The following is a 56,839-nucleotide window of genomic DNA, read 5'->3' on the forward strand; positions in this document are numbered from 1 at the left end:
CTGGGCGCTGCTGGTGTTCATGATCTGGCACGGCATCTTCGTGGAGGGCCGGATTCGCCCGGTCGTCCCGGAGCCGACCTACCCGGTCAAGCTCTAAGGCTGTGCACGACGAAGGTCCCCGGCGAGCGTGCCGGGGACCTTCGTCGTTCGTGGAGAAGTCGGGTGTGGACGCTCAGCCGGCTTTCTCGACCTGCTCGATCTGCTCGGCCTGGTCCGCGCCGCGGCGGGCCGCGCCCTGGCAGTCGGCGACGATCTTCGTGCCGACCTTGGTCTCCAGGATTCGGGTCACGTCGCCGACCAGCTTGCCCAGGTGGGCCTTGCTTCGGGTGAGCTGCTCGATGCGGGCGTCGATGGAGGCCAGCTCCTCGGTCAGCATCTCCAGCAGCGGCACGCAGCCCGCCTCGTCCTCGGGCAGCTCGACGTCCTGGTCGAACGCGTGCGCGAGCACCAGCCGCGCCAGCCGCACGTTCAGGCCGGAGTTGATGAGGCAGCGCACGCTGCGCACGCGTTCCACATCGGACTCGTCGTAGACGCGGTAACGGCTGTCCGTGCGCTGCGGGGTCAGCAGTCCCTGCTGGTCGTAGTAGCGCAGCATGCGCACCGTGGCGCCGGTCTTCTCCGCGAGTTCACCGATCAGCACTTATTCCCACTCCCGCCGAAAAGAGCGCTCGGTCACGCAACCTTGACCCTGACGTCAGTGTCACACTTTACCGTCGTCCCCGTGATCGCCTTCATCCTGATGCTCAGCGCTTTCGCTGTGGGGACATCCGAGTTCATCATCGTCGGCGTACTCCCCGAGGTCGCCGCCGACCTCGGTGTGGACGTGCCGACCGCAGGCCTGCTGGTGACCGCTTACGCCGTTTCGGTCGCCATCGGCGGTCCGGTGCTCACCGTGTTCACCGGGCGCATCGCGCGCCGCAAGCTCCTGATCTCCGTCATGGCGCTGGCCCTGCTCGCCTCCCTGGGCAGTGCCCTGGCCGACGACTACACCCTGCTCATGGTGGCGCGCATGGTCGCCGCGCTGGCCCAGGGCCTGTTCTTCGCGGTGGCCTCCCAGGTCGCCATCTCCGCCGCGCCGCCGGAGAAGCAGACCGCGGCCATCGCCAAGGTCGTCAACGGTGTCGCGCTGTCCACCATCCTGGGCATCCCGCTCGGCACGCTGATCGGCCAGAACTACGGCTGGCGGGCGTCGTTCGTGCTGGTCAGCGCGTTGACCGCGATCGGGCTGGTCGGGGTCGTGCTGGGCACGCCGAAGGTCGCGCACGAGCCCGACCCTGGTGTGCGGGCCAGCCTGTTCGCGTTCGGCAAGCGGACCGTGCTGCTCGGCCTGACCACCACGATCCTGTCGTTCACCGGGCTGATCACCGCGTTCACGTACGTCGCGCCCGCGTTGCGGGACGTGAGCGGGTTCGAGCCGGGTTGGGTGACCGGTGTGCTGCTCGTGTACGGCCTGGGCACGCTCGTCGGCAGCACGCTGGCGGGCAGGGTGCCCATGCACAACATCGCGCGCGTCCTGCCGATCCCGCTGGGGGTGCTCGGCGTGATGCTGCTCGCCCAGGGACTGATGCTGGAGAGCAAGGTGGCCGCCGTGGTGAGCGTGTTCGTGCTGGGCGCGAGTGCCTTCACCGCCGGTCCGCTGATCCACACCTACCTGATGGGTCAGGCGGGTTCGGCGTCCGGACTGGTCGCCTCCGTGAACATCTCCGCGTTCAACGTGGCCGCGGCGCTGGGCCCGATGCTCGGCGGCGTGGTGCTGACCAGCGGACTCGGCCTCCAGTGGGTCGGCACCGTCGGCGGCGTGTCGACCATCCTCGGCGTGGGGGTGGCCCTGGTGGTCGGCAAGGTGACCGCGCGCTCAGCCGCTCCGACGGCACCCGCGCCGCTGGTCGCGCACGCGTGAGATGACGCCCTACCGGACAGCTACCGTCCGGTAGGGCTTTTGTCAACCCATTTGCCCGCATACGGTCGCGGTTGTGAGGAACAACGAGGCGGACACGCTGGACCAGCTGATCGAGGACTGCACCGAACTGCCGCAGGAGCTGCGCAGCACGGCCAGGTCCCTCCCCGAGCCGCGGGCCGCGGTGCCGTGGCAGGTCGACGACGCCAACTACGCCCAGGTCGCCGACCTGGACGCCTACGTCTGACCCCAGCCGTCGAAGCCCCCGCCCCGGCGGGGGCTTTTCACTGCCCGGCGTCAGGCGTAAACGGGAAGGGCCCCCGCCGTGTGGCGAGGGCCCTTCCCGTGGTTACTGCGGTTCCAGCGGGGTCGATCAGTGGAACGAGTCGCCGCAGGCGCACGAGCCGCCGGCGTTCGGGTTGTCGATGGTGAAACCCTGCTTCTCGATCGTGTCCACGAAGTCGATCACGGCACCCTCGACGTACGGGGCGCTCATGCGGTCGACGGCGACCTTCATGCCGCCGAAGTCGCGCAGGGCGTCACCGTCGAGCGTGCGCTCGTCGAAGAACAGCTGGTAACGCAGCCCCGCGCAACCACCGGGCTGGACGGCGATGCGCAGGTGCATGTCGTCGCGCCCCTCCTGGTCGAGCAGCGCCTTGGCCTTCGAGGCCGCCGCGTCGGTCAGCGTCACGCCATGGGTGGGCGGGGCGTCAGGAGTCGAGGTGACTGCGTCCTGAGCGGTCGTCATGGCTCTCCCTCAGAGGTCCTTTGCGGGCATCTATTCCGAGCAACACGGGTAGTACCCGCTTTGTTCCTGTCCCCATGGTCGCACAGCCGTCAGGTGCGGGGGTGTGACCACTGCCTCGCCACCTCCGCGGCGAGGTCGGCCAGCGTGCCCGCCGGGTCGGCCATGCTCCGCTCCACCGATCCGGCGTGCTCGGCCACCGCGTACGACTCCTGCACGCCCGCCGCCGCGGCCTCACGCTTACCCACCGTGACCTGGCCCGCGAGGACCACGCACGGCAGGCCGCGTTCCGCCGAGCCGGCGGCCACCGCGGTCACGAGCTTGCCGCGCAGCGACTGCCAGTCGAAGCTGCCCTCACCGGTGACGGCCAGGTCGGCGTGGTCGAGCGCGTCGTCCAGCCTGGTCAGCTCGCGGACCATCCCCGCGCCGGACGCGACGGTCGCGCCCAGGGCCATCAGTGCGGCTCCGAGGCCTCCGGCGGCACCCGCGCCGGGCAGGTCGCGGACGTCGGCCAGCTCGTCCATCGCGGCCAGCCGCGCCTCCAGCCGTTGCACCGCTTCGGGTGACGCGCCCTTCTGCGGGCCGAACGTGCGTGCGGCTCCGTGCGGACCCAGCAGGGGGTTCTCCACGTCGGCGGCGGCCACTAGGCGGGCGGTGACGGGCTGGACGGTCTCCCGCAGGCCCGCGCCGCCGTCCGTGGTGCCCGAACCGCCCAGGCCGACCACGATCGTGTGGGCGTCCCGCGCGGCGTTGACGAGTTCGCCGACGCCCCTGGTGGTGGCGGTCTCGGCGGTCCGCGGGCGCTGGTCGGACGGGATCAGGTGCAGGCCACAGGCCTGGGCGGACTCGATGTACGCACACCCGTCGTGCTCCAGCCAGCGCGCTTGGACGGGCGTGCCGAGCGGTCCGGTGACGGTCGTCGTGTGGAGGGTGCCGCCCAGGGCGGCGTGCAGGACGTCCACGAATCCCGGGCCGCCGTCGGCCAGCGGACGCAGGTGCAGCTCGTCGTCGGGAGCGGTTCGGCGCCAGCCCTCGGCTACGGCCTCGGCGACTTCCCGCGCGGTCAGGGTTCCGCCGAAGCAGTCCGGCGCAATAACAACTCGCACCTGGCGAACAGTACTTATCGGGGCATCTCCTACTCTGGTGCGGTGAGGTTCCTGCGCCGCAACGCCGACGAAGCCGCTGAGACCACCGCCGAGGACACCGCGGCGGAGGTGAACCCGGCCGATCCGTCGCGCACCCCCGCCAAGGGCCGACCCACACCGAAGCGGCGTGAGGCGGAGGGCAAGCGGCGCGGCCCCGTGCCGCCACCGCCGAGGACGCAGCGCGAGGCGTTGAAGCGGGCACGCGGGAGCAAGGTGTCCAAGGAAGAGCGCCGCGCGGCGGCGGTCGAGCGGCGACAGCGGATGATGGCAGGCGACGACAAGTACCTGCTGCCCCGCGACCGCGGCCCGGTGAAGGCCTACATCCGCGACGTGGTCGACTCGCGCCGCAACCTCATGGGCCTGTTCATGCCGCTGGCCATCCTGGTGTTCGTGGCGCTGATCGTGCCGATGCCGGCGGTCCAGCAGTACGCGACGCTGCTGACCACGTTCATGCTGCTGGCGATGATCGTGGAGGGCTTCGTGCTCGGCCGGCTGGTCATCAAGCGGGTGCGGCTGAAGTTCCCGACCGACACCAGCCGCGGCCTGTCCATCGGCTGGTACTCGTTCATCCGCGCCAGCCAACTGCGCCGCCTTCGCGTCCCCAAGCCCCGCGTCAGCCCCGGCGACAAGGTCTGACCGCCACCGGTAGTTCATTAGCTTGCCGAACGAGTTCTCACTAGACTCCGCGCCATGGAGTTCCGACGCCTCGGCCGCAGTGGCCTGAACATCAGCGAGATCTCGTACGGCAACTGGCTCACCCACGGTTCCCAGGTCGAGGAGGACCAGGCGACGGCCTGCGTCCGGGCGGCGCTGGACGCGGGCATCACGACGTTCGACACCGCGGACGTCTACGCCAACACGAAGGCCGAGTCCGTCCTCGGCCGGGCGCTGGCCGGTGAGCGCCGCGAGTCGCTGGAGATCTTCACCAAGGTCTTCTGGCCGACCGGCCCCGGCGGCCCGAACGACAAGGGCCTGGGTCGCAAGCACATCATGGAGTCGATCGACGGCTCGCTCAAGCGGCTCCAGACCGACTACGTGGACCTCTACCAGGCGCACCGGTTCGACAAGACCGTGCCGCTGGAGGAGACCATGCTGGCCTTCGCCGACGTGGTGCGGCAGGGCAAGGCGCTCTACATCGGCGTCTCGGAGTGGAACGCCGACCAGATCGCCCGCGGCGCGGCGCTCGCGCGTGAGCTGAAGGTGCCGTTCATCTCCAACCAGCCGCAGTACTCGATGCTGTGGCGGGTGATCGAGGCGCAGGTCGTGCCGACCTCCGAGCGCGAGGGCATCAGCCAGATCGTCTGGTCCCCCATCGGCCAGGGGGTGCTGACCGGCAAGTACCTGCCTGGTCAGCCGGTGCCGCAGGGGTCGCGCGCGACCGACGAGAACGGCGCGAAGTTCATCCAGCGCTTCCTGCGCGACGAGGTGCTGGAGAAGGTGCAGCTGCTCAAGCCGCTGGCGGACGAGGCGGGACTGTCGCTCGCCCAGCTCGCGGTGGCCTGGACGTTGCAGAACCCGAACGTGGCGAGCGCGATCATCGGCGCGTCCCGCCCCGAGCAGGTGCACGAGAACGTCAAGGCCGCCGGCGTGAAGCTGGACGAGGACCTGATGAAGAAGATCGACGACGTGCTCGAAGGCGTCGTCGAGAACGACCCGCGGTTCACCGTCACGCCCTGACCACACGCCCGGACCCGGCCCCCGTCGACTCCGGCGGGGGCCGTTCAGCGCTCAGACAACCGTGCAGCTCGTCTCGCCGCGAAGCTCGTTCCGGGAAGCGATGGAGACGTCTCCCGAGGATCGAACCGTGACCGACTGGAACTCGACCTGTGCGGTCTTCGCGGCGGCGTACGCGGCTTCGCACATCGGCAAGGCGTCCGCTCCCCTCTCCTTCGGGAGGGTGCTCCGCACGATCACGGCCTTGCCGTCGAGTTGGATGCGGGCAAGGTTCGACGCATGATCGGGAAATCTACGGCGCACTCGCGCCGGTCTACTCGGCCGGGGCGAGGGACATCGGGCCGTAGACCTCGGACTCGCTGCGCAGCAGCGTCACCTGGGCGACGCCCGCCTCCCGCAACTCGACCCACGCCGAGCCGAACCAGTCCTCTGCCGCGGTCTGGTCGTCGAAGGCGATGTGCGGTCCCTCGACCTCATGGCCCTGATCGTCCTGATAGCGCCACCGGTACTCCACGACGGCCTCCTCACGATGTGCCGGCCAGGTAACGTTCCCGGTCAGGGTATGTCCTTCTGGAACAGATGGAGTGCGGTGTGACGCGTCGGACACTGGTGCTGGGCGGCGCGCGTTCGGGCAAGTCGGCGCACGCCGAGGGGCTGCTGATCGACGACGTCGTGACCTACGCCGCCACGGCCCGGCGCTACCCGGACGACGCGGACTGGGAGCTGCGGATCGCCCAGCACGTGGCCCGCCGACCCGACACGTGGATCACCGTGGAGGCGCCCGCGCCGAGCGATCTGATCAACCTGCTCACCGCGGCCCGCGACACCGACCCGCCGATCCTGGTCGACGACGTGGCCACCTGGCTCAACGGCGTGTTGGACGACGCGGGCGCGTGGGAGGGCCACGGCATCGGGCAGGTCGAGAACGAGTGCACGGCACTGGTCCGCGCGGTGGCACGGACGCGCGCCCGCCTGGTCCTCGTGTCGGCCGAGGTCGGCCTCGGCGTCGTGCCCAGCACCCACTCTGGCAGGCTCTTCCGAGATCACCTCGGTTCGCTCAACGCGCGGCTGGCCGAGGTCTGCGACGAGGTGCTGCTGGTCGTCGCCGGAATCCCACTGCGATTGCGCGAACCCGGAGGTAGTCGGTGACCATCGAGTTCCCGCCCGTCGAGCCCCCGAGCGAGGACGCCCGCAGCCAGGCGATCGCCCGGCACGGCGTGCTCACCAAGCCCGCCGGGTCGCTGGGCAAGCTGGAGGAGCTTGGCGTCTGGGTGGCCGCGTGCCAGGACAAGTGCCCCCCGCGCCCGTTCACCCGCCCTCGCGTGGTGGTGTTCGCGGGCGACCACGGCGTGGCCAAGCACGGCGTGTCGGCGTACCCGCCCGAGGTCACCGGCCAGATGGTGGCCAACTTCCTGGCCGGCGGCGCGGCGGTGAACGTGCTGGCCAACGTAGCCGGCGCGACCGTGCGCGTAGTGGACCTGGCAGTGGACTCCGAGACCTCGGTAGGCGACTTCAAGGTGCGCCGAAGCTCCGGCTCCATCGACCGCGAGGACGCTCTGAGCCTCGAAGAGGCCGAACAGGCCATCGAGATCGGCCGCAAACTGGTCGACGACGAGGTCGACGGCGGCGCGGACCTGCTCATCGCCGGCGACATGGGCATCGGCAACACGACACCGGCAGCCGTGCTCATCGCCGCACTGACCGGCTCCGAGCCCGTGGCCGTGGTCGGCCGCGGCACCGGCATCGACGACCAGGCCTGGATGCGCAAGACCGCCGCCATCCGGGACGCCCTGCGCCGCGCCCGCCCGGTCATCAACAACCCAGTGGCCCTGCTAGCCGCCGCGTCCGGCGCCGACATCGCCGCAATGGCCGGTTTCCTGGCCCAGGCAGCGGTCCGGAAGACCCCGGTGATCCTGGACGGCGTAGTGGTCGGCGCGGCGGCCGTCGTCGCCGAGGAATTGGCACCCGGCGCCCGCGAGTGGTGGGTGGCCGGACACCGTTCCGTCGAGCCCGCACACGCATTGGCACTGGGCCACCTGAGCCTGGAGCCGTTGCTGGAGTTCGACATGCGACTAGGCGAGGGCTCCGGCGCCGTAGCGGCGCTGCCCCTAGTGGTGATGGCGACCCGCATCCTGGCCGAAATGGCGACCTTCGACAGCGCAGGCGTCTCCGGACCCGCCTGATGCGGTTGGCGCTGTCCTGGCTGACGGTCCTACCCGTCCGCGTCGGCCCCAGCGAGGTCGACGCGCGCGCGGCACGCCGTGCCATCGCCTTCGCGCCCCTAGTGGGCTTGTTGTTGGGCGGCGCGGTAGTCGGACTCCTCGCACTCCTCAGCCTGCCGGCCCTGACTACGCCCAACCCGACCCTGCCCGACCTTTTGGCAGGCTTCCTGGTCGTCGGCTTCCTGGCACTGGCCACCCGGGGCATGCACCTCGACGGCCTTGCCGACACCGCCGACGGCCTGGGGTGCTACGGACCTCCCGAACGCGCGCTCGCCGTGATGAAGGACGGCGGCGCGGGCCCGTTCGCCGTAGTGGCATTGATCGTGGTGCTGGGCGCCGAGGCCGCCGCGTTCCCCACCGTCCACTGGGGAGCAGTGCTACTGGCCACCACGGCCGGCCGCGCCGCATTCGTCCTGTGCTGCCTAAAAAATGTCCCCGCCGCACGCCCCGAAGGCCTGGGCGCGTTGGTAGCGGGCAGCCAGCCCCTATGGATAGCCGCAACATGGTGGGCAGCCCTGGCCGTAGCCGGTTTCTTCGTGCACCCATGGCAAGGCCCAGCCGCCGTCGCCCTAGCAGCGGCCCTGGTCCTGCTACTGATCCGCCACACCCGCAAGCGTTTCGGCGGCATCACCGGCGACGTCCTGGGCGCAGCCTGCGAAACCGCCACCCTCACGGTGCTGATCATCACCGCGCTGTAAAAGCGACCCACAACCAACCGCAGGTGGGCGACGAGGCTCGATTTGACATGGGTTCGGGTGCCATAGGCTGGTCGTAGCCTGCCTTCGGTGCCCGTAAGGGCCCCATGTCAAATCGAGCCGGACCCAACCCAAGAGCTTCAGCCTTCAGCGCAAACCGGCGTCAACCCAAGCCTAATTGATCTTCATCATCCAGCCGTGCGGGTCCTCGACCAGCCCCTGCTGGATGCTCGTCAGGTGGTTGCGCAGCTTCATGGTCACCTCACCCGTGCGACCACCGGACACGCTGAACTCCCCGTCGGCGTGCTTCACATGCCCAACCGGCGTGATCACCGCAGCCGTGCCGCAGGCGAACACCTCGGTCAGCTCCCCCGACCCGGCCTTCTTCTCCCACTCCTCAGTGGAAATCCGCCGCTCCTCCACCGCGTACCCGAAGTCCGACGCCAGCCGCAACAGCGAGTCACGCGTGATCCCCGGCAGCAACGCGCCAGACAGCTCCGGCGTCACCACACGCGCGTCGGCACCCGAGCCCAGGACGAAGAACAGGTTCATCCCACCCATCTCCTCGACCCACCGCCGCTCCACCGCGTCCAGCCACACGACCTGGTCACAGCCCTCGTCCGCCGCCTGCGCCTGCGCCACCAGCGACGCCGCGTAGTTGCCCGCGAACTTCGCCGCCCCCGTGCCGCCAGGCGCCGCACGCACGTACTCGGTAGACAGCCACACCGTCACCGGCTTCAACCCGCCGGCAAAGTACGACCCCGCGGGCGACGCGATGAGCACGTACAGGTACTCCTTCGCCGGCCGCACCCCCAGCCCCTTCTCGGTGGCGTACAGGAACGGCCGCAGGTACAGCGACTCCTCGGGAATCGCCGGCACCCACCGCTCATCGACAGCCAGCAGTTCCCGGATCGACCCCAGGAACAGCTCGTCGGGCAGTTCGGGCATCGCCAGCCGACGCGCCGACGCGCGAAAGCGCGAGGCGTTCGCCTCGGGGCGGAAGGACGCGATCGTGCCGTCGGGCTGGCGGTACGCCTTGAGCCCTTCGAAGATCGCCTGGCCGTAGTGCAGCACCATGGCCGCCGGGTCCAACTCCAGCGAGTGGTAGGGCTCGACGACGGCGTCGTGCCAGCCCTGTTCGCTGTTCCAGCGGATCGTCACCATGTGGTCGGTGAAGTGCTGCCCGAAGCCCGGTTCGGCAAGTACCTGCGCAACGCGCTCCGGGGTCGCCGGCTGCGGGCTGGGGGTCCGGGTGAAAGGCAACGCGGTCGTCATGGCAGCACGATAGCTGCCACTGGGACATCGGAAAATCGCTGTCCCGACGCTCGGACATCCGACCATCCGGTCGGATCAACCCCGAATCGGCCCCGAATCGGCCTCAGCTCAGCCGACGGCCTGCCGTACTCCACCCAGCGCGAGCAGTCCGGTACCCACCGCGAGCCCGACACCAGTGAGAAGCAGAGCGTCCACGGGCGCGCTCATGGCCAGCAGAACCGACAGCCCCAACCCCAGGCAGGCCGTCCGCATCGGCCACGTCCGGTCCTCTTGCAACAGCACGCGCGCCGACGCGTTGGTGAAGCCGTAGTAGAACGCCGTGCCGCACGCGCCCACCGCCAACGCGGTCGACGGCGACAACGCCAGCACGCCAAGAACGGCCAGCACCGCGCTCACCACCTCCAGCGGCCAACCCGCCCGGATCGCCGGCAGGTCGCCCGTCTCGGTCATGCCGACGAGCGTGCGCCGCACCGACGCGAACACGAAGAACAGCGACGACACCGCCGCCACCGCCGCACCGAACCCGAGCACCGGCAGCAGCCAACGGCCATCGGCCACGATCAACGCATCCCGCAACGGAGCACGCGAGAGCGCCAGCCGAGCCGACCCCAACTGCCGCAGCACCGCCGCACCGACCCCAACCATCACCAGCAGCACGACACCGATCACCACCGGCACCGCAAAATGCAACACCCGCGCCGAAAACACCCGGTCACCACGTTGCGGCGCAGTGACCCGCTCAAAACCGACGAACGCCGCGAACATCAACAACGACGCGCCCATCACCCCGTCGAAGCCCGGCCCGCCCGCCACGCCCGACCCGTCCAGCCCGGCCGACCCATCCGACCCGTCCGCCCCGGCACCCACGATCGGGTTATCCGGCGGTGCGACCGAGAAACACACCAGCACCACCAGCGCCAGCACGCCGAGCACCACGGCCACCGCCGCCACACTCATCCGGACACTCCACTTGACACCCACCGCGCCAAGCACCGCCGTCACCACGATCAGCCCCACCGCCCCCACCACCCGGTGTTCGGGCACCACATACGCACCGAACATCCCGGCCAACGCGGCGGCCATGCCCGCTCTGCCGACCAGATGAGAGCTCCCGCCGATGCGCGCGGGCCAACGCCCGAGCTGGTTGCGGATGTAGGCGTAGCCACCGGGAGCGTCCGGGTAGGCGCGGTGCTGGTCGGCGGTGGAGAACGCGCAGCACAGCGCGGCCACCGCGGCCAGGACCAGCCCAAGAAGGAACCACGGGCCCGCAACAGCGGCGGCAGGGGCGAAGCCGGTGAACACACCGGCCCCCAGCGTCGCACCAAGAGCGAGCACCACGGCCCCGGCACGGGACGAGAATGTCACCTGTCCACAGTCCCAGATGTACTGAGCAACTGCGAACGTCCACCCGGTGGACACCCATTCGTGTTAATTGTTACTCCATGTTATCGAAGGTGCGGCCGCCGACTGTGTCAACGGGACCTTTAGCATTCGTCAGGATCCACCCCGATCCCGCCGCACGACCAGGAAGCGCCGGGAGGACACCGTCAAGGAGCCGCAGTGACCGCGCCGAAATTGGTCATCACCGACAGTGACCTGAGCAGCATCACCGCCGACGCCGTGGTGGTGGGCACACTCCAGGCCCCGGACGGCCTGGCCCTCGCGGGCGCGTCCGAAGCGGTGAACGCCGCGTTCGACGGCGCGCTGCTCGACGTGCTCGAAGCCGTCGGCGCCACCGGCAAGGCCGACGAGGTCGTCACCCTGCCCACGCTGGGCAAGCTGGGTGCGCCCGTCGTGCTCGCCGTCGGCCTCGGCAAGCCCGCCGACGACGGCACCGTCACCGAGGACCAGGTCCGCCGCGCGTCCGGCGCCGCCGCCCGCGCGCTGGGCGGCAAGAAGCGCGCCATCACCACGCTGTCCGCCCTGCACCTCGGCCCTGCCGTCGAGGGCACCGTGATGGGCGCGTACTCGTTCACCACCTACAAGTCCGACAAGGGCAACGGCCCGGTCGCGCGCGTCGACCTCGTCGCGCCGGCCGAGGGCAACGTCCGGGCGCACCGCGCGACGCTCAAGGCGTCCACCGCGATCGCCGAGGCCGTCACCGCGACCCGCGATTTCATCAACACCCCGCCGAACGACCTGTTCCCGGCGTCGTTCGCGGACCGCGCCGCCGCCCTGGCCAAGGCCGAAGGGCTGGAGGTCGAGGTGCTGGACGAGAAGGCGCTGCGCAAGCAGGGCTTCGGCGGCATCGTCGGCGTCGGCGTCGGCTCCAGCCGTCCGCCGCGCCTGGTCCGGATCACCTACCGGGGCCCGAAGGCGGGCAAGAAGGTGGCGCTGGTCGGCAAGGGCATCACCTTCGACACCGGCGGCATCTCCATCAAGCCCGCCGCGAACATGGACGAGATGACCTCGGACATGAGCGGCGCGGCGGCCGTGATCGCGACCGTCGTGCTGGCCTCGAAGCTGAAGTTCCCGCTGGAGGTGACCGCGTGGGCGCCGATGGCGGAGAACATGCCGTCCGGCACCGCCTACCGGCCCGGCGACGTGCTCACCATGTACGGCGGCAAGACCGTCGAGGTGCTCAACACCGACGCCGAGGGCAGGCTGATCCTGTCCGACGCGATCACCCGGGCCTGCGAGGACGCGCCCGACTACCTGATCGAGACGTCCACGCTGACCGGCGCGCAGGTCGTGTCGCTCGGCAAGCGGACCGCCGGGGTCATGGGCACGGAGGAGTTCCGCGACCGCGTCGCCTCGCTGGGGCGTGCGGTGGGCGAGCAGGCGTGGGCCATGCCGTTGCCGGACGAGCTGCGCGGTGACCTGGACTCGCGGGTGGCCGATATCGCGAACGTCGCCGGGCACCGGTTCGGCGGCATGCTCACCGCGGGCGTGTTCCTGCGCGAGTTCGTGGCCGAGGGCGTGACCTGGGCGCACATCGACATCGCCGGGCCGTCGTTCCACACCGGCGCCCCGTACGGGTACACCACCAAGGGCGGCACCGGCGTCCCGGTGCGCACCCTCGCGGCGGTGTTGGCCGACATCGCGGCCAACGGCTAGTTCCCGCCCTGATCCCACACAGTCGATCAGCCGCTAGTCGGCCAGGCTGATCGCCTTCCCCACGGTCGCCGGGTCGGCCAGGCAGCGCAGCACCAGCGCCGCCAGGTCGGCCCGGGACACCGTCATCCCGCCGCGCACGTTGGTGTCCACCCGCAAACGCTCGCGCGGTACCTGGAGGTGGAACGGGCGCTCGGCCGGCTACCTGCCGACGTCGACCCGCGATCGGCCGCGGACCTGCTGCTGGGCGCGTGCCACTACCACGCGTTCCTCGGCTTCTTCACCGACTGGAGCACCGACCCGGAAGCGCTGGTCACGACGCTGTGGGACGGGCTCGACTGAGTGCGACGGGCTCGGCTAACCCTGGTTCTTGCGGCGCGAGTACTCGCGCATCCGCTTCGGGTAGCCGACGATGCCCGCGTCGTAGATCGGGATCGCCAGCTTCTTCGCCAGCCGCTTCGCGCCGTCCGTGCCGTCGATCCGGCGCCGCGTCCACTCACCGTCGTGCGCGACGAGCACGACCGTGGTCTCGGTCACGGTCGTCTTCGGCTCGACGTAGGCCTCCACACCCCGGCGCGCGGCGGCCCACTGCTCCAGGTGGCCGGTGTCCGTGGACGAGGCCGAACGCAGCACGCCGGGGCGCTGCTTCCTGCGAAAACGGTCGAACAGGCCCACCGGGCCACCTCCTGCCGGGACATCTGGTGACCATGGTGCCGGCGCACGTGTGAAGGTGGGGCCAAATCCTCCCAACAGGACACCGCGTCGCCGGCGTTCTCACGGTAGTGACAAGATGGCAACTACACGCGCGCACCCGCGCGGAGTAAGGCATCAAGCTCTCCAGGGAGATTCCGTGACCGACACCTCCGCCGACCTTGTGATCCTCGGTGGCGGCTCGGGCGGCTACGCCTGCGCGTTCCGCGCGGCCGAGCTCGGCCTGTCCGTCATCCTGGTCGAGAAGGACAAGCTGGGGGGCACCTGCCTGCACCGCGGTTGCATCCCCACCAAGGCGCTGCTGCACGCGGCGGAGGTTGCGGACAACGCTCGCGAGGGTGACCAGTTCGGCGTGAAGTCGTCGCTGGAGGGCATCGACATCGCGGGCGTCAACTCCTACAAGGACGGCGTGGTCAGCCGGCTCTACAAGGGTCTGCAGGGTCTGGTCAAGGCCAACAAGGTAACCCTGGTGGAGGGCGCGGGCACGTTCGTCGGCCCGAACACCGTCGAGGTGGACGGTCAGCGGTACACCGGCAAGAACGTCGTCCTGGCGACCGGTTCGTACGCCCGCAGCCTGCCCGGGCTGGAGATCGGCGGCCGGATCATCACCAGCGACCAGGCGCTCAACCTGGACTTCATCCCGGAGAAGGTCGTCGTGCTCGGCGGCGGCGTCATCGGCGTCGAGTTCGCCAGCGTGTGGGCCTCCTTCGGTGCCGAGGTGACCATCGTCGAGGCGCTGCCCCGCCTGGTCCCGGCCGAGGACGAGTACGCGTCCAAGCAGCTGGAGCGCGCGTTCCGCCGGCGTGGCATCAAGTTCAAGACCGGCGTGAAGTTCACCGGCGCCACCCAGACCGAGTCGACCGTGTCGATCACGCTGGAGTCCGGCGACGTGCTGGACGCCGACCTGCTGCTGGTCGCCGTCGGCCGCGGCCCGAACACCGCCGGCCACGGCTACGAGGAGGCCGGCGTCAAGACCGAGCGCGGCTTCGTCATCACCGACGAGCGGCTGCGCACCAACCTGCCCAACGTGTACGCCGTCGGCGACATCGTGCCCGGCTTGCAACTCGCGCACCGCGGCTTCCAGCAGGGCATCTTCGTCGCCGAGCAGATCGCCGGGCAGAACCCGAAGGTCATCGACGAGGCGGGCATCCCGCGGGTCACCTACTGCAAGCCCGAGGTCGCCTCGGTCGGCCTGTCCGAGGCCGCGGCCAAGGAGAAGTACGGCTCCGTGGAGACGTTCGTCTACGACCTCGCGGGCAACGGCAAGAGCCAGATCCTCAAGACCGCCGGTGGTGTCAAGCTCGTCAAGGCGCCCGATGGCCCGGTGGTCGGTGTCACCATGGTCGGCGAGCGGGTCGGCGAGCTGATCGGAGAGGCCCAGCTCATCTACAGCTGGGAGGCTTACCCCGAGGACGTGGCTCCGCTGATCCACGCCCACCCGACCCAGACAGAAGCCCTCGGCGAGGCTTTCCTCGCCTTGGCCGGCAAGCCGCTGCACGTGCACGGCTGACCGTCGCACCCCAGTCAGCCGATCCCCGACTTACGCACGAGGAGTCAGCGAACGATGGCCTTCTCCGTCCAAATGCCCGCACTCGGCGAGAGCGTCACCGAGGGCACGGTCACCCGGTGGTTGAAGCAGGAGGGTGACCGCGTCGAGGTCGACGAGCCCTTGCTGGAGGTGTCCACCGACAAGGTCGACACCGAGATCCCCTCCCCCGCGGCGGGTGTGCTCCAGAAGATCGTCGCCCAGGAGGACGAGACCGTCGAGGTCGGCGCCGAACTGGCCGTCATCGGCGACGGCTCCGACTCCGGGTCCTCCGCCCCGGCTCCGGTCGAGGAGTCGGCGCCCGAGCCGACGCCCGAGGCCGCGCCCGCCCCTGCGGCTGCGCCCGCGCCACAGGCCGAGGCCGCTCCGGCTGAGGCTCCGGCTTCGTCCGGTGGTCCGGCCGAGGGCACCCCGGTGACCATGCCCGCGTTGGGCGAGAGCGTCACCGAGGGCACCGTGACCCGTTGGCTCAAGGCCGTCGGCGACTCGGTCGAGGTCGACGAGCCGCTGCTGGAGGTGTCCACCGACAAGGTCGACACCGAGATCCCGTCGCCGGTGGCGGGCACCCTGCTGGAGATCAGCGCGGGTGAGGACGAGACCGTCGAGGTCGGCGGTCAGCTCGCGGTGATCGGCTCGGGTTCGCCCGCGCCCGCCGCGCAGGAGGCACCCAAGCCGGCACCCGCTCCGGCCGCCGCGCCCGCTCCGGCTCCCGCCGCTGCCGCTCCGGCCCCCGCTGCCCCGGCTCCCGCTCCGGCCGCTCCGGCTCCCGCTCCCGTGCAGGAGGCTCCGAAGCCGGAAGCCCCGGCCGAGGAGTCGGCCAACGGCGCGCCGTACGTGACGCCGCTGGTGCGCAAGCTGGCGTCGGAGAACGGCATCGACCTGGCCACGTTGAAGGGCACCGGCGTCGGTGGCCGAATCCGCAAGCAGGACGTGCTGGCCGCGGTCGAGGCCGCCAAGGCCCCGAAGCCGGAGGCGCCCAAGCCCGCCGCCGCGTCCGCGCCCGCCCAGCGGGTCGCTTCCGCGCCGGTGGACAGCAGCGGCAAGCGCGGCACGGTGCAGAAGCTGCCCCGGCTGCGGTCGATCGTCGCCCAGCGCACGCGTGAGTCGTTGCAGGTCTCGGCGCAGCTGACCCAGGTGTTCGAGGTGGACGTCACCAAGATCGCCCGGCTGCGGAACAAGGCCAAGGCGGCGTTCGAGCAGCGCGAGGGCTCGAAGCTGACGTTCCTGCCGTTCTTCGCCAAGGCGGCGGTCGAGGCGCTCAAGCAGCACCCGGTGCTGAACGCGTCGATCGACGAGGAGAAGAAGGAGATCGTGTACCACGGTGCCGAGCACCTGGGTATCGCGATCGACACCGAGCGGGGCCTGCTGAACGCGGTCATCGCGAACGCGGGCGACCTGAACCTGGCCGGCCTGTCGCACAAGATCGGCGACCTGGCGGCGCGGGCGCGGGCCAACAAGCTCACGCCCGACGAGCTGACCGGCGGCACGTTCTCGCTGACCAACCTGGGCAGCAACGGCGCTCTGTTCGACACGCCGATCATCCAGCAGCCGCAGGTCGGCATCCTGGGCGTCGGCGTGGTCAAGAAGCGCCCGGTGGTGATCACGGACGAGAACGGCGACACCATCGCCATCCGCTCCATGGCCTACCTGGCCCTGACCTACGACCACCGCCTGGTCGACGGCGCCGACGCGGGCCGCTTCCTCACCACCGTCAAGAACCGCCTCGAAGAGGGCTCGTTCGAGGCCGACCTCGGCCTCTGAGTTCTCCAGTTCGTCCGCCGAAGGCCGCTCCCCGGTTCGCCGGGGGGCGGCCTTCGCCGTCTGACGCTCGGGCGGCAGTTGTCCACAGGCCGGCGCTGAACGTCCGAGGTTTGTCGGGCCCTTCTGGCATGATCAAGATCAGGGGTTCCCCCGGCGGGGGGACTTCTGCGAAAGCATGATCGTTCGCCTCGCAGGCGACTGGAGCGGCGCGATGACGACACACCACGGTTCGTTGAACTCGTTCTGCTGGATGGACCTCAAGACCCACGACGTCCCCGGCACCGCTGCCTTCTTCTCGGCAGTCCTGGGCTGGCGTTTCGCGGTGGACGAGGACGACTGGCGTCGAGCGACGAAGATCACCGCCGGCGGTTACCGGATCGGCGGTGTCAGCGACCTCGCGAACCCGGTCTACCCCCTCGGCACTCCCCCGCACATCGCCTTCTACATCGCGGTCGATGATGTCGAACGTCGTACCGAGGCGGCGGTGGCGAACGGCGCGCAGCTCATCGTCGCCCCCTTCAGCGCGGGCGATCAAGGCCGCCTGGCAACCCTGATCGATCCGGTCGGCGCGGCCTTTTCACTGTGGCAAGCGCACGAGTTCAGCGGATGGGCGTTCCCCCCGGACTTGACGTTCACGCCGCAAAGCATGGTTCTCGCCTGTGATCAGCCCGACCAAGCTCGACTCTTCTACCGCGACACGCTGGGGACCGACCTCGGTTTCGCCGAGTTCGTCCCGGCACGCGGGCCTGGCGCACCCGTCTCTCGCTGGGAACTCGTCGTCGGCGTCGACGACCCGGAAAGCGTGGCCGCCCTCGCGCGCGATCACGGCCAAGAGCCGGCCACCGGGTCCACCTACGCCGACCGCTCGTCAGTGCGTCTGAGCAGCCCGGAGAGATTGACCTTTCAGGCTCGCGCCCTCGGTCGGTGAGGAACTGCCGGCAGGAACGTCAGCCCCACGTGTGGTCCGCGCTGCCCAGTGGGTGGTGTGCGTGACACCTCGGCCGCTGTGCAACCGCACCCCTGCTGCGAGACGATCAACCCATGCGGGTTGTGATCGCGGGGTCTTCCGGGTTGATCGGCACCAGTCTGGTGGCCGCGTTGCGCGGTGCCGAGCACGAGGTCTTGCGGTTGGTGCGGCGGCGGCCGGGGGCGCCGGATGAGCGGGAGTGGGACCCGCCGGCCGGGCGGATCGACGCCGGCGCGTTGGACGGCGTGGACGCGGTGGTCAACCTGTGCGGCGCGGGTATCGGGGACAAGCGGTGGAGTGACGCGCGCAAGCAGGTGTTGCTGGACAGCCGCACGGTGCCGACCGAGGTGTTGGCCGCGGCCGTCGCCGAGCGCGGCGTCCCGGTGCTGGTCAACGCGAGTGCCATCGGCTACTACGGCGACACGGGTGACGAGATCGTCGACGAGTCGAGCCCGTCGGGCACCGGGTTCCTGGCCGGTCTCTGCCGCCAGTGGGAGGCCGCGACCGCGCCCGCCGACGAGCACGCCCGCGTCGTCCGACTGCGCACGAGCCCGGTCATCAGCCCGTCCGGTGGCATGTTCGGCAAGATAAGACCGCTGTTCTCCTTGTTCCTCGGCGGACGTCTCGGCGACGGCCGCCAGTACATGCCGTGGATCTCGCTGGACGACGCCATCGCGGCCATCCGGTTCGTGATCGAGCACGACGTCGCCGGCCCGGTGAACATCACCGCGCCCAGCCCGGTCACCAACGCCGAGTTCACCCGCACGATCGGGCACGCGGTGCGCCGGCCGACGCCGTGGGTGGCGCCCGCGTTCGCGTTGAAGGCCGTGCTCGGCGAGATGGCCGAGGAAGGTCTCCTCGGCGGTCAACGGGCGGTACCGCGGGTGCTCGAACACCGCGGCTTCCAGTTCCTGCACCCCGCCCTCGGGGCCGCCGTGGCGGCGGCCCTCGCCGGGTGATGGGCGCGATGGTCGGCGCCGTGCTGGCGCTGGCGTCCATGGTCCTCGGGCTGCGGGTGCGCGACGAGCCCCCGGTGCTGGACCAGGGGTTGCGCCTGGCCGCGGTGGACCTGGGGCCGGGTTTCGAGCACTCGGCGGCGGTGGTGAGCTTCGTGCTCAGCCCGGGGTTGGCGACGATCGCGCTGCTGTCGTTGGGTTTACGGGCGTTGCTGGCCAAGGACCTGCTGCTGGTGCGGGCCGCCGTGCTGCTCGCGGCCTGCTGGTCCACGCTGCTCGCCCGGTACGGCTACCAGCGGCTCCGGCCGATCGACTACCCGAAGTGGGCCTACCCGAGCGGGCACGTCACGGCGGTCACGTCGGTCGCGTTCACCGGCGTGGTGTTGTGCGCGTGGTTGGCGCGGCGGTACCTCAAGCACGCGATCGCGCTGGCCTGCACGGCGGTCGTGCTCACGGCGGCCAGTCGGGTCGTGCTGGAGATGCACTGGTTCACCGACACGGTCGGCGCGGTCCTGGCCGTGGTCGGGGTCGGGCTGGTCGTCGCCCGTGCCCTGCGGCTGCTACCCGTGGGCGTAATGTCGAGACGTGAGCAGTCCTGACCTCTCTTGCCGCGCCTCGACGGACCCGATCGACGTGCGTGAGCTGGGCACCATCGACTACCTGGCCGCGTGGGACCTGCAACGCGAACTCGCCGAGGCACGCGCGGACGGCGCGATCGGCGACACGATGCTGTTGCTGGAGCACCCACCCGTCTACACCTGCGGGCGGCGCACCCAACCCGAGGAGCGCCCCAAGGGTGGCGACATCCCGGTCATCGACGTGGACCGGGGCGGCAAGATCACCTGGCACGGCCCCGGCCAGCTGGTCGGCTACCCGATCGTGGCGCTGGACGAGCCGCTGGACGTGGTCCAGTACGTCCGCCGCCTGGAGCAGGCCCTGATCCACGTGTGCGATCAGCTCGGCGTGCGCACCGGTCGGGTCGAGGGCCGCAGCGGCGTGTGGCTCCCGGCCGACGACAAGGGCGGGGAGCGCAAGATCGCCGCCATCGGGATCCGGGTGCAGCGCGGCGTCACCATGCACGGGTTCGAGATCAACTGCAACGCCGACCTGGGCGCGTTCGGCGACATCATCCCGTGCGGTATCCGGGACGCCGGGGTGGCGTCGCTGTCGCACGAGCTGGACCGGGACGTGACGGTGGCGGAGGTGCTGCCGCTGGCCCGCCAGGCGGTGATCGACGCGTTGAACGGTGACCTGCCGCTGGCCGACCGCGCGCTGGTCCGGGACCGGCCGATCGCCGCCGGCGTGACGTTCGCCGTCCAGACGGGCTGACGCCGACGACCTGACGGGCGGAGGCCGGCAAACCGGCTGACAACCACGACCCCTCCCCTCTAGTATTCCGGAATTACGGACTACCAGAGGGGAGTTTCGTCGTGCTCCTGACCCGACGGCACCTGTTGCTCGCCTGCGGGGCGGCGGGCGCGGCCGCGCTGCTGCCGGTCGCGCCGGCCAGTGCCATCTCTCAGCCGGACGACTGGCCGGCGTGGTTCCGGGCCAACCCGCAGCACGTCGCCGTGGTGTTGGACGACGGCCGGGGTGGCCGGGTCTCACACCGCGCGCACGAGCGCCAGCCGTTGGCGTCGGCGGTGAAGGTCGTGCACCTGGCCGCGTACGCGAAGGCCGTGGAGACCGGTCTGGTGCGGCCGGACGAGAAGGTGCGCGTCGGTGAGTGGGAGCAGTACTACCTGGGCCTGGACGGCGGCGCGCACCAGGCGTCCCTGCGTGCTCTGGGCATCCCGTCCGCCAACGGCGTCACCGCCGACGACCCGCACCGGTTCGTCACCCTGGACGACCTGGCCGCGGTGATGATCCGGTACAGCGACAACGCCGCGACGGACTTCCTGCGCTACCGGTTGGGCGACGCGCTGATCCAGGCCACCGCGGCCCGGTGGCCGGTCCTGGAAGTCCCGGAGATCCTCGGCGAAGTGCTGAACTTCATCCTCGAGCGCCGGGTGGACGTGCAGCAGTACCTGCACGACCCGCAGTTGCAGCTTGAGGTGATCGGGAAGTTCCCGCACATCCCGAAAACCTACGAAGGCCAACGGCCCTGGGCGCGCGGCACGTGGTCGGGCACGGCGGCGGCGCTGAACCGGGCACACCGGGTGATGACCGACGTGCCGATCGCCCGCGCCCACCTCGAACACGGTCACGAACCGCCGCCGGGTGTAGTGGGCATCGGGTTCAAGGGCGGGTCGCTACCGGGCATCATCACGGTCGGCTTCGGCGTGCGCTGGGCGGACGGGCGGATCGGCAGCGCGGCGGTGTTGACCGAGGAAGTCGACGAGCAGTGGTACGGCCGGGCCGCCGAGCTGGTGGCGTTGACGCGAAAGGCCCTGCTGGAGCCCGCTGTACTGCGAGAATTCCAAGTCAGCCTCTCGTAGGATGGCAGCGGTGGACCTGGTGCAGCGACTTGCCGAGCTGGAACAGCGCGTGGCGGCGCTGGAGGGCGACGACGAGCGGGAGACGGTCGAGCTGCCCGGAACCGGGGACGCGCCCCGGACGGGGAACGTGCCCAAAACCGAGAGCACGCCCAAGACGGAGAGCAGCACCGGCGCGTTCGGCTACGGCGGTCGGGTGGCGCTGGGCGACGGCCGGTTCACGTGGCGGATCGACGTGACGCCGGAGCGCGCGCTGTCGTTGGCGGACCGGCCCCGGATCGAGGTGCTGTCCGCGTTGGCGCACCCGGTGCGGGTGGAGATCGTGCGCACCCTGCTCGAACACGGCGGCCAGCCCGCCACGGCGTTGCAGGAGGCGGCCGGGCTCGGGTCGACCGGCCAGCTGTACCACCACCTGAAGGCGTTGACGGCGTCCGGCGTGGTGGAGCAGGACAAGCGCGGGAGCTACCGGCTGCGGTCCGCGGCCACCATCCCCGTGCTCGTCCTGCTCACCGCCGCGTCGGACGTGGCCGGTCAGCTGCGCAGCTGAGGCGCGACCGAACTCGCGACCAGCTCCACGTGGTCCAGGTCGGCCAGGTCGAGCACCTGGAGGTAGACCCGGCTGATGCCGGTCTTCTCGCGCCACGTGCCGAGCTTGTCCACGACCTCGGCGGGCGTGCCGGTGAGGCCGCTCTGGCGCAGTTCGTCCACCTCGCGGCCGATGGCGGCGGCCCGGCGTGCGACCTCCGCGTCGTCACGTCCGACGCACACCACCAGCGCCACCGACCGGGAGATCTCGGCGGGGTCGCGGCCGATCGCCGTGCAGGCCGCGTCGACCCGGGCGAGCAGCTCGACGGCGGCGTCCACGTTCTGGAACGGCAGGTTGAACTCGTCGGCGAACTTCGCCGCCAGCGCGGGCGTGCGCTTGCGGCCCGTGCCGCCGACCAGGATCGGGATCTTGTGCGCGGGCTTGGGCAGCGCGGGTGAGTCGGCCAGCTCGTAGTGCTTGCCCGCGAAGGCGTACGTCTCGCCGACCGGCGTGTTCCACAGGCCGGTGACGATCTCCAACTGCTCCGCGTACCGCTCGAAACGCTCCACAGTGGACGGGAACGGCAGCCCGTACGCGGTGTGCTCGGCCTCGAACCAGCCCGCGCCCAGGCCGAACTCGACCCGGCCGCCGGACATCTGGTCCACCTGCGCCACGCCGATCGCCAGCGGGCCGGGGTGGCGGAACGTCGCGGCGGTCATCAGCGTGCCGAGCCGGATGGTCTCGGTGTCGCGGGCCAGGCCGGCGAGGGTGATCCAGGCGTCGGTCGGTCCGGGCAGACCGTCGCCGTCGCCCATCTTGAGGTAGTGGTCGGAACGGAAGAACGCGCCGTAGCCCGCGGCCTCGGCCGTGCGCGCCACCGTCAGCAGCTCGTCGTAAGAGGCCCCTTGCTGGGGCTCGGTGAAGATCCGGAGTTCCACCGCCGTCACGCTAGTCGCCCCGGCGACGGCGCCGCGATCCCGCGTCTCGAACGCCACTACCGGCGACGGGCGCGCGACCGCTTCTCCTCCGGTGGCACGGTGTTCGGTGCGTCCGGGCGGACCCGGAGCCCTTCGACCACCCGGACAATCGTCCGTTCCACCTCGGCGCTGGCCTTGCGCGGATCGGACGCGCCCGCGATCGTGCTCGCGCCCGCCGACAGCGCGCCGAACAGCAGCCTGCTCATCGTCTCCACCGGCAACTGCTCCAGCACGCCCGAGGTGACCAGGACCTCGATGGTGCCGCGCAGCAGGCCGTAGCTGAACTGCTCCTCGGCCTCGCGCCAGCGTTCCCAGCCCATCACCACCGGCGCCTCGTGGATCACGATCCGCTGGTAGGCGGGCTCCAGGCAGACCCGGACGTACGCGCGCAGGCCCGCGATGGCCGTGTCCCACGGGTCGCCGGGCGCGCTGACGATCTCGCCGAGCTTGCGCATGAACGTGTTCTCGACCGAGTCGAAGGCGGCCTCGAACAGCGCCTGCTTGCCGCTGAAGTGGTGGTAGAGCGCGCCCTTGGTGAGCCGCGCCCGCTTGGCCACCTCGTCCAGCGAGGTGCCCGCGTACCCCCGTTTGGTGAACAGCTCGACGGCACTGTCCACGAGGGCCTGCCTCGTCGACTCCGAGTACTCCAACCGCCTGGATCGCACTGTCACCACGTTCACAACCGTACGACATACCGAGAGTACGTACCCGTGGTATGTTCACGGCATCGGCCATACCGACGGTATGCGAAAGACTTGAGGTATGACGTCGATCACCCCGTGAGGAGGCGTGATCATGAGTTGGACCGACTTCTACCGACGGCGTGACGCTCTGGACGCCGTGCTCCGCGCCGCGGCCGGGAACCCGGCGGCACCCTTGACGTTCGACCGCGAGCTGTTCGCCACCGAGGACGAACTGCTCCTGGCCCTGCACTACCGCTGGATGCAGCAGCTCACCGGGCGGCTCGGCACGGCGCTGGGGGACAGCGCCGACGACCGCGTGGAGACCGTCACGCGCACGTGGCGCGAGCTGGCCGCCGAGCAGCCGGTGCTGCGCGCCGTGCTCGACGCGCACCTGACCTCGACCGAGGCCGTCGAGCGCGAGCAGAGCCTGCTGGCGCTCACCGCGGGCCTGGCGGAACTGTCCGAGCCGGGCGCGGAGATCGCCCGCGTCGGCGCGGCGTTCGCGAGCCTGATCCGCAGCGGGCCCGCTGCCGCCGTCGTCCCCGGCCGGCACCGCAGGCTCGCCAAGAGCGCCTGATCACCTGTAGGTATTAGGTCATGCCGAAGTGGACTCCCAGGAAATGGGATACCGCGGACATCCGCGACCAGACCGGGCGGACCGTGCTGGTGACCGGGGCCAACTCGGGCCTCGGCCTGCGCACCGCGGAAGTGCTGGCGGGCAAGGGCGCGCACGTCCTGCTCGCCTGTCGGTCCGCCGAACGCGGGCGGCGCGCGCTGGAGCGCGTCCTCGCGACCGGAGGCAAGGCCGAGCTGGTGCCGCTGGACCTGGCCGACCTGTCCTCCGTCCGCGAGGCGGCTTCCCTGGTGCGGGAACGCACCGGTGACGCGCTGGACGTGCTGGTCAACAACGCCGGCGTGATGGCGGTGCCGCTGGGGCGCACCGCCGACGGCTTCGAGCGCCAGTTCGGCACCAACCACCTCGGCCACGCCGCGCTGACGTGGCTGCTGATGCCCGCGTTGCGCACCCGTCCGGGCGCGCGTGTGGTCACCGTCGCCAGCCTGGCCCACCAGGCGGGCCGCGTCGATCTGGCCGACCCGAACTACGAGGTGCGCCGGTACTCGGCGTGGGGCGCCTACGGGCAGTCGAAACTGGCGAACCTGCTGTTCGCGCGGGAGCTGGGCCGGCGCACCCGGACCGCGGACGTGGACGTGACGTCCGTCGCTGCCCACCCCGGCCTCACCTCCACCGAGCTGAGCGCCACCATGGCCCGTGCCCAGGGCAACCCACTGCTCGGGCTGGGCGCCAGGGTCACCGACTTCTTCTCGCAGTCCGTCGAGACGGGGGCGTTGCCGCAGCTCTACGCGGCGACGTCGCCCGACGCGCGGGCGGGCGCCTACTACGGGCCGGACGGCTTCCGCGAGATGCGCGGCCACCCCGCCCCCGCGGCGTCCACCACGGCGGCCCGGGACGACCTCGCGGCCAGCCGGTTGTGGGACTTGACGGCCAAACTCACGGGCGTCGAACCGGACCCCTCGTGACGTAGGGTTGAAGTCGTGACCGTCGTACCTGAAGGTCGGAAGCTGCTGCGGCTGGAAGTTCGCAACAGCCAAACGCCCATCGAGAAGAAGCCCTCGTGGATCAAGACCAAGGCGAAGATGGGCCCCGAGTACCGGGAGCTCAAGGGCCTGGTCAAACGCGAGGGCTTGCACACGGTGTGCGAAGAAGCCGGTTGTCCCAACATCTACGAGTGCTGGGAAGACCGGGAGGCCACCTTCCTGATCGGTGGCGAGCAGTGCACGCGTCGGTGCGACTTCTGCCAGATCGACACCGGCAAGCCCGCCGACCTCGACCGCGATGAACCGCGGCGGGTGGCGGAATCCGTGCAGGCCATGGGTCTGCGGTACTCGACCGTGACCGGTGTGGCGCGCGACGACCTGGAGGACGGCGGCGCGTGGCTGTACGCCGAGACCGTCCGGCTGATCCACGCGATGAACCCCGGCACCGGCGTCGAGCTGCTGATCCCGGACTTCAACGCGGTGCCCTCGCAGTTGGCGGAGGTGTTCTCGTCGCGGCCCGAGGTGTTGGCGCACAACCTGGAGACCGTGCCGCGCATCTTCAAGCGCATCCGCCCGGCGTTCCGCTACGACCGGTCGCTGGAGGTCATCACCGCGGCCCGCGAGGCCGGTCTGGTGACCAAGTCCAACCTGATCCTGGGCATGGGCGAGACGCCGGACGAGGTCACCGAGGCGTTGCGGGACCTGCACGACGCGGGCTGCGAGATCATCACCATCACGCAGTACCTGCGGCCCTCGCCGCGGCACCACCCGGTGGAGCGGTGGGTGAAGCCGGAGGAGTTCGTGACGCACAAGGAGTCCGCCGAGGCCATCGGGTTCTCCGGGGTCATGGCCGGTCCCCTGGTCCGCTCGTCCTACCGCGCCGGGCGGCTGTACGCGCAGGCCGTGCAGAAGCGCGGCGACGTGCTGCCGGAGAACCTGCACCACCTGCTCGAAGCCGGCGGCGCGGCGCAGGAGATCACCTCACTGCTGTCCTCCCGCTGAGGGCGGCCCGGCTGCCGGTGTCGGGTCGCTGACCACCACGCCGTCCAACGCCCGGACGTAGTCCGCTCCGAAGGCGCTGGACGGCGTGTGCGCGCCAGGCGTGACGTCGTCGAGGCGTTGGACGGCCTTGACCACCGAGTCCGCCGTGAGGTCGTAGGCGTTCGGGCCGGTGAGCGCCGCCCGGAACCGGTTGCCCTGCCCGTCCCAGGCCTCGCCGAACACCTCGCAGCGGGTCCGGGCCCTGGTGGCGTCGTTCGGGCCGCCGATGCGCTGCGCCACCGCCTTGCCGAGCCGCCGGACCAGGCCGGTGCGCAGCAGTGGCGCGGCGAGCGGCTGGAGCGTGCCCAGCACGCCGGGGAACGTGGTGAACGTGGTGATGTTCGGGATGCCGGTGGACCGGTAGGCCGTGCTCACGTCGCCCCACGGGATGGCGCCGACGTCACGGGGCCGGTCGCGGAAGTGCGCGGTGCGGCGGCGGTGCCCGAGCCGCACACTGCGGATCTCGCCGTCGACGCGCGCCCGTCCCCCGCCACCCGACCCCTCCACGGCAGTCTGTGCAGTACCCGCGCTGGCACCGCCCTGGACGAGGAACGCCAGGTCGAGGTGCGTGGCCGTGGGCAGCGCCGCGTGCAGCATGGCCGCGATGCAGTCGGTGGGGACGACGTCGAACCCGGCGCCCGGCAGCAGCACCACGCCGGCGTCCTCGGCTTCGCGGTCCCGTCGGCTCACCGCTTCGAAGACGTCGATCTCGCCGGTGATGTCGACGTAGTGGGTCTTCGCCTTGAGGCAGGCGTCGACCATCGGTCCCGAGGTGGCCGAGAACGGGCCGGCGCAGTGGGCGACCGCGTCGATGTCCCGCAGTGCGTCCACGGCGTCCTCAAGGCCGAAGACCCGGTGTTCCAGCCCCAGGCGTTCGGCCAGCGGACGCACCTTCTCGGCGGACCGCCCGGCCAGCACCGGCCGCAGCCCGCGCTCGACCGCGAGCTCGGCGACCAGCGTGCCGGTGAACCCGTTGGCTCCGTAGACCATCCACGTCATGCGGTAGAAGCTACTCGTAGGTAGCTACGCCGACGACCTCCGCCTGACCACGATGCTCCCGGCCACGAGCAGAACACCCAACACGGCGACAGGAGCGGCCCACGCCAACCGCTCCATGCGCAGCCGACCGCAGATCTCGACGAACGCAAGGCCCTCGGCCTCGACCACCACGTCGTCGTACCCCATCCCCACACTGTTGCCGCAGGCGACCGCGAAGCCCGATGGCGAGTCGGTGGACAGGGGCAACAACATGATCAGCAACCCGGCCAGGAAGAACGCAACACCGACCACCGCGGTGACGGCCCTGGGCGACATGTGTGGAAGTTACGTCCTCGGACCGCTCTCGCATAGGGGGGATGCCACATAGGGGGACGTGGTCAGCAACCCCTAATGACCCATCCGGCCCACCTCAGGGGCAAGCGGACGCCCCCGTGCGCCGAACGGTCCAGTCACCCCTCAAACCGGCCAGTCAAGCAATTCATCGACACCGATAACCGGGCCGACACGGTGCCGGATCTACTATTCCACCTCGGGGCGATCACCGGTTGAATATGCCCCTCACCCGACCGAGTGACATCAGGTTGTGCACTCTCACCCGATTCGACCAGCCGTGCACCTCAGCGTGGGCGGACATGCCACCCGGCCGTATCACCGCACTTCAACGGCCACGGATGGCGGTTCCGCCACTGGACCAACCCCGTGCCACTCACCGACCGAACCACGCCGCGTGACCCACTTCACTCTTTGGTGTGCCATTATTTCAACCAACTGAGACGGACTTTTCCGAATAGTTTTCAGCTATGCGCATCGAAGGAGCTCCGGGCCGACGTGAAAACCATTGACCACATCACCGAACAAAGCGACAAGACCACGCTGACCGAAGACGACCTGCTGGTGCCCGTGCTGGAACGCAGGTTGGCGGTGGCACTGGGCGGCAACACCCGGTTCGGCCCACTGGGCCTGCGCTGGCCCGACGCCGCCGTGAGCCGGGCCGGCGAAACGGTGTCGTTCCGCACCAACAACGTGGGCGGCTACGGCCCGCTACCCCTGGACCCGGCGCTGGACGTCACCGTGATCACCACCCGGTTCGCCCGCGTGCCCGAGTTCGCGCGTACCGACGAGCTGAAGCAGGCCCGACTGATCCCGTGCGCCGACAAGGCCCGCGAGCAGTTGCTCACCAATCCCATCCCCATGGACCGCTGGATCACCTTCGAGACCACCCTCGACGGCCGTGTCTACCGCCTCTGTGAGGGCCGCTGGCACGAGATCGACCAAGAACGCGAGCGAGCCGTCTGACCGGGCCACGCCCGGCTACGACCAGGGTTCCCCCGCCCGCCTCGGCAGCTGGTCGATCTCCTCGGACACCGGGACTATTCCGAAGCTCCGTTCAACAACCGGAGGAGAAGCGCGTCTCGCAAGGACGCGGTCGTGGTGCTGATCCGCTCGTGGACCACGACCTTGTCGTCGAGAGCCGCGAGCACATCGCCCAGTTGTGCTTGGAGGTCGGCCGGCGGAACCACCACGGGCAACGAGCCGAGCATCCTGGTGCTGAGGGTGGGGATCACCCCACCACGCGCGTTCCCCACGATCCAGTCCTGCACCGCGGGATGGCCGAGGTAGTACACGACGTAGGCCGGGTACACCTCCGACCGCATCCGCACCCTCAGGCAACCCGGACCGAACAGCCACCCTTCCTGTTCCGCCTCCACCAGCCCTTGACGACCGAGTCGGCCCGTCCGGAGGCAGACGATGTCGCCGCGGCGCAGCGCGTAGCGCGACAGCTGACGAGCGGAGTCCGGGGCCACGCCCGACGCCGGACGATCCGGAATCCTGTTGTGGCGCAGATCTTTCGGCATCACGACCGGCACGTCGGCGGACCCGTCGTCGACCAGCGCCGCATGTATCGCCGAGGGCCCGGTGGTTATCTCGGCGAGTTCGCCCAACGGGCGTTGCACCCAACCCTCGGGAACCGGACCGATCAGCGAATCCACAGCTTCAACCCGTCCAGTTGCTCTCTCGCCACGGCGTCCACCTCGGCGGCCTGCCACTCCAGGTGAATCAGTTCGTCACGCAGTTCGCGAATTGACTTGTCCGACGTCGCCGGAGCGGTGGACCGGGCGCCGACGTACCTCGCCGGGACCAACACGTAGTCCTGGTCGCGGATGCGCTGCCGAAGGACGGACGCGGAGAACCCCGGCACGTCCTCGTGGTCCTTCCCGGCCCGCCAGTTGCCGACGGTGCCCGAGATGAGCGACCACTCCTCGGCCGACAAGGACCGTTGGGTCCGGCTCGTCATACGCCCGAGCCCGCTCGCGTCGACCAGGAGGATCTCGTCCGCTCGTGCCCTGGACCGTCTGCTGAGTACCCAGATGGTGACCGGGATGGCAGTCGACGTGAACAGGTGCGAGGGAAGGGAGACGATCGCCTCGACCACTCCGTCGTCGACCATCCTCGCCCTGATCCGCTGTTCCGCACCCGATGCGAACAGGGTGCTGCCCGGCATGACGACACCCGCACTGCCTCTTTCGTTGAGGGTCGACACCGCGAGCTGGAGCCAGGCGAAGTTGGTCTTGTTCGGTGGAAGCGGCCCGTAGGGACCGGAGAAGCCCACGGTTCCCGGCACGCTCTTCATGTCGAACGGCGGGTTCGTCAGCACGATGTCGTGGCGTCCGCTGGGGATGTGCTCGCCGAACCGCACCCTCTGGTCGGCCTTCGCGTCCACCTCGGCTCGGACGCCCCGCATCAGGAGGTTCATCGAGGCGAGTGCCGCGGTTCGCGGTGCGAGAGCCGAACCGGTGAACGAGCAGGCACTCGCGTCAGCGCCATGCAATGAGACGTGTTGGGCCACCCCTGCCAGGAGCTCGCCAGAGCCGCAACAGGGATCGGACGCCGTGGCTCCCACACCGGGATCGAGGACCGTCGCGAGCAGTCGGACAACCTCCGGAGGCGTGTGGACCGTGCCGTCTCCCCTGCCGATGACGGCGAGCAGCCGGTCCACCAGTGACTCGAACACCCCGGCGCCGCGATCGACGCCCTTGACCCGGTGGACGAGCCGGACCAGGTTCACCAGTCGATCGTTGTGCCGGTGGTCCTCAGTGATCGAGTGCACGGATTTGTAGAGCTCACCCAGCCCCCGGTGCTTCAGGGTCGCGCCGCGAAGCAGGTGGGGAAGGTCCTCGTCTTCGGCCGCGAGGATGTCGCTCCACGTGCTCTCGTCCACGAACGCCAAGTACAGCAATGTGAAGACGATTTCGGCGAACGACTCGACGTCCAGCGTCCCGCGCAGGCGCAGGAGTTCTCCCCACACGTCGACGTCGGCGAGGTCGTCGATGCGCCCTTCGATCTTCAACGCCACGCGGAACCGCTCGCCGTAAGTCGCCCCCGGCAGTTCCCGAGGTCGGAGGTCCTTCTTCGGGATCTTTCGATCATCAAGCCACTTCGCGACCTCCCCGACCTCGAACACCTCGCCGCCGCCGACCCTCACAGCACGCGGGAAGGACGGATGCCGACGACGCCAGTTGCTCACCGCCTGGAGCGAAACGGAGATGTGACGAGCGATCTCGGAGATGGTGGTGCGCGCATCCGACATGACGCTGCTCTCTCAGGTCCAGTGCTTCGGCCGCCGCAGGACCAGGCCCGCCGCGGTGACGACTTCGTCCGGCAACTGGGCCCGACGGACCTTGTCGTCGCCGATGTGCACGTAGCCGTCGACCACCCGCTTCAGCTCGGCCGAGTGCCGGCGCGGGGGAAAGGCGGCGATGATCCGCTTGGCCGGGAACAGGCTCTTCGTCGCTCGCACCGCGGGGCACAGGTCGCTGTCCGCGGAGACCACCAGGGCGGTGTCGAACCGGTCCTGGACGGCATCGGACAGCATCGCGATCGCGATGTTGACGTCCGTCTCCTTCTCCTCGAAGACGGTCCAGCTGTCACCACACCCACGACACCGGCGCACCTTTTCCTGGAAGCGGCCATCCAGGATCGTCACGCGCGAACTGGCGGTTCCGAGCGCGTCCAGGTAATCGGACTGCCGCTGTCCACCGTCCACATCCCCACGGACGCGGGCGGTGAAGTAGTTGACCGATGCCAGAGTCTGCCCCTCACGGAGCAGGCTGGTCGCCAGCGCCTCAAGGTCGAGCCAGTGGTACTTCCGGCCGTACTTGGCACGGAGGCCGAAGTACAGGTTGAAGCCGTCAACGTAGACAGCGACGCGGGTCACGACGCACCTTCCGTGGGTGGATTGCGGCTTCTGAGGTATGCTGAGGACACACCACGCCAGGGTGAGCAGCCCTGGCCCGACGGCCCCGGCGACGGGGCCGTCTCTATTTCCGCGCCAGGAGCGCTCGCTTCCACGACTCCCCTTGCAGTGACATCACGGTAGATCACACCGCAGGTGCAGCGCAAGCTGCACTGCAGTGCGCGTCGCGATTGTTTACCCCCCGGTGGTGGCCTTCGGCCGATCACCGGCCTGAACGGCGGATGGCCCCGGCCCTCCGGTGAGTGCGGTCATCCGTAAGTGGGCGCGGCGGGGTTCGAACCTGCGACCGCTCGGGTGCAACCGAGTGCTCTTCCGCTGAGCTACGCGCCGGCGGACCGGCGTCGGGAAGGTATCAGGCCAGGGTTGTGACGGCCTTTTCCCACGCTTCCTGATCGCGGGGCTCGCCGGGGGCGTTGACCTCGGCGTACCGGATCACGCCCGCGGTGTCGATCAGGAACGTGCCGCGGTTGGCCAGGCCCGCCTTCTCGTTGAACACGCCGTAGGCCTGCGCCACCTCGCCGTACGGCCAGAAGTCCGACAGCAGGCGGACGAGCTGTTCACCCCGGCCTTGGTCGACCTGCTGCGTCCGGCCGAAGAACTCCGCCGCCACAGCGCGGAACTTCAGTTCTCCGAAATCCTTTTCACGGACCAGCCTCGACAGCCTCGACCGCGCACCTGCGCCCGACCGCCTTACTGCTCGCTCCCCCTTACTACGCCTGACCGACGAAAACGGCCTTGTCGGAACGGAAGTCGGGTTGCAAGGCGATCTGGAGTTCGCCCGGCTGCGCCCCGACGGCGAACGCCATGTCGTACGCATAGCTCTTGCCGGGCAGCACGGTGACGTTCTCGACACCGCCGTGTCCGCAGGGGCCGTTGGCGTCGTAAACAGCCTCGGCTCTCCGGCCATCGAACTGGACGTCGTTGCCGATCGAGAGCATCCCGGCGTTGAACGGTTGGTCCGTACCGTTCAAGACGGTCACGGTGAGCTTCACCGCGCGGGCCACGTTCGACGGCAGCGCGTGCTGACCGGGCGTACACGCCGCGGGCGCGGAGACTTCGACCGCCAGCCCGTTCTCCCAGGTGTAGCGCTGCCCCCAGGTGGGTGAGTCCTTCGGTGCCTCAGACGTCACCTCGGCCGTGGTGCCGCCCACCCGGCCCTCGTTGGTGGTTCCGTCGATGATCTCGTCGAAACCCTTCACCGCAGCTGCCTGGGCCAAGACCGTGAAGACGATGGCCAGGACGCAGAGCCCGACACCAATTCCGGCGAGGATCTTCTTGGTGCCGAACAGCGCGATGAAACCGATCCCCGAAATTCTATGTACGCCGAGAATCGCGACCGGAGGGATGGACGTTACAGACCGTGCGCGACGGTGATCTCAAAACCATAAAGACGAAATTTTTCGTATAGACCACGAGGCGGAGCGCGAGCGCGTAAGCGCTGCAGTGGAGCCCCTGAGGTCGGGGTCAGGGGTGAGAGCCCCGGCGGGGTCCGGGGGCGGAGCCCGCCGGGCGGTGCGCGGGGGTTGCACCCCCCGCAGGACACAGTGGGCGCGGCAGGATTCGAACCTGCGACCGCTCGGGTGTAAACCGAGTGCTCTTCCGCTGAGCTACGCGCCCCCGGGCGCCGGCGGACCGGCGTCGGGAAGGTATCAGGCCAGGGCTGCGACGGCCTTCTTCCAGGCTTCCTGATCGCGGGGCTCGCCGGGGGCGTTGACCTCGGCGTACCGGATCACGCCCGCGGTGTCGATCAGGAACGTGCCGCGGTTGGCCAGGCCGGCCTTCTCGTTGAACACGCCGTAGGCCTGGGCGACCTGGCCGTGCGGCCAGAAGTCCGACAGCAGCGGGAACTGGTAGCCCTGTTCCGCGGCCCATGCCTTCAGGCTGAACGGCGTGTCCACGGACACGCCGACGACCTGCACGTTCTCGTCCTCGTACGCGGCCAGTTCGTCCCGCACCTGGCACAGTTCGCCGGTGCAGATGCCGCTGAACGCGAACGGGTAGAACACCAGCAGCACGTTGCGCTCGCCTCGGAACGAGGACAGCGTCACGGGCTGCTTGTTGTAGTCGTTGAGCGTGAAGTCCGGGGCCTCCGCACCAACCTGAACCATGCAACCCTCCACAGCGCAACCCGCAACCCGAAGAACGGGCTCCACCCGATCGGGGAGCCCGCCGTCGAGCCTAGGGCATGGCCGTGCGCCCTTCGTCTCGGCTAGGGCCAGGGCTGGGGCCTCGTCTCGGCTAGCGCTTCGTCTTGGCCGACTTCGGCGAGACGAGGCGCGTCGCCGACCAGTCACCACTCACCGTGATGTTGGAGGTCTGGGCGAGCCCCGCGGTGGACACGGCCTCGGCGATGTCACTCGGCTCGACGTGACCGGCCCGCCCGGTCTTGGGCGTCAACACCCAGATCACGCCGTCGTCGGCCAGCGACGTGGTGGCGTTGATCAGGGCGTCGGCGAGGTCGCCGTCGTCGTCGCGCCACCACAGCAGGACAACTTCCATCACCTCGTCGGAGTCCTCATCGAGCAGATCACCGCCCACCCGCTCCTCGATCGCGGCACGCAGGTCGTCGTCGACGTCCTCGTCCCAGCCGATCTCCTGGACCACGCTGCCCGGTTCGATCCCGAGCCTGTCGGCGACACCGATCTTGCCGGCGTCTTCCGCGGCGACCACGGCTTCCACTCCTCCAAGTACACAAGAGCGGCAGTCGGGGTACGACTGCCGCGCGATGTCACTACCAGTCGCGGCTAGCGAACACTGTCAGCCCTGCCACGCGCAACCGTAAGGGCCAAGACACGCCGCATCGGGTACCCCCGGATGCAGTCCCCCAACTGGATGAGGCACGCTCTACACACCTCCTATCCGCGCGCGCGAGGGACACGATCCAGAACTACTCACCGGTAGCGGTGACGGGAGAGTGTCCGTCCGGCAACGATGGGAGTCAGAAGACCCCGGAACGAGGAGATCCCTTGGCCCCGCAGAACCCCCCCGAGCGGGTACGCGTCATCCGTGACGGTCTGGCCGCCCACCTCCCCGACATCGACCCGGAGGAGACCGCGGAGTGGCTGGAGTCGTTCGACGCCGCGCTCAAGGGCGGCGGGCAGCAGCGCGCCCGCTACCTGATGCTGCGGCTGCTCGAACGGGCCAGGGAGAGCCACGTCGGCGTCCCGTCGCTGACCAGCACCGACTACGTCAACACCATCCCCACCGAACGGGAGCCGTGGTTCCCCGGTGACGAGGAGGTGGAACGCCGCTACCGGGCCTGGATCCGGTGGAACGCGGCGATGACGGTGCACCGCGCGCAGCGACCCGGTGTCGGTGTCGGTGGTCACATCTCGACCTACGCGTCCTCGGCGAGCCTGTACGAGGTCGGCTTCAACCACTTCTTCCGGGGCAAGGACCACCCCGGTGGCGGTGATCACGTGTTCATGCAGGGGCACGCCTCCCCCGGCGTGTACGCCCGCGCGTTCCTGGAGGGCCGGCTGTCCGCCGAGCAGTTGGACGGCTTCCGCCAGGAGTACTCCCACGCCGGACCGGGTGGCGGCATCCCGTCGTACCCGCACCCGCGGCTGATGCCGGACTTCTGGGAGTTCCCGACCGTCTCCATGGGCATCGGCCCGATGAACGCGATCTACCAGGCGCGGTTCAACCGCTACCTGCGCGACCGCGGTATCAAGGACACGTCCGACCAGCACGTCTGGGCGTTCCTCGGCGACGGCGAGATGGACGAGCCGGAGTCGCGCGGCCTGCTCCAGGTGGCGGCGAACGAGCAGCTGGACAACCTGACCTTCGTGGTCAACTGCAACCTGCAGCGCCTCGACGGCCCGGTGCGCGGCAACGGCAAGATCATCCAGGAGCTGGAGGCGTTCTTCCGCGGCGCAGGCTGGAACGTCATCAAGGTCATCTGGGGCCGCGAGTGGGACTCGCTGCTGCACGCCGACCGTGACGGCGCGCTGGTCAACCTGATGAACACCACGCCGGACGGCGACTACCAGACGTACAAGGCCAACGACGGCGCCTATGTCAAGGAGCACTTCTTCGGCCGCGACCCGCGGACGAAGGAGCTGGTCGCGCCGCTGTCCGACGACGAGGTGTGGAACCTCAAGCGCGGCGGCCACGACTACCGCAAGGTCTACGCGGCGTACAAGGCGGCGGTGGAGCACCACGGCCAGCCGACGGTCATCCTCGCCAAGACCATCAAGGGCTACGGCCTGGGCCCGCACTTCGCGGCGCGCAACGCCACGCACCAGATGAAGAAGTTCACCCTGGAGGACCTGAAGCTCCTCCGGGACAACCTGCGCATCCCGATCGCGGACTCCGACCTCGACCCGTACCTGCCGCCGTACTACCACCCCGGCCAGGAGTCCCCCGAGATCCAGTACCTGCTGGAGCGGCGCAAGCAGCTCGGCGGGTTCGTGCCGGAGCGGCGGACCAAGTCCAAGGCGCTGGTGCTGCCGGGCGACAAGGTCTACGACGTGATCAAGCGGGGCTCGGGCAAGCAGGAGGTCGCCACCACGATGGCGTTCGTCCGGCTGGTCCGCGACCTGGCCAAGGACCCGGAGATCGGCAGCCGGATCGTGCCGATCATCCCGGACGAGGCGCGCACGTTCGGCATGGACTCGATGTTCCCGGCGCAGAAGATCTACAACCCGAACGGCCAGATGTACACCTCCGTGGACGCCCAGCTCATGCTGGCGTACAAGGAGAGCGAGCAGGGTCAGATCCTGCACGAGGGCATCAACGAGGCCGGTTCGACCGCGTCGTTCACCGCGGCGGGCACGTCCTACGCCACGCACGGCGAGCCGATGATCCCGATCTACATCTTCTACTCGATGTTCGGGTTCCAGCGCACCGGCGACGGCCTGTGGGCGGCGGCCGACCAGATGGCGCGCGGTTTCGTGCTGGGCGCCACGGCGGGCCGCACCACGCTGACGGGTGAAGGTCTCCAGCACGCGGACGGGCACTCGCTGCTGCTGGCGCACACCAACCCGGCCGTGATCGCGTACGACCCGGCGTGGTCGTTCGAGGTGGCGCACATCGTCCGGGACGGTCTGCGGCGGATGTACGGCGAGAACGCCGAGAACATCTTCTACTACATGACCGTCTACAACGAGCCGTACCAGCAGCCGGCCGAGCCCGAGGGCTTGGACGTAGAGGGCCTGCTCAAGGGCCTGTACCGGTACCAGGTGGCGCCGGCGCAGGGCGGTCCGCGGGCGCAGTTGCTGGGCTCGGGCGTGGGCATGCCGTGGGCGCTCAAGGCGCAGCGGCTGCTGTCCGAGGAGTGGGGCGTGCAGGCCGACGTGTGGTCCGCGACGTCGTACTCGGAGCTGCGGCGCGAGGCGGTCGAGGTCGACCGGCACAACCTGCTGCACCCCGACCAGGAGCCGCGCGTGCCGTACGTCACGCAGGTGCTGGCGGACGCGGCCGGCCCGGTGGTGGCGGTGTCCGACTGGATGCGCGCGGTGCCGGACCTGATCCGGCCGTACGTGCCGACGGACATGACCACGCTGGGCACCGACGGGTTCGGGTTCTCCGACACCCGCCCGGCAGCGCGACGGCACTTCCTGGTCGACGCCGAGTCGGTCGTGGTTGCCACGCTGGCGGCGTTGGCCAAGCGCGGTGAGATCGAGCAGTCGCTGGTGGTGCAGGCGGCCCGGAAGTACCGGATCGACGATGTGAGCGCGGCGGGCCCGTCCACCTCGGACGCCGGCCTGGCCTGATCGACACGCTGTTACCCGCTGTTCGGGGGCGGTTCCGACTTTCGGAGCCGCCCCCGAGGCGTCTTCGTGGCGTCTCGGAGGCGTTCCCAAGCGTTCCTGGGCGTTTCCGTAGTAATGCGGTCTACCTGCGAAAATGTCCCCCGTGACGGCGCGGATTGTGATCCACCCCATAGACTTGGGCGGACAAACCCAGCGTTCCAACGAGGGGCCGAATGGGGACGCTCCCGCAGCACGCGTTGCACCGCACGGTCGTGGTCGTGGACGTGTCCGCGTTCAGCCAGCGCCACCGCACTCCCCAGGAGGAGATCCGGCGCGGGCTCTACACGGCGTTGGAGAGCGCTTTCGAGGACTGCGGCCTGGACTGGTCGGCCACCCACCACGAGGACCGCGGCGACGGGGTGTTCGTGCTCGTGCCGCCCGATGTGCCCAAGAGCCGCGTGGTGAGCGGCCTGCCGCACGCCCTGCTGGGTGAACTCCGCCGCTACAACGCCACCCGCAACGAGGACGCCCGCATCCGGCTGCGGATGGCGATCACCGCGGGCGAGGTGCAGCACGACGAGCACGGCGTGGTCGGCGACGACGTGACGCTGGCGTTCCGGCTGCTCGACGCCAAGCCGCTGCGGGACGCGCTGGCCCATTCCACCGCGTTGTTCGCGCTGATCGTCTCGCAGCGGTTCTTCGAGGACGTGATCCGGCCCGACCCGGCGGCGGACCCGGACTCGTTCCGCCGGGTCGACGTGGACGTCAAAGAGGTCCACGGGCACGCCTGGCTGCACGTGCCCAACGGCGGCGCGCCGGTGCTCAACCGCCGGCCGACCAGGCACCGCAAGAAGCGCGCGAAGCCGCGCCGGGCACTGGCCCTGCTGATGCTGCCGCTGCTGTTCGTCGGCATCACGAACGGGGCGGGCGCCGCGCCGCCCGCGGTGCCGCCCTGCCCTCCCCCGGTCCAGCTGAACGTCCTGGTGTCGGCGGAGAAGGAGGAGGTCGTCCGCTCGCTCGCGCTGGAGCTGGAGGACGACTCCGGTCGGCACAACCCCCTGGGCTGCAAGGAGTTCAACGCGCTGGTGTTCACGGGCAAGTCCGCCAAGGCCGCGGCCGAGGCGCTGGGTCGGGGCTGGCAGCCGAGCGACCTGACGGAGGTGGGCGCCGAGCCGCACGTGTGGCTGCCGGACACCACCGCCGAGGTCCGGGCAGTCAAGACGGCGTTGCTCGAACGCACCGACGTGCGGCTGCACCTGCGCCAGGGCGTGGCGTTGTCGCCGGTGGTGCTGGGCGCGTCCGAGGAGTTGGCCGCGCAGATCGCGCCGCAGGACGGCGAGGTCGAGTGGCGCGACGTGACGCGGCCGGCGGCGGTGGACACGTCATCGGGCGTCGGGTTGGCCGCGGCCACCGCGTTGGTGCACGCCGAGTTGGGCGGGCTGGACCTGTCCAGGCGGGACGTGGCACGCAAGCTGCACGACATCACCCGGAGCACGACCACCGACGAGCCGTGCGTCGGTGGCGTGTCGTTGATCGGGTCGGAGAAGGCCGTGGCGGACACCGAGGGCTGCCGGGTGCTCTACCCGCGTGCCGGTGCGCTGGTACTGGACCACCCGTTCGTCGAGGTGGAGCGGCCGGACCGACCGAACCAGCGGCGGCTGCGGATCGTGCACCGGTTCCTGGAACACCTGGTCTCGGCGCGGGCCCAGGAGCAGTTCAGGCGGGCGGGGTTCCGGGACGTGGCCGGGAACATCGGCGCGCGGCCGGGTCCGGGAGTGCGACTCGACCAGCCCCGGAGGCTGTCGGTCGAGCCGGATGCCAGGGCGGTGCGGGAGGCGTGGGAGGCCGCGAGCCGACGGCGGGTGATCGGGGTCGCCCGTGACGGCTCGCCCGCCGCGAACGTGTTCGCGAACCTGGTGTGGGGGCTGGCCGGCCCGCGTGACCAGGTGATCGACCTGCCTCTGACCGAAGGCGTGGCCGAGGCGGGCGTCGAACAGGGCGCCAACGTCGTGGTGCTGGTGTCGGCGGCGCAGGTCCCGCCGATCGCCAAGGCCGTCAGCGGTCCCGTCCGGGTGGTGGCCGTCGGGATCACGGAGGGGGCGTGCGCGGCCTCAACGCCCCTCTACGAGGCCGCGCAAGCCCACGGAGGGCAATGCCACGAGATCGTCGCCAGGAACGGCTCCGGGCCCACTCAGCGCCAAGAAGACGCCCTGGACGCCGTAGCGCGCGCTGCATGGGGAGGGTGACGTGATCCGCGTTCTCGTACCGCTGGTGGTGCTCCTGGCGGCCTGCACGACCCCGGCCCAGGACGACGCGAGGGACGGCACCGGGCCGATCACCTTCGTGGACGGCCGCGACACCACCGCGGGCGGCCAGGTGGGGAAGCTGGTCGAGCGCTGGAACGAGCAGGCCAGCAGGCGCGAACAGGTGGCGTTCGTGCAGATGCCGACGTCCACCGACGCCCACCGCGCCCAGCTGACCGCACGCGCCCAGGATTTGGAGGGCGTGCGCGACAGCGCGGAGTGCTACGACGTGATGGCCGTGGACATGGTGTGGACGGCGGCGTTCGCCGCGGCCGGGCACCTGGAGGCGCTGGACCCGGTCGAGTTCGACGTTGACCGGATGCTGCCGGAGGCGGTGAAGGCGGCCAAGTCGCCGGACGGCGGTCGGCTGTGGGCGATCCCGTGGCGCAGCGACGCCGGGTTGCTCTACTACCGCAAGGACGTGCTCGACGCGGTGGGTGAGGGCCCGCCGACCACGTGGAAGGAACTGAGGCGGCAGGCGAGTGAGATCGCGCCGCGCCACAACTTGCACGGCTACGTGGGCCAGTTCCGGCGCTACGAGGGCCTGATCGTGAACACGGCCGAGGCGGTCTGGGCGCACGGCGGCGACTTGGAGCGCCTGGACGCCCCCGAGACGAAGGCGGGCGTGCGTGCGCTCGCGGACGGCTTCGCGCAGGGCTGGATCCCGCGCGAAGCCCGCGACTACGACGAGCCCGCCTCACTGGACGCGTTCAGGTCCGGCCGGGCGTTGTTCATGCGCAACTGGCCGTACGCCGGGCCGGTCCTGGACGACGCCCAGGAGTCGCAGGTGGTCGGCAAGTGGGCCAGGGCCGTGCTGCCGGGGGCCAGCGCGTTGGGCGGCTGGAACCTGGCCGTGTCGCGGTGCTCGGCGAGCCAGAAGACCGCCCGTGAGTTCATCAAGTTCGTCACCCGCGACGACAACCAGCGGCTGATGGGCGAGCTCGCCGGATTCGCGCCCACCTCCCGGGCGCTGTACGAGGAGCCGGAACTGGTTGCGCCCGAACTGCGGGAAAGCCTGCTGAACGCTCGGATCCGACGCCCGTCCCCGCACTACGACGAGCTGACCAGCCTGATGCAGGAGATCCTCCACCACGTGCTGGAGAAACCGGATTCCGTCGACCAGTCGCTGGACCGGCTCGCGGACGACCTGGCCAGGGTCGCAGAGGGGCGTTAGGGCGTGGCCGCTTTGGCACGGGTGGTGGTCTGCTTGGCGGCTCGGTTCCAGTCGATCCAGCCGCGGATCACCAGGACCGCGAAGATCGTGTAGACGAACGCGCTGAACCACAGCCCGGACCTGATCTGCAACGGCACGCCGATCGCGTCCACCGCCAGCCACACCAGCCAGAACTCGACCAGGCCGAAGCCCTGGAGGGTGAAGGCGAGGACGGTGCCGACGAAGATCGCGGCGTCCGGCCAGGGGGCCCAGGAGGCGTTCAGGGAGTCCAGGAGCAGCGCGAATCCGATCGTGCCGAGGACGAAGGCGACTGCGACGGTGATGCGTTCCTTGGTGGTGCCCTTGCGGACCACCACGCCGAACACCGGGTCGCGGCGGCGGGTCCACGCCCACCAGCCGTAGAGGGTGATCAGGGCGATCACGACCTGGCGCGCGGCGGTGCCGCCGAGTTGTGCGGACAGGTAGACGATGAAGAGCAGAGTGACTGACAGCAGCTGTACGGGCCACGTCCAGAGTGAGCGCTTCTGCGCCAGGTAGACCACTACGAGCGCGAAGACCTGGCCGGTGAACTCCGCCCAGGAGACCTTCTGCCCGAACACCGTGAAGCCGTGCTCCAACAAGACGTGCACCGCGTCCTCCATCCCAGACAGGCTGGTCCGGGGCACGGGCGGCCAACGTCACGTGCGCCGGAGCGCATGTCTTCTCTGTCGGGTCGAACAGCGTTGCGCAACCGGCTGTTCCTCGGGTGACCGACGGCACAGGGTTCCGTGACCGGCTTCGGTTTGGGTTTCGTGACCGGCTTCGGCTTCGGCTTCGGAGGTGGTCATCTCGACTTCAGTCGCAGTACACCGGCGGCAAGTAGCTTGCGCCGAGTGCGAACACTCCTGGTCATAGCCGCGCTGGCGCCTTTGCTGATCGCCTCCTCCCCCGGTCCCGACGTGGTGGTGCCGGTCACCCAGACCCGCGCGTTCGTGGACGACGCGTCCGGGACGCCCGCCAACGCCGACGCCGACGACCCGGCGATCTGGGTGCACCCGCGCTCGGCCGGGCAGAGCGTCGTGCTGGGCACGTTGAAGGAGGGTGGGCTGGCCGCGTTCGACCTCGCCGGTCGGACGCTCGGCACCTACCCGGCGCCTGTGCCGCCGACGCCGGACGCCAAGCCCGGCCGGTTCAACAACGTGGACGTGCTGAGCCGGGTGCCGGTCGGTGGGTGGGGCCGTGACCTGGCGTTCGTCAGCGACCGTGGCCGGGACCGGATCCGGGTTTACGAGATCGACGGGCGCGGTGCGGCGGCGGGTGCGGCGGTCGTGCGGGACGTGACCGATCCCGGTGCGCGGCCGGTGTTCTCCTCGTCGGAGGAGGAAGTGGACGACCAGCACACCGCGTACGGGGTGGCGGCCGGGTTCATCGGGCGCACGCCGGTGGTCGTGACGAATCGGCGCAGTGAGACCAGGGTGGCGTTGCTGCACGTGGTGGCCGGGCCGGGTGGTTCGGTCGGCACCTCGGTGGTGTCCACCGTGGATCTGCCGACGTCGTTCCGGCTGCCCGATGGCAGCTCCTGGACGCCGTGTGGCGAGCCGGGTGAGGGGCCGCAGCTGGAGGGCATGGTGGTCGACTCGGCGAACGGTGTGCTGTACGCGGCGCAGGAGGATGTCGGTATCTGGCGCATCCCGCTGCGTGCCACCGGTTTCGGCACGCCGGTGCTGATCGACAAGGTGCGGTCGTTCGGCGTGCCGCAGACCTACGACCCGGAGACCGAGGAGTGCTCGGTTTCGGGCGCCGACCCCGGCTTCGGGGGTAAGCACTTGGCGGCGGACGCCGAGGGGTTGACCGTGGGGGATGACTACCTGATCGCGTCCAGTCAGGGTGACTCGCGGTTCGTGGCCTACGAGCGGACCGGGCGGAACCGGTATGTCGGCGAGTTCGTGGTGGGTAGCGGTCGGGGCAACGACTCGGTCGAGCACTCTGACGGCGCGCAGCTGGTGACGGCTGATCTCGGCCCGAACTACCCGGAGGGTCTGTTGGTCGTGCATGACGGCGAGCGCACGCCGGCGGTCGGTGACCTGGCGACTACCGGGTTCGCGTACGTGAGCTGGGCGGACGTGCTGGAGGAACTGGACTGATCCGCGGCACGCCAGGAGACCCCCCGCCGGTGGTGCTGGCGGGGGTCTCCTGGCGTTTCCGTCGGTAGACGTCGGCGGGCGTCGGCGGTGTCGGTGGGCGTCGGCGGTGTCGGTGGGCGTCGGCGGTGTCGGTGGGCGTCGGCGGTGTCGGTGGGCGTCGGCGGTGTCGGTGGGCGTCGGCGGGCTACGGGTCAGTGACCGTCGACGAGTGGCATGGACAAGCCGGCGGGCGGGGTGGGCGTCGGGTCCACCTGGGCCTGGCGGGATGCGTGGGCCGAGGCCGTGATGGGTTCCTGCGAACGGCGCGGCACCGGGGTGAGGCTCGCCGACTCCTCCTGGATGCGGTTGAGCCAGCCCTCCCAGCGCTGCTGCATCGGGCGGATCAGACCGCCGCCGACGCCGATCACGATCACGCCCGCGATGGTGGCGAGCACGGTGATCAGGACCGGCATGGTCACCGCGACGGCGATGCCGAGCTGGTTCAGCGCGGCGATGGCGCCGAGCGCGACGATGAAGCCGTACGTGATGTTGCCCAGCATCCGGGTGTACGGACGAGCGCCCAGCGCGCCGGTGACCAGGCCGCGCAGGGCCTTGCCGATCGCGGCGGCGACGATCACCAGGATGATGGCCACGACGATTCGCGGCAGGTACGCGATGACGTCGTTGAGCAGGGCGCTCACCGCGTTGCCGGTGCCGAACACGCCGAACGCGAGTTGGAGGACGATCAGCAGCACGAAGTAGTAGACGATCTTGACGATCAGCCTGGAGGCGTCGATCGGGGACTGCGCCATGGCGCCGCCCAGGCCGGAGCGCTCGACGAGGCGGTCGAACCCGACCCGCTTGAGCAGGAACCGGACGGCCCTGGCCAGTGCTTTCGCGATCAGCCACCCGATGAACAGGACTACGAGGAAGCCGAGGAGTTTCGGCACGAACGTGGCCACCACCGCCCACGCCTGTCCGAGTCCTTCGGTGATCTGGGAGCCCACGACGACCTCCTTGGCATTTCGATTGCGGTGGAGATCGTTTCCCAGCGCGGATCACCCGGCAACCTGAAGTGGTGGCACGAAAGGGTGACTGACGTGGCGCTTTCACGCGGGACAGTCCAGAGTGGAGTCACCGGTGGGGACCGGGGAGAGGGAAACGCCCGGCGCGAGAGATCGCGTCGGGCGTTTTCGCGTTCTGGGGGGGTGGTGGCTGGGGTGGGTTTCATGGGGGGCCGGGGGTTGGTCCGGCGGTGGTTTGTCAGGGGCGGGTGGAGAGGACTTGGCTGTTCAGGTACGTCTGCACGTGTTGCGGGGACGTGGGTTGGGTTGGGTTGGGCCTTGGGTCGCCGGGGCAGTTGGAGCTGCTGGGGGGCAGGATGCCGTCGACCATGTAGCGGTTGACTGCGCGGTCCACGCAGGTGTTTCCGGTGCCGTAGAGGCCGTGTTTGCCCTCGTCCAGGACGGTGATCAGGTTGTGACCCAGTCGGGTGGCCATTGCGGGGCCGCTGTCGTAGTGGGTTTGGGTGTCGCCCTCGGCCTGGATGACCAGGCCTACCGGGTAGCCGTCTCGCTTGAGGGTCGCTGCGGGCTCGGGTGGGGTGAAGGTGCGGAACGCGCAGGTGGTGGGGGCGGCACGGACGACACCGAAGCCGTACGGGTAGCGGTCGCGGAAGACGCGCATGTCTTCGAAGTAGGTCTCTACGTCGGTCGGCCAGTCGACCTCGCACGTCACCGTGTGGAACACGCCCGAGGCCAGGTCGTTCTGCGCCGAGCCGGCCAGTAGCGCGCTGGTCTCGGACGGCTTGCCGGCTTTCAGGTCGAGTACCGAGTTGGCCAGGTCCGACCACAGTGGACGGTAGCGGGTGCCTACCCCTATGGCGGCGTCGAAGGTGGTTCGGGTTTGGTAGCCGATCGGTTTGGTGACCAGAGCGGCGGCGACCTGCTCGATGGCTGCCATCACCTGTTGTGGGGTGGCGCCCAGTTGGAAGCGGTCGTGGTGTTGTGCGACCCAGGCTGCCCAGTCCTCGACGTTGCGGCGCAGCGCCACCGCCTGTGCTCGGAACTGCTCGCGCCAGATCCACTCCGGGTGCACGGCCGAGTCGAGCACGTTGCGGTCCAGTCGGGTCGGGAAGAGGCTCCCGTAGACCGCGCCCAGGTACGTGCCGTAGGAGTAGCCGAGGTAGTTGAGCTTCTCCTCGCCCAGTGCCGCGCGGACCACGTCCAGGTCCCGTGCGGTGTTCGGGGTGTTGACGAACGGGCGGATGCCGCCTGCCGCGCGTTGGCAGGCGTCCTCGGCGGCCCGTGCCTCGGCGGCCCACTTCGGGAAGTCGGAATCAGCCGGTCGGGTGTCGAATGTCGCCAGATCGGGCACCGTGCGGCACCTCAGCGCGGTGGATCTGCCTACGCCGCGCGGGTCGAAGCCGATCAGGTCGTAGACCTCCGCCACCTCGGTGTCTGCCAGGAACCGCGGCATGCCCAGGCCGGAACCGCCGGGGCCGCCGGGGTTGAGCACCAGGATGCCGCGCCTGCGTGCCGGGTCCGTGGCCTTCTTGCGGCTGATCACCAGCGAGATGCGTTCCGCCGCGGGGCGCTTGTAGTCCAGCGGCAGCACCAGTTCCGCGCACTCCAGGCGGCCCTCGTCGCACGGTGACCAGGTGACTTTCTGGGTGTAGAACTCGGCCAGTGGATCGCTGCGCGCGGTGCCGAACGACGGTGTGACGCCCGTCGCCAGCACCGCGGCCGCCACCAGGCCTACTGACATGTATCTGCGCACGGGCACCTCCTGACGAGCCGGTTCGAACGCCACCGACGGTAGGGCGATCGGCGCGGAGCGTCAGGTTGTGTCACTCGTTGGTGTCGGTCATCGGGGCCCGTGCGATCGTTGCGGGTATGACCAGCTCAGCCGCGCTGTCGCGGGACACCTTGCGAACGCTGCAACGGGCGTCGGGCGACCTGGCCGCGGCGAGCGTGGCCGAGATGGAGGAACGGCTCCCTTGGTTCCGGCGGATGCCGGCCGATCAGCGGGCGGGTGTGCTGCTGCTGATCCAGAACGGTGTCGCGGGGTTCGTGTCGTGGCTGCACGATCCGCAGCAGGCGATCCGGCTGACCGCCGAGGCGTTCCGGTCCGCGCCCAAGGACATCTCCCGGTGGGTGAGCCTGCGGCAGACCGTGGAGCTGGTGCGAATCGCGTTGGAGCTGTTCGAGCAGTTGCTGCCGAAGCTGGCCGAGAACGAGGCCGAGCGCGCGCTGCTGACCGAGGGCGTGCTGCGGTACGGGCGGGAGATCGCGTTCTCGGCGGCCACCTCGTACGCGGCGGCGGCGGAGGCGCGCGGTGCGTGGGACGCCCGGCTGGAGGCGCTGGTCGTGGACGGCATCATGCGTGGCGACGCGGAGGAGTCGTTGCTGTCCCGCGCCACCGCGCTGGGCTGGGACCCGGCGGCGGAGGCGACCGTGCTGGTGGGCAACCCGCCGTCGGACGACCCGCCGGCGGTGGTGTTCGAGGTGCGCAGCCGGGCGGCCCGGATCGGGCGGCCGGCGCTGTTGAGCGTGCAGGGCTCGCGGTTGGTCGTGGTGCTGGGCGGTGAGACGGAACGGGGTGAAGAGCTGGTCCGGATCTCCGAGGCGTTCGGGCCCGGATCGGTGGTGGCCGGGCCGACGGTGACCAGTCTGGCCGAGGCGCACCGCAGCGCCGGCGACGCGTTGTCCGGGCTGCGCGCGGTCGTCGGGTGGCCCGCCGCGCCGCGGCCGGTGCGGTCGCTGGACCTGCTGCCGGAGCGCGCGCTGGCCGGTGATCCGGAGGCCGAGTGGCAGCTGGTGGACCGGGTGGCGCGGCCGTTGGAGGAGGCGGGCGGTTCGCTGCTGGAGACCGTGGACACGTTCCTGGAGGTGGGCGGCGTGCTGGAGGCGTGCGCGCGGAAGCTGTTCGTGCACCCGAACACGGTCCGCTACCGACTCAAGCGGGCCACCGAGCTCACCGGGCGGAACGCGAACGATCCCCGTGACGCTCTGGTGTTGCGCGTGGCACTGTCCGTAGGGCGATTGGCCCGTGCGCGCGGGTTGTGGTGACCCCGTTTCGGCGACAACCGGACGAGTGTGACGGAAGACGCATGTCCGTTTGGGTCGGGTTCCACAACACGTGATGTCGTTCTACGTTCATCTACGAGTCACTTTTGTAGACACCCTACAAACTACGGTCCCTTGTTTCGTCAGTGGCGGCATCACGGGAAACGGCCGTCAGCGTGTTCAGTGAGCGGGTGATCGCACTCCTCGCCCCCGGACAGGGGTCCCAGACACCCGGAATGCTGACCCCCTGGCTCGAAGTCGAGGGGGCTGCCGAGCGGGTCGGTGCGTGGTCCGAGGCGATCGGCCTCGACCTCGTGCGTCTGGGCACCACGGCCGACGCGGACGAGATCAAGGACACCGCGGTCACCCAGCCGCTCGTCGTCGCGCTCGCCCTGCTCGCCTACGAGGAGCTGCGCCGCCGGGTCGAGCTGCCCGCCGACACGATCATCGCCGGCCACTCCGTCGGTGAACTCGCCGCCGCCGCCATCGCGGGCGTGCTGAGCACCGACGACGCCGTCGCGCTCGCTGCCGTGCGCGGCGCCGAGATGGCCGCCGCCTGCGCGTTGACGCCGACCGGCATGGCCGCGGTCCTCGGTGGCGAGCAGGACGAGGTGCTGGCCCGGCTGGCGGAGCTGGGCCTGGTCGGCGCGAACCGCAACGGCGCGGGCCAGATCGTGGCCGCGGGCCCGCTGGAAGCGCTGGACAAGCTCGTGGAGGAGCCGCCCGGGCGGGCGAAGATCCGCAGGCTCCAGGTCGCGGGCGCGTTCCACACCCGGTTCATGGCGCCCGCCGAGGACGCGTTGCGCGCCCGTGCCGCCGGGGTCGTGGTGAAGGACGCCGCGCTGCCGCTGCTGTCCAACGCCGACGGCGCGATGGTGTCCGACGGCGCCGAGGTGCTGAGCCGACTGATCTCCCAGGTGACCCGCCCGGTGCGGTGGGACGCCTGCCAGACAACCCTGGCCGGGCACGCCGTGACCGCGGTGGTCGAACTGCCACCCGCGGGCGCGTTGACCGGCCTGGCCAAGCGCGAACTGAAGGGCACACCCACCTTGGGCCTCAAGACCCCCGACCAGCTGGACCAGGTCGTCGAGATGCTCGTCTCCGTGCAGGAGAACCACTCGGAGGCGGTCAAGTGACCACCTTCTCCGTCCCGGCCGGCTCGGTCGGCACGCGCATCCTCGGCCTGGGCAGCTACCAGCCCGAGACGATCGTCAGCAACCACGACCTGAGCCTGCGCATGGACACCTCGGACGAGTGGATCCGAGACCGGGTCGGCATCGCCAACCGCCGGGTGGCCAAGCCGGACGAGCGGCTGGTCGACATGGCGGTCGAGGCCGGTGCCAAGGCCGTGGCCGACGCCGGGCTGACCCCGTCGGACATCGGCGCGGTCATCGTGGCCACCTGCACCATGCCGTCCGGAATTCCCAACGCGGCGGCGCAGGTCGCCGACCGGATCGGGGTCAAGGGCGCGCCCGCGTTCGACCTGAACGCCGCGTGCGCGGGCTTCTGCTACGCGCTGGGCACCGCGTCCGACCTGGTCCGCGCGGGCACCGCGGAGCACGTGCTGGTCATCGGCGCGGAGAAGCTGACCGACTGGGTGGACCCGAACGACCGGTCCACCGCGATCATCTTCGCCGACGGCGCGGGCGCGGCGGTCGTCGGTCCGTCCGACGAGCCGGGCATCGGCCCGGTGTCCTGGGGCAGCGCGGGCGACCTGGTCGACATGATCCACATCGCCGACCGCGAGTCGTTCATCTTCCAGGAGGGCCAGTCGGTCTTCCGCTGGGCGACCACGCAGATCGCGCCGATCGCGCTCAAGGCGATCGAGCTGGCCGGCCTGGAGGTGTCCGATGTGGACGTCTTCGTGCCGCACCAGGCGAACCTGCGGATCATCGAGGCCATCGCGAAGCGGTTGCGCGCCAAGGGTGCCCGTGAAGACCTCGTGATCGCACGTGACATTGTGGACTCCGGCAACACCTCGTCCGCTTCGATCCCGCTCGCGCTGGACCACATGCGCGCGGCGGGAGAGGTGCGCAGCGGCGACGTGGCGCTGCTCGTCGGCTTCGGGGCCGGCCTGTCCTACGCGGGACAGGTCGTCCGGCTGCCGTGACCGCAATCCGAGACTCCGGTGGGACCAACCAGCCGGCGAAGCAAGAAGAAGGAAGGGATTTTCAGTGAGCAACGAGGACATCCAGAAGGGGCTCGCCGAGATCGTCGAAGAGGTCGCCGGCGTCGAAGCGGCCGATGTAACGGCTGACAAGTCCTTTGTGGACGACCTGGACATCGACTCGCTGTCCATGGTGGAGATCGCCGTGCAGGCCGAGGACAAGTTCGGCGTGAAGATCCCGGACGACGAGCTGGCCAACCTCAAGACCGTGGGCGATGCGGTCAACTACATCGCCAGCAACGCATGACCAGTAGCAACGACGTCGTCGTCACCGGGCTGGGTGCCACCACCCCGCTCGGTGGCGATGTCGCCTCCACCTGGGACGCGCTCCTGGCCGGCCGCAGCGGTGTGACGCCGCTCGTGGGCGGCTTCGCCGAGCGGTTCGACCTGCCGGTGCGGATCGCCGCGCGGCTCGCGGTCGAGCCGACCGAGGTGCTGCCGCGCGTCGAGGCGCGCCGGCTGGACCGCTGCGAGCAGGTCGCGATGGTCGCCGCCCGCCAGGCGTGGGCCGACTCCGGGCTCGGTGGCGACGGCGTCGACCCCGAGCGGCTCGGTGTCGTGATCGGCACCGGCATCGGCGGCGCGATGACGCTGCTGGACCAGGACGACCTGATCGAGGCCGGTGGGCTGCGCAAGGTGTCGCCGCTTACCGTGCCGATGCTCATGCCCAACGGCCCGGCCGCGCACGTCGGACTGGACCTGAAGGCACGCGCGGGCGTGCACGCGCCGGTGTCGGCGTGCGCTTCCGGCGCCGAGGCGCTGGCCTGGGCGTGGCGGATGCTCAAGTCCGGCGAGGCGGACGTGGTCGTGGCCGGTGGCGCGGAAGCGTGCATCACCACCATCACCATGGCCGGCTTCATCCAGGCCAGGACCATGAGCACCCGCAACGACGACCCGGAACGCGCGTCGCGCCCGTTCGACGTGAACCGGGACGGGTTCGTGCTCGGCGAGGGCGCCGGGATCCTGGTGCTGGAGCGCGAGGACTTCGCCCGCGCCCGCGGCGCGCGGATCTACGGCAAGCTCGCGGGCATCGGCACCAGCTCCGACGGCCACCACATCACCGCGGCCGACCCCGAGGGCATCGGCCAGTCGCGGGCCATCACCAAGGCGATCCAGGTCGCGGGCGTGGACAAGGCCGACGTCGGCCACGTCAACTGCCACGCGACGTCCACCCCGGTGGGCGACGTGATCGAGCCGCTGGCGGTGCGCCGGGCGATCGGTGAGCACCCGGTGCTGACCGCGCCGAAGGGCAACCACGGCCACCTGCTGGGCGCTTCGGGCGCGGTGGAGGCGATCACCACGCTGCTGTCGGTCCGCGACGGCATCGTGCCGCCGACGCTGAACCTGGAGGACCAGGACCCGAGGGTGCAACTGGAGGTCGTCAGCGGCGAACCGCGCAAGATCGAGCTGGTCGCCGCGGTCAACAACTCGTTCGGGTTCGGCGGGCACAACGTCTCGCTCGTCTTCACCCAGGCCTGAACCCAATCCCGGCCAGACGTTCGTTCACACGAGGAGCCTCTCGATGACTGCCCTTGCGTCCCGACCGGCGAATCCGGGGCCGGGCGGCGAACCCGATCCGCGCGATCCGGAGTTCCGGCTCGCGCAACTGCTGGACCCCGGTTCCATCGCGCCCTTGCGGCCCCGTGACGGCAGCGGCATGTTCGCCGTGCGGGGACGGATCAACGGCGCGAAGGTCGTGGCCTATTGCAGCGACGCCACGCGGATGGGCGGCGCGCTGGGGTCCGAGGGATGCAGGCACATCGTCGAGGCGATCGACGTCGCGGTGCGCGAGCGCACCCCGGTGATCGGCGTCTGGCACTCCGGCGGCGCACGGCTGCCGGAGGGCGTGGAGTCGCTGGACGGCATGGGCCAGATGTTCGCCGCGATGATCCGGGCGTCCGGTCGGGTGCCGCAGATCTCCGTGGTGGTCGGCCCGGCCGCCGGTGGCGGCGCCTACGGTCCCGCGCTGACCGACGTGGTGATCATGGCTCCGGCCGGCAAGGTCTTCGTGACCGGGCCGGACGTGGTCCGGTCGGTGACCGGCGAGCAGATCGACATGGACGGGCTGGGCGGTGCGGAGGCGCACGGGCGCAAGTCCGGCGTGGTGCACGTGATCGCGTCCGACGAGCCGGACGCGTACCAGCGGGCGCGGCGGATCACCGGGCTGTTCGCCCAGCCTGGCGTGTTCGACCTGCACTCGGTGCCCGACGGTGACGACCTGCGGGCGTTGCTGCCGGAGCAGCCGCAGCGGGCGTACGACGTGAAGCCGCTGGTCGGGGCGATCCTGGACGCGGATTCGTTCGAGGAGTTGCAGGCCAAGTGGGCGCCGAACATCGTGGTCGGCCTCGGCCGGCTCGGTGGCCGCACGGTCGGCGTGATCGCGAACAACCCGATCCGCAAGGGCGGGTGCCTGGACTCGCTGTCGGCGGAGAAGGCGGCGCGGTTCGTGCGGATGTGCGACGCGTTCGGCGTGCCGCTGCTGGTGCTGGTGGACGTGCCGGGGTACCTGCCGGGCGTCGGCCAGGAGTGGGACGGCGTGGTGCGGCGCGGCGCGAAGCTGCTGCACGCGTTCGGTGAGGCCGTGGTGCCGCGGGTGACGTTGGTGACCCGCAAGTCCTACGGCGGCGCGTACATCGCGATGAACTCCCGGTCGTTGGGTGCGACGGCGGTGTTCGCGTGGCCGATCGCCGAGGTGGCCGTGATGGGCGCCAAGGCGGCGGTCGGCATCCTGCACCGCAAGAAGCTGGCGGCCGTGCCGGACGAGGAGCGGGAGGCGTTGCACGCCAAGCTCGTCGAGGAGCACGAGCGGATCGCGGGCGGTGTCGAGCGGGCGATCGCGATCGGCGTGGTGGACGAGGTCGTCGAGCCGACCAAGACGCGGCGGAAGCTGGCGCAGGCCCTCGCGGCCGCACCGGCCGGACGCGGCGCGCACGGCAACATCCCGCTGTAACGGGACGCCGGCGTTCGGTGGGGTCGCTCCGTCGGGGGGCGACCCCACCGCCGTTCTGGGCGTTGAATTCGCCTGTTCCGAACGTTGGACACGCGCGTTCTGAACGTACGACACGCCCGCGTGTCCAACGCTCAGAACGCGCGTGTCCAACGCTCAGAACGCGCGTGTCCAACGCTCAGAACGCGCGTGTCCAACGTTGGGAACGCGCGTGTCCAACGCTCAGAACAGGCGAGTTGAGCGGTGGGGTGGGTCAGCAGGGGGTGAACTGGGAGGTGGAGCCCTCGGTGCCCAGGTCTACGCGGAGGGCGCCGCGTTCCTCCTGGAGGGGGTAGACGACTCGCCAGTGGATGCAGTCGGCCTGGAGTTCGGCCGGGGCCTTGGCGACGTCCTGCGTGCTGGTGAACGTCATCAGCACGCGCAGCCGGGTCGGGGTCACCGACTCGATCCGGTGCACGAAGATCGTGCCGTCCTGTGAGGTCACGTAGTCCGACAGCCACTCCGACTTCGGCGTCTGGCTCACCCGGTGCGCGGTCACGGTCTTGGCCCACTGGTCGTAGTCGTGGGCGTTGATCGCGTCGAAGAACTGCTGGAGCACGTCCCGAACGCGTTGGCCGTCGGGGTGCTGGGACGCGTCGATGCTCAGCTGCACGGCGCCGCTGCCCGGCTGCGCACTGCGCGGTACCGAACTCGACGACCCCGAACTGGGCAACGCGGCCTGCTCGCCCTGCGCCTGCACGGGCCGCTGGTAGAGGTCACGCGCCAGCACGCCGACGCCGGCCGTGGCGGCGGCGACCAGCAGCACGACGGGCAGCAGCAGGCGCGCGGACACGCTACGAGCGTGCCACAACGTCCGTACGCGCCGGTAATCACCCGGAAGTCACAGCACCGGACCCACGATCCGCGGACCGGCCATCGCAGACAATGGTCAAACCACAAGATTTCGGAGGATTTTCAACGTATTCGCGCCCTCTTGGCCGGTCAAGTAAGGGGTATTCACCCGTCGACACCGGTCAGCCACGCGTGGTAACCATTTCGGCAATTACCGATATAACCACAAAGCCGCAGGTGAGCGAGCCGTGAAGAATTGAACGATCGAGTCTCGTTTAACCTGGAACATCGACGTTGTATCCACCCAAATTGCCGCTAAACATCACGATCGTGTGGTTTGACTGTACTGACGCCCACCCCTGGTGCAAGTCGAAGCCTGTTAACACCCACACAATGGCCGTAGGGTCCCCCGATCCGGGTATTGCCATTGTCACGCTGGGCGTGCGGAAATATTCCGGTCGAATAAATCGCAAGGGGGCGAGCCGACGTGGATCTCCGCTATGAGGCCTACTGCTTCGCGGATCGTCTGTTCTACGACGTGCAAAGCCACGCCGCGGCGCCTCAGGATGATTTCGCCCAGGTACTCCCCGCGTTGCCCGAGGGCTGGATGCAGGCCGACCGCAACATCTGGCGACACCTCCACCCCGACGGCGTGGTGCTGCCCCGGCAGGGCTGGAAGATCCACGTTTCCGCGACCGTGCTCAACGCGGGCGAAGTCCTGCAGAAGTCGTACGAGTACCTGATCGCGCGGCGCATCCCGTTCAAGTACCTGCGCACCCAGTCGATCGTGCTGGCGCGCAACTCCAAGTACGCCCCACGCGAGGCAAGCGGCAAGCTCATCACGATCTACCCGGCCGACGAGGCCGAGCTGGAGTCCACGCTCGCCGAGCTGTCGGAGATCCTGAAGGGCCAGTCGGGCGCGTACATCCTGAGCGACCTCCGCTACGGCACCGGCCCGCTGTTCGTCCGCTACGGCGGGTTCGTCGAGCAGTGGCTGGAACGGGACGGCAGGCGCGTGCTGGCCATCGAGGGCCCGGACGGCGCGCTCGTGCCGGACCAGCGCAAACCGACGTTCTGGGTGCCGGACTGGGTGAAGCTGCCCGCGTGCCTGGAGGAACACCTGGCCGCCCGCCGCGCCGGTGACGCCGACGCGTTCCCGTACCGGGTGACCCGGTCGCTGCACTTCTCCAACGGCGGCGGCGTGTACGAGGCGGTGCGCAAGGCCGACGACCGGCCGGTGGTGCTCAAGGAGGCCAGGCCGCACGCCGGGCTCGACCGGGAGAACGTCGACGCGGTGGCCCGGCTGCGCCGCGAGCACGCGATGTTGACCAGGATGGCCGGGGTGCCGGGCGTGCCCGAGGTGTACGAGCACTTCACCGCGTGGGAGCACGAGTTCGTCGCCATGGCGCGGGTGCCCGGCCGCCCGCTCGGCCAGTGGCTGGGCCAGAACTACCCGCTGACCTACCACGAGATCGCCGAGGAGGCGGTCACCGCCTACACCGGGCGGGCGTTGAAGCTCGTCGCCGACGTCGAACGGATCATGGCGGACGTGCACGAACGCGGGGTCGTGTTCTGCGACCTGCACCCGCTCAACGTGCTGGTGGACGACGACGACTCGGTGTCGCTGATCGACTTCGAGCTGGCGTTCGGTATCGAGGAGAACGGCAGACCCACGCTCGGCGCGCCCGGTTTCCAGGCGCCACCGGACCGCAGCGGCTTCGATATCGACGAGCACGCGCTGGCCGCGTTGCGGCTCTACGTCTTCATGCCGCTCAACGCCGTGATCGAGCTGGCACCGGTGAAGCTGCGTTCGCACGTGGACTTCATCCAGCGGCGCTTCGGCCTGTCCGACGAGTACTGCGCGAAGATCCTCGACCCGCTGACGCCGCGCACGGACACGCCGACCGGTCCCACGACGACCGCGTTCGACGTGCCCGAACCCGATTGGCCCGTGGTGCGCAAGTCGATCGCGGCGGCGATCCTGGCCAGCGCCACGCCCCAGCGCACCGACCGGCTGTTCCCCGGTGACGTGGAGCAGTTCGAGGTCGGCGGCGCGGGGTTCGGCTACGGCGCGGCGGGCGTGCTGCACGCGCTGGACGTCACCGGCATGGGCCGGTTCCCCGAGCACGAGCAGTGGTTGCTGGACGCGGTGCGCCGCGACCCGCCGAAGGAGCCCGGCTTCTTCACCGGCGCGCACGGCATCGCGTACGTGCTGGAGAACTTCGGCCACCACGACTTCGCGGAGGAGCTGGTCCGCTCCTACGCGCAGTTGCTGCCGGAAACCCGGGACCACGGCCTCAGCGCCGGCCTGGCGGGCATCGGCCTGAACCTGCTGCACTTCGCGGGCACCCGCGAGGACGAGACATACGCTGTGCAGGCGTTGGAGCTGGGCGAACGGCTCGACACCGCGCTCGCCCAGGCCGAGCCGCCTGGCGACAAGGCACGTGCGGGCTTCGAGCACGGCTGGTCCGGTCCGGCGCTGCTGTTCCTGCGGCTGTTCCAGCACACCGACGACCGCCGTTGGCTCGACCTCGGCGTGCGCGCCCTGGAACGGGACCTGGCCGAGACGATGACCGCGTTGGACGGCTCGACGCAGGTTCGCGACGGCAACGCCCGCGCCCTGCCCTACGTCGGTGTCGGCAGTGCCGGTATCGCGCTGGTGCTCAACGAGTTCCGCCTGGCCGTGCCGGATCTCCCGGTCGTCGAACGGCTGCCGGAGCTGGTCGCGAGCACGACGGGCGAATTCGTGATCCAACCGGCGTTGATGCTCGGCCGGGCGGGGCTGCTCGCCACACTCGCCCACGCGGGCGGGTCGCGGCAGGCGATCGACCGGCACCTCGCCGCGCTGGCCTGGCACGCCGTGCCCTACCAGGAGGGCCTGGCGTTCCCCGGCATCCAGTTGCGCCGGTTGTCGATGGACCTCGACACCGGCGGCGCGGGTGTCCTGCTGGCGCTCGGCTCCGCAGTGGACGGCACCCCCGTGCTGCCGTTCCTCACAGCCCCGGCCCCCATGGGCCGGTAGCAGTACCCCTTTCCGGACCCCCGAAGGAACCTAGGAGTCACGATGGACTTCATCCTCGACCTCCAGGACCTCGAAACCCCCGAGGCCCAGTCCAACGCGATGGCGCACCACAGCGGCGGCAGCAGCAACAGCGGTGGCGGCAGCAACACGGCGTCCAACCTCTCGCTGTTCTCGTGCTGGAACAACTCCACGCTGAGCCTGCTGGCCTGCTGACCGACTCCGGTGCGGGAAACCGGGTGAGCGGCGCAGTCGAAGTGCGCCGCTCACCCAGCCTGGAGGGGTCCGACGGCGTGCCGTCGGACCCCCGCCCACATGATGCGCTCTGAGAGGTCGCCTGTGACGCTGGAGGGGCGCGTTTCAACGCAGCCATCCAACGCTAGGGAGCACGGGATGTTGCTGTCGGTGGTTCGGCGTGATCCTCGGTGGCTGTTGTTGGCGTTGAACGCGCTGCCGGTCACCGCGGCGGGTCTCCTGCTGCCCACCGCGCTGGCCTCGGCGGTGGACATGGCGTTGGCCGGTCGGCTGGACGGCGGCACGGTGTTGTGGCTGGTCGGGCTCGCGGGCGTGGAAGTGCTCGGTGACGCGATCGGCGTGGTGCTGGCGGCGTCGATCACGGCGCGCGGTGCGACGTGGTTGCGGCGGCGGTTGACCGAGCACCTGTTGGCGCTGGGTCACCCGGCGCGGTTCGAGGCCGGTGACGCGGTGAGCCGGTTGACCGGTGACAGCGCGATCGCCGGCGGTGTCGCGGTGCTGGCGGTGGACCTGGGCATCTCGGCGCTCACGGCGGCCGGCGCGATCACGGCGTTGGCGTTGCTGGACTGGCGGCTCGCGGTGGTGTTCCTGTTGAGCGTGCCGTTGGCGGCGCTGCTGGTGCGGTCCCACCTGCGGCTGACGGCCGCGGACGTGGCCGCCTACCAGGAAGTCTCCGGCGAGTTGTCCGCACGGCTCGTGGACGCGGTCGGCGGGTTGCGCACGATCGCCGCCTCCGGCCGGGCCGACCAGGAGGCCGAACGCGTGTTGCGCCCCCTCCCCCGACTCACCGCCGCGGGCGTGGGCATGTGGCGCACCCAGGCGCGGATGATCTGGCGGGCCGGGCTGCTGCTGCCCGCGGTGGAACTGGCCGTGCTGACCGCCGCCGGGTTCGGCGTGGTCGCGGGCCGGTTGAGCATCGGTGACGTGCTGGCCGTGCTGGGGTACGTGGCGCTGGGGATGACGGTGGTCGGGCAGGCCACCGTGTTGACGGCTCTGCAACGAGCCCGGGCATCGGCCCAACGGCTGGAGGAAGTGCTGTCGACGCCCGTGCCGCCGACCGAGTGGCCGGGCTACGCGGCGTCGGGCGAGGTGGTGCTGAGCGGGGTGTCCGTGTCGGGTGCCCTGCACGACGTCGACCTGACCGTGCCCGCCGGGAC

57 protein-coding genes, 2 tRNA genes and 1 pseudogene (2 of these 60 cut by a window edge) are annotated in these 56,839 nt (G+C 70.1%); 36 read left to right on the top strand and 24 right to left on the bottom strand.

Annotated features, from left to right (window positions below):
* Positions 1-97: the end of an asparagine synthase (glutamine-hydrolyzing) gene (gene asnB, locus ALI22I_RS22785; protein WP_077007557.1), read on the top strand. It extends 1,832 nt beyond the left edge of the window; only the last 97 of its 1,929 coding nucleotides appear in the window; its start codon lies off the left edge, out of view; the stop codon is at positions 95-97.
* A gap of 75 nt (positions 98-172) precedes the next feature.
* On the opposite strand, the gene ALI22I_RS52485 is transcribed toward asnB, so the two are convergent.
* The gene (locus ALI22I_RS52485; protein WP_077007558.1) at positions 173-640 is read right to left on the bottom strand and encodes a MerR family transcriptional regulator; all 468 of its coding nucleotides are present in this window, start codon (positions 638-640) and stop codon (positions 173-175) included.
* An 81-nt stretch (positions 641-721) separates the two neighbouring features.
* Here ALI22I_RS52485 and ALI22I_RS22795 point away from each other — a divergent pair, with 81 nt between their 5' ends.
* A complete protein-coding gene (locus tag ALI22I_RS22795) occupies positions 722-1,900 on the top strand; it encodes an MFS transporter (protein WP_238598511.1) in 1,179 nt (392 codons plus the stop codon).
* A 73-nt stretch (positions 1,901-1,973) separates the two neighbouring features.
* The gene (locus ALI22I_RS51065; protein ID WP_179118311.1) at positions 1,974-2,144 is read left to right on the top strand and encodes a hypothetical protein; all 171 of its coding nucleotides are present in this window, start codon (positions 1,974-1,976) and stop codon (positions 2,142-2,144) included.
* A 126-nt stretch (positions 2,145-2,270) separates the two neighbouring features.
* Here ALI22I_RS51065 and ALI22I_RS22800 read toward each other — a convergent pair whose 3' ends face one another.
* The gene (locus ALI22I_RS22800) at positions 2,271-2,645 is read right to left on the bottom strand and encodes a HesB/IscA family protein (RefSeq protein WP_077007559.1); all 375 of its coding nucleotides are present in this window, start codon (positions 2,643-2,645) and stop codon (positions 2,271-2,273) included.
* A gap of 89 nt (positions 2,646-2,734) precedes the next feature.
* On the bottom strand, positions 2,735-3,748 hold the full coding sequence (locus ALI22I_RS22805) for a glycerate kinase family protein (RefSeq protein ID WP_077007560.1): 1,014 nt from the start codon (positions 3,746-3,748) through the stop codon (positions 2,735-2,737).
* 42 nt (positions 3,749-3,790) lie between these two features.
* Here ALI22I_RS22805 and ALI22I_RS22810 point away from each other — a divergent pair, with 42 nt between their 5' ends.
* The 3 genes from ALI22I_RS22810 to ALI22I_RS51070 all read left to right on the top strand — a co-directional run bounded on the left by ALI22I_RS22810 (position 3,791) and on the right by ALI22I_RS51070 (position 5,744).
* Positions 3,791-4,423, top strand: a complete 633-nt coding sequence (locus ALI22I_RS22810; protein ID WP_077007561.1) for a DUF3043 domain-containing protein — start codon at positions 3,791-3,793, stop codon at positions 4,421-4,423.
* A gap of 54 nt (positions 4,424-4,477) precedes the next feature.
* Positions 4,478-5,464 (top strand): aldo/keto reductase family protein, encoded by a 987-nt coding sequence (locus ALI22I_RS22815; RefSeq protein ID WP_077007562.1) that lies wholly within the window; start codon positions 4,478-4,480, stop codon positions 5,462-5,464.
* Between the two features lie 127 nt (positions 5,465-5,591).
* Positions 5,592-5,744 carry a hypothetical protein gene (locus ALI22I_RS51070; protein ID WP_179118312.1) on the top strand — a complete coding sequence of 51 codons (153 nt, stop codon included), beginning with the start codon at positions 5,592-5,594 and terminating at the stop codon, positions 5,742-5,744.
* A 30-nt stretch (positions 5,745-5,774) separates the two neighbouring features.
* On the opposite strand, the gene ALI22I_RS22825 is transcribed toward ALI22I_RS51070, so the two are convergent.
* Positions 5,775-5,975 carry a hypothetical protein gene (locus ALI22I_RS22825; RefSeq protein ID WP_077007564.1) on the bottom strand — a complete coding sequence of 67 codons (201 nt, stop codon included), beginning with the start codon at positions 5,973-5,975 and terminating at the stop codon, positions 5,775-5,777.
* Positions 5,976-6,052: 77 nt separating this feature from the next.
* Between ALI22I_RS22825 and cobU the strand changes: the two genes are divergently transcribed.
* Genes cobU through ALI22I_RS22840 form a run of 3 tightly spaced genes read left to right on the top strand, consistent with a single transcriptional unit; the run spans position 6,053 to position 8,381 of the window.
* The gene (cobU, locus tag ALI22I_RS22830) at positions 6,053-6,610 is read left to right on the top strand and encodes a bifunctional adenosylcobinamide kinase/adenosylcobinamide-phosphate guanylyltransferase (protein WP_143532367.1); all 558 of its coding nucleotides are present in this window, start codon (positions 6,053-6,055) and stop codon (positions 6,608-6,610) included.
* On the top strand, positions 6,607-7,644 hold the full coding sequence (gene cobT / locus ALI22I_RS22835) for a nicotinate-nucleotide--dimethylbenzimidazole phosphoribosyltransferase (protein WP_077007566.1): 1,038 nt from the start codon (positions 6,607-6,609) through the stop codon (positions 7,642-7,644). The genes cobU and cobT overlap by 4 nt, the downstream gene beginning before the upstream one ends.
* Positions 7,644-8,381, top strand: coding sequence for an adenosylcobinamide-GDP ribazoletransferase (locus tag ALI22I_RS22840; RefSeq protein WP_077007567.1), 738 nt, complete (start codon positions 7,644-7,646; stop codon positions 8,379-8,381). Before cobT ends, ALI22I_RS22840 begins: the two co-directional genes overlap by 1 nt.
* 171 nt (positions 8,382-8,552) lie before the next feature.
* On the opposite strand, the gene ALI22I_RS22845 is transcribed toward ALI22I_RS22840, so the two are convergent.
* The gene (locus ALI22I_RS22845; RefSeq protein WP_077007568.1) at positions 8,553-9,653 is read right to left on the bottom strand and encodes a branched-chain amino acid aminotransferase; all 1,101 of its coding nucleotides are present in this window, start codon (positions 9,651-9,653) and stop codon (positions 8,553-8,555) included.
* Positions 9,654-9,761: 108 nt separating this feature from the next.
* The gene (locus ALI22I_RS22850) at positions 9,762-11,018 is read right to left on the bottom strand and encodes an APC family permease (protein WP_179118313.1); all 1,257 of its coding nucleotides are present in this window, start codon (positions 11,016-11,018) and stop codon (positions 9,762-9,764) included.
* A 195-nt stretch (positions 11,019-11,213) separates the two neighbouring features.
* Here ALI22I_RS22850 and ALI22I_RS22855 point away from each other — a divergent pair, with 195 nt between their 5' ends.
* The gene (locus ALI22I_RS22855; RefSeq protein WP_077007569.1) at positions 11,214-12,710 is read left to right on the top strand and encodes a leucyl aminopeptidase; all 1,497 of its coding nucleotides are present in this window, start codon (positions 11,214-11,216) and stop codon (positions 12,708-12,710) included.
* A gap of 177 nt (positions 12,711-12,887) precedes the next feature.
* A complete protein-coding gene (locus ALI22I_RS51075) occupies positions 12,888-13,049 on the top strand; it encodes a hypothetical protein (protein WP_179118314.1) in 162 nt (53 codons plus the stop codon).
* A 15-nt stretch (positions 13,050-13,064) separates the two neighbouring features.
* Here ALI22I_RS51075 and ALI22I_RS22860 read toward each other — a convergent pair whose 3' ends face one another.
* Positions 13,065-13,382, bottom strand: coding sequence for an oxidoreductase (locus tag ALI22I_RS22860; RefSeq protein WP_077007570.1), 318 nt, complete (start codon positions 13,380-13,382; stop codon positions 13,065-13,067).
* Between the two features lie 175 nt (positions 13,383-13,557).
* Between ALI22I_RS22860 and lpdA the strand changes: the two genes are divergently transcribed.
* From lpdA to ALI22I_RS22900, 8 genes are all read left to right on the top strand, one after another.
* Positions 13,558-14,928 carry a dihydrolipoyl dehydrogenase gene (gene lpdA, locus ALI22I_RS22865; protein WP_077007571.1) on the top strand — a complete coding sequence of 457 codons (1,371 nt, stop codon included), beginning with the start codon at positions 13,558-13,560 and terminating at the stop codon, positions 14,926-14,928.
* Positions 14,929-14,982: 54 nt separating this feature from the next.
* A complete protein-coding gene (sucB, locus tag ALI22I_RS22870) occupies positions 14,983-16,725 on the top strand; it encodes a 2-oxoglutarate dehydrogenase, E2 component, dihydrolipoamide succinyltransferase (protein WP_077007572.1) in 1,743 nt (580 codons plus the stop codon).
* Between the two features lie 175 nt (positions 16,726-16,900).
* Entirely contained in the window at positions 16,901-17,653 is a 753-nt protein-coding gene (locus ALI22I_RS22875) for a VOC family protein (protein ID WP_202971049.1), read from the top strand.
* Positions 17,654-17,766: 113 nt separating this feature from the next.
* Positions 17,767-18,651 carry a TIGR01777 family oxidoreductase gene (locus ALI22I_RS22880; RefSeq protein ID WP_077007574.1) on the top strand — a complete coding sequence of 295 codons (885 nt, stop codon included), beginning with the start codon at positions 17,767-17,769 and terminating at the stop codon, positions 18,649-18,651.
* Complete coding sequence (locus ALI22I_RS22885) at positions 18,651-19,247, top strand: phosphatase PAP2 family protein (RefSeq protein ID WP_077007575.1); 597 nt, start codon at positions 18,651-18,653, stop codon at positions 19,245-19,247. Before ALI22I_RS22880 ends, ALI22I_RS22885 begins: the two co-directional genes overlap by 1 nt.
* A complete protein-coding gene (gene lipB, locus ALI22I_RS22890) occupies positions 19,234-19,977 on the top strand; it encodes a lipoyl(octanoyl) transferase LipB (RefSeq protein WP_077007576.1) in 744 nt (247 codons plus the stop codon). Before ALI22I_RS22885 ends, lipB begins: the two co-directional genes overlap by 14 nt.
* Before the next feature lie 101 nt (positions 19,978-20,078).
* Complete coding sequence (locus ALI22I_RS22895; RefSeq protein ID WP_077007577.1) at positions 20,079-21,086, top strand: serine hydrolase; 1,008 nt, start codon at positions 20,079-20,081, stop codon at positions 21,084-21,086.
* Between the two features lies 1 nt (position 21,087).
* Positions 21,088-21,630: an ArsR/SmtB family transcription factor gene (locus tag ALI22I_RS22900; RefSeq protein WP_077007578.1), complete on the top strand. Its 543-nt coding sequence runs from the start codon at positions 21,088-21,090 to the stop codon at positions 21,628-21,630.
* Here the strand turns inward: ALI22I_RS22900 and ALI22I_RS22905 are convergent.
* Positions 21,615-22,547, bottom strand: a complete 933-nt coding sequence (locus ALI22I_RS22905; RefSeq protein ID WP_077007684.1) for an LLM class F420-dependent oxidoreductase — start codon at positions 22,545-22,547, stop codon at positions 21,615-21,617. The genes ALI22I_RS22900 and ALI22I_RS22905 overlap by 16 nt on opposite strands.
* A gap of 56 nt (positions 22,548-22,603) precedes the next feature.
* Positions 22,604-23,251 carry a TetR/AcrR family transcriptional regulator gene (locus ALI22I_RS22910; RefSeq protein WP_077007685.1) on the bottom strand — a complete coding sequence of 216 codons (648 nt, stop codon included), beginning with the start codon at positions 23,249-23,251 and terminating at the stop codon, positions 22,604-22,606.
* Positions 23,252-23,381: 130 nt separating this feature from the next.
* Here ALI22I_RS22910 and ALI22I_RS22915 point away from each other — a divergent pair, with 130 nt between their 5' ends.
* The 3 genes from ALI22I_RS22915 to lipA are packed head-to-tail and all read left to right on the top strand — an operon-like array spanning position 23,382 to position 25,828.
* Positions 23,382-23,846: a hypothetical protein gene (locus ALI22I_RS22915; RefSeq protein ID WP_077007686.1), complete on the top strand. Its 465-nt coding sequence runs from the start codon at positions 23,382-23,384 to the stop codon at positions 23,844-23,846.
* 20 nt (positions 23,847-23,866) lie between these two features.
* The gene (locus ALI22I_RS22920; protein ID WP_077007579.1) at positions 23,867-24,808 is read left to right on the top strand and encodes an oxidoreductase; all 942 of its coding nucleotides are present in this window, start codon (positions 23,867-23,869) and stop codon (positions 24,806-24,808) included.
* Positions 24,809-24,823: 15 nt separating this feature from the next.
* Complete coding sequence (gene lipA / locus ALI22I_RS22925) at positions 24,824-25,828, top strand: lipoyl synthase (RefSeq protein ID WP_077007580.1); 1,005 nt, start codon at positions 24,824-24,826, stop codon at positions 25,826-25,828.
* Here the strand turns inward: lipA and ALI22I_RS22930 are convergent.
* Positions 25,808-26,866: a saccharopine dehydrogenase family protein gene (locus ALI22I_RS22930; protein ID WP_077007581.1), complete on the bottom strand. Its 1,059-nt coding sequence runs from the start codon at positions 26,864-26,866 to the stop codon at positions 25,808-25,810. The genes lipA and ALI22I_RS22930 overlap by 21 nt on opposite strands.
* 24 nt (positions 26,867-26,890) lie before the next feature.
* Positions 26,891-27,181 carry a hypothetical protein gene (locus ALI22I_RS22935; RefSeq protein ID WP_077007582.1) on the bottom strand — a complete coding sequence of 97 codons (291 nt, stop codon included), beginning with the start codon at positions 27,179-27,181 and terminating at the stop codon, positions 26,891-26,893.
* Positions 27,182-27,613: 432 nt separating this feature from the next.
* Here ALI22I_RS22935 and ALI22I_RS51080 point away from each other — a divergent pair, with 432 nt between their 5' ends.
* Positions 27,614-28,162, top strand: coding sequence for a TIGR04141 family sporadically distributed protein (locus tag ALI22I_RS51080; protein WP_077007583.1), 549 nt, complete (start codon positions 27,614-27,616; stop codon positions 28,160-28,162).
* Positions 28,163-28,236: 74 nt separating this feature from the next.
* Here the strand turns inward: ALI22I_RS51080 and ALI22I_RS22945 are convergent, their stop codons facing one another.
* The 9 genes and pseudogenes from ALI22I_RS22945 to ALI22I_RS22985 form a co-directional block, all read right to left on the bottom strand.
* Complete coding sequence (locus ALI22I_RS22945) at positions 28,237-28,857, bottom strand: restriction endonuclease subunit S (RefSeq protein ID WP_077007584.1); 621 nt, start codon at positions 28,855-28,857, stop codon at positions 28,237-28,239.
* Positions 28,845-30,455, bottom strand: coding sequence for an N-6 DNA methylase (locus ALI22I_RS22950; protein ID WP_083751937.1), 1,611 nt, complete (start codon positions 30,453-30,455; stop codon positions 28,845-28,847). Before ALI22I_RS22950 ends, ALI22I_RS22945 begins: the two co-directional genes overlap by 13 nt.
* Before the next feature lie 12 nt (positions 30,456-30,467).
* On the bottom strand, positions 30,468-31,082 hold the full coding sequence (locus ALI22I_RS22955; RefSeq protein ID WP_077007586.1) for an NYN domain-containing protein: 615 nt from the start codon (positions 31,080-31,082) through the stop codon (positions 30,468-30,470).
* A gap of 298 nt (positions 31,083-31,380) precedes the next feature.
* Positions 31,381-31,450: transfer RNA gene (locus ALI22I_RS22960), tRNA-OTHER, on the bottom strand.
* Between the two features lie 23 nt (positions 31,451-31,473).
* A pseudogene (locus tag ALI22I_RS49510) lies at positions 31,474-31,665 on the bottom strand (redoxin domain-containing protein); the annotation flags it as partial.
* 166 nt (positions 31,666-31,831) lie between these two features.
* Positions 31,832-32,272 carry a hypothetical protein gene (locus ALI22I_RS22970; RefSeq protein WP_143532369.1) on the bottom strand — a complete coding sequence of 147 codons (441 nt, stop codon included), beginning with the start codon at positions 32,270-32,272 and terminating at the stop codon, positions 31,832-31,834.
* Positions 32,273-32,666: 394 nt separating this feature from the next.
* Positions 32,667-32,738: transfer RNA gene (locus ALI22I_RS22975), tRNA-Val, on the bottom strand.
* Between the two features lie 32 nt (positions 32,739-32,770).
* The gene (locus ALI22I_RS22980) at positions 32,771-33,229 is read right to left on the bottom strand and encodes a peroxiredoxin (protein WP_077007588.1); all 459 of its coding nucleotides are present in this window, start codon (positions 33,227-33,229) and stop codon (positions 32,771-32,773) included.
* A gap of 130 nt (positions 33,230-33,359) precedes the next feature.
* On the bottom strand, positions 33,360-33,791 hold the full coding sequence (locus ALI22I_RS22985; RefSeq protein WP_077007687.1) for a DUF3052 domain-containing protein: 432 nt from the start codon (positions 33,789-33,791) through the stop codon (positions 33,360-33,362).
* Positions 33,792-34,087: 296 nt separating this feature from the next.
* On the opposite strand from ALI22I_RS22985, the gene aceE reads away from it, so the two are divergent.
* From aceE to ALI22I_RS23000, 3 genes are all read left to right on the top strand, one after another.
* Positions 34,088-36,838, top strand: a complete 2,751-nt coding sequence (gene aceE / locus ALI22I_RS22990) for a pyruvate dehydrogenase (acetyl-transferring), homodimeric type (protein ID WP_077007589.1) — start codon at positions 34,088-34,090, stop codon at positions 36,836-36,838.
* A gap of 212 nt (positions 36,839-37,050) precedes the next feature.
* Positions 37,051-39,063 (top strand): substrate-binding domain-containing protein, encoded by a 2,013-nt coding sequence (locus ALI22I_RS22995; protein WP_077007590.1) that lies wholly within the window; start codon positions 37,051-37,053, stop codon positions 39,061-39,063.
* A 1-nt stretch (position 39,064) separates the two neighbouring features.
* On the top strand, positions 39,065-40,294 hold the full coding sequence (locus ALI22I_RS23000; protein ID WP_083751938.1) for an extracellular solute-binding protein: 1,230 nt from the start codon (positions 39,065-39,067) through the stop codon (positions 40,292-40,294).
* Here ALI22I_RS23000 and pnuC read toward each other — a convergent pair.
* The gene (gene pnuC / locus ALI22I_RS23005; protein WP_077007688.1) at positions 40,291-40,923 is read right to left on the bottom strand and encodes a nicotinamide riboside transporter PnuC; all 633 of its coding nucleotides are present in this window, start codon (positions 40,921-40,923) and stop codon (positions 40,291-40,293) included. The two genes, ALI22I_RS23000 and pnuC, sit on opposite strands and share 4 nt — an antisense overlap.
* A gap of 255 nt (positions 40,924-41,178) precedes the next feature.
* Here pnuC and ALI22I_RS23010 point away from each other — a divergent pair, with 255 nt between their 5' ends.
* Entirely contained in the window at positions 41,179-42,417 is a 1,239-nt protein-coding gene (locus ALI22I_RS23010) for a phytase (protein ID WP_077007690.1), read from the top strand.
* A gap of 191 nt (positions 42,418-42,608) precedes the next feature.
* Here the strand turns inward: ALI22I_RS23010 and ALI22I_RS23015 are convergent, their stop codons facing one another.
* The gene (locus tag ALI22I_RS23015) at positions 42,609-43,403 is read right to left on the bottom strand and encodes a mechanosensitive ion channel family protein (protein WP_077007591.1); all 795 of its coding nucleotides are present in this window, start codon (positions 43,401-43,403) and stop codon (positions 42,609-42,611) included.
* 256 nt (positions 43,404-43,659) lie between these two features.
* A complete protein-coding gene (locus ALI22I_RS23020) occupies positions 43,660-45,174 on the bottom strand; it encodes an alpha/beta fold hydrolase (RefSeq protein ID WP_238598513.1) in 1,515 nt (504 codons plus the stop codon).
* Between the two features lie 116 nt (positions 45,175-45,290).
* Here ALI22I_RS23020 and ALI22I_RS23025 point away from each other — a divergent pair, with 116 nt between their 5' ends.
* The 6 genes from ALI22I_RS23025 to ALI22I_RS23050 all read left to right on the top strand — a co-directional run bounded on the left by ALI22I_RS23025 (position 45,291) and on the right by ALI22I_RS23050 (position 51,580).
* Complete coding sequence (locus ALI22I_RS23025; RefSeq protein ID WP_077007593.1) at positions 45,291-46,466, top strand: PucR family transcriptional regulator; 1,176 nt, start codon at positions 45,291-45,293, stop codon at positions 46,464-46,466.
* Between the two features lie 188 nt (positions 46,467-46,654).
* Positions 46,655-47,599, top strand: a complete 945-nt coding sequence (locus tag ALI22I_RS23030) for an ACP S-malonyltransferase (protein WP_179118316.1) — start codon at positions 46,655-46,657, stop codon at positions 47,597-47,599.
* A complete protein-coding gene (locus tag ALI22I_RS23035; protein ID WP_077007594.1) occupies positions 47,596-48,573 on the top strand; it encodes a beta-ketoacyl-ACP synthase III in 978 nt (325 codons plus the stop codon). Before ALI22I_RS23030 ends, ALI22I_RS23035 begins: the two co-directional genes overlap by 4 nt.
* A 64-nt stretch (positions 48,574-48,637) precedes the next feature.
* Positions 48,638-48,877: an acyl carrier protein gene (locus ALI22I_RS23040; RefSeq protein WP_053720023.1), complete on the top strand. Its 240-nt coding sequence runs from the start codon at positions 48,638-48,640 to the stop codon at positions 48,875-48,877.
* Positions 48,874-50,109 (top strand): beta-ketoacyl-[acyl-carrier-protein] synthase family protein, encoded by a 1,236-nt coding sequence (locus tag ALI22I_RS23045; RefSeq protein WP_077007595.1) that lies wholly within the window; start codon positions 48,874-48,876, stop codon positions 50,107-50,109. Before ALI22I_RS23040 ends, ALI22I_RS23045 begins: the two co-directional genes overlap by 4 nt.
* 43 nt (positions 50,110-50,152) lie before the next feature.
* Complete coding sequence (locus tag ALI22I_RS23050) at positions 50,153-51,580, top strand: acyl-CoA carboxylase subunit beta (RefSeq protein ID WP_077007596.1); 1,428 nt, start codon at positions 50,153-50,155, stop codon at positions 51,578-51,580.
* 250 nt (positions 51,581-51,830) lie between these two features.
* Here the strand turns inward: ALI22I_RS23050 and ALI22I_RS23055 are convergent, their stop codons facing one another.
* The gene (locus ALI22I_RS23055) at positions 51,831-52,409 is read right to left on the bottom strand and encodes a hypothetical protein (protein ID WP_083751939.1); all 579 of its coding nucleotides are present in this window, start codon (positions 52,407-52,409) and stop codon (positions 51,831-51,833) included.
* 486 nt (positions 52,410-52,895) lie between these two features.
* Between ALI22I_RS23055 and lanKC the strand changes: the two genes are divergently transcribed.
* From lanKC to ALI22I_RS23065, 3 genes are all read left to right on the top strand, one after another.
* Positions 52,896-55,430: a class III lanthionine synthetase LanKC gene (gene lanKC / locus ALI22I_RS23060; protein WP_077007597.1), complete on the top strand. Its 2,535-nt coding sequence runs from the start codon at positions 52,896-52,898 to the stop codon at positions 55,428-55,430.
* 42 nt (positions 55,431-55,472) lie between these two features.
* Entirely contained in the window at positions 55,473-55,643 is a 171-nt protein-coding gene (locus ALI22I_RS49515; protein ID WP_143532370.1) for a SapB/AmfS family lanthipeptide, read from the top strand.
* 177 nt (positions 55,644-55,820) lie between these two features.
* Positions 55,821-56,839, top strand: partial view of an ABC transporter ATP-binding protein gene (locus ALI22I_RS23065; protein WP_077007598.1) — the 5' portion only. Its footprint extends 571 nt past the window's final position; the window shows 1,019 of its 1,590 coding nt (coding positions 1-1,019); its start codon is at positions 55,821-55,823; its stop codon lies beyond the right edge, outside the window.

This window comes from Saccharothrix sp. ALI-22-I (assembly GCF_001984175.1).
Lineage (GTDB): Bacteria > Actinomycetota > Actinomycetes > Mycobacteriales > Pseudonocardiaceae > Actinosynnema.

Coding starts and splice junctions, on each gene's coding strand:
- ALI22I_RS22815 (WP_077007562.1), top strand. CDS start 4,478: ATGGAGTTCCGACGCCTCGGCCGCAGTGGCCTGAACATCAGCGAGATC.
- sucB (WP_077007572.1), top strand. CDS start 14,983: ATGGCCTTCTCCGTCCAAATGCCCGCACTCGGCGAGAGCGTCACCGAG.
- ALI22I_RS22950 (WP_083751937.1), bottom strand. CDS start 30,455: ATGTCGGATGCGCGCACCACCATCTCCGAGATCGCTCGTCACATCTCC.
- ALI22I_RS22880 (WP_077007574.1), top strand. CDS start 17,767: ATGCGGGTTGTGATCGCGGGGTCTTCCGGGTTGATCGGCACCAGTCTG.
- ALI22I_RS22900 (WP_077007578.1), top strand. CDS start 21,088: ATGGCAGCGGTGGACCTGGTGCAGCGACTTGCCGAGCTGGAACAGCGC.
- ALI22I_RS22980 (WP_077007588.1), bottom strand. CDS start 33,229: ATGGTTCAGGTTGGTGCGGAGGCCCCGGACTTCACGCTCAACGACTAC.
- ALI22I_RS23050 (WP_077007596.1), top strand. CDS start 50,153: ATGACTGCCCTTGCGTCCCGACCGGCGAATCCGGGGCCGGGCGGCGAA.
- ALI22I_RS22845 (WP_077007568.1), bottom strand. CDS start 9,653: ATGACGACCGCGTTGCCTTTCACCCGGACCCCCAGCCCGCAGCCGGCG.
- ALI22I_RS22930 (WP_077007581.1), bottom strand. CDS start 26,866: ATGACGTGGATGGTCTACGGAGCCAACGGGTTCACCGGCACGCTGGTC.
- ALI22I_RS49515 (WP_143532370.1), top strand. CDS start 55,473: ATGGACTTCATCCTCGACCTCCAGGACCTCGAAACCCCCGAGGCCCAG.
- ALI22I_RS22995 (WP_077007590.1), top strand. CDS start 37,051: ATGGGGACGCTCCCGCAGCACGCGTTGCACCGCACGGTCGTGGTCGTG.
- ALI22I_RS22840 (WP_077007567.1), top strand. CDS start 7,644: ATGCGGTTGGCGCTGTCCTGGCTGACGGTCCTACCCGTCCGCGTCGGC.
- ALI22I_RS22875 (WP_202971049.1), top strand. CDS start 16,901: ATGATCGTTCGCCTCGCAGGCGACTGGAGCGGCGCGATGACGACACAC.
- ALI22I_RS22915 (WP_077007686.1), top strand. CDS start 23,382: ATGAGTTGGACCGACTTCTACCGACGGCGTGACGCTCTGGACGCCGTG.
- ALI22I_RS23025 (WP_077007593.1), top strand. CDS start 45,291: ATGACCAGCTCAGCCGCGCTGTCGCGGGACACCTTGCGAACGCTGCAA.
- ALI22I_RS22885 (WP_077007575.1), top strand. CDS start 18,651: ATGGGCGCGATGGTCGGCGCCGTGCTGGCGCTGGCGTCCATGGTCCTC.
- ALI22I_RS22920 (WP_077007579.1), top strand. CDS start 23,867: ATGCCGAAGTGGACTCCCAGGAAATGGGATACCGCGGACATCCGCGAC.
- ALI22I_RS22935 (WP_077007582.1), bottom strand. CDS start 27,181: ATGTCGCCCAGGGCCGTCACCGCGGTGGTCGGTGTTGCGTTCTTCCTG.
- ALI22I_RS22800 (WP_077007559.1), bottom strand. CDS start 2,645: ATGACGACCGCTCAGGACGCAGTCACCTCGACTCCTGACGCCCCGCCC.
- ALI22I_RS23045 (WP_077007595.1), top strand. CDS start 48,874: ATGACCAGTAGCAACGACGTCGTCGTCACCGGGCTGGGTGCCACCACC.